General features: G+C 34.9%; 46 protein-coding genes and 5 pseudogenes (2 of these 51 cut by a window edge). 13 read left to right on the top strand and 38 right to left on the bottom strand.

Annotated elements, in window-relative coordinates; all coding sequences use genetic code 11:
• The 5 genes and pseudogenes from ACJZL3_RS04555 to wmk (ACJZL3_RS04535) form a co-directional block, all read left to right on the top strand.
• Nucleotides 1-55: the 3' end of a hypothetical protein gene (locus ACJZL3_RS04555; protein ID WP_419198591.1), read on the top strand. 68 nt of this gene lie to the left of the window's left edge; 55 of the gene's 123 nt are visible here — the last part of the coding sequence; its start codon lies beyond the left edge, outside the window; its stop codon occupies nucleotides 53-55.
• Nucleotides 56-98: 43 nt separating this feature from the next.
• Nucleotides 99-1,349, top strand: coding sequence for a group II intron reverse transcriptase/maturase (gene ltrA, locus ACJZL3_RS04550; RefSeq protein ID WP_419198617.1), 1,251 nt, complete (start codon nucleotides 99-101; stop codon nucleotides 1,347-1,349).
• 553 nt (nucleotides 1,350-1,902) lie between these two features.
• Nucleotides 1,903-3,696: a reverse transcriptase/maturase family protein gene (locus ACJZL3_RS04545; protein ID WP_253309139.1), complete on the top strand. Its 1,794-nt coding sequence runs from the start codon at nucleotides 1,903-1,905 to the stop codon at nucleotides 3,694-3,696.
• A 126-nt stretch (nucleotides 3,697-3,822) separates the two neighbouring features.
• Complete coding sequence (wmk, locus tag ACJZL3_RS04540) at nucleotides 3,823-4,698, top strand: WO male-killing family protein Wmk (protein ID WP_419198650.1); 876 nt, start codon at nucleotides 3,823-3,825, stop codon at nucleotides 4,696-4,698.
• A gap of 37 nt (nucleotides 4,699-4,735) precedes the next feature.
• Nucleotides 4,736-5,641: pseudogene (gene wmk, locus ACJZL3_RS04535) on the top strand (WO male-killing family protein Wmk).
• Between the two features lie 39 nt (nucleotides 5,642-5,680).
• Here wmk (ACJZL3_RS04535) and ACJZL3_RS04530 read toward each other — a convergent pair.
• Entirely contained in the window at nucleotides 5,681-6,610 is a 930-nt protein-coding gene (locus ACJZL3_RS04530) for a patatin-like phospholipase family protein (protein ID WP_419198649.1), read from the bottom strand.
• Here ACJZL3_RS04530 and ACJZL3_RS04525 point away from each other — a divergent pair.
• Nucleotides 6,597-7,130 carry a phospholipase D family protein gene (locus ACJZL3_RS04525; RefSeq protein WP_419198648.1) on the top strand — a complete coding sequence of 178 codons (534 nt, stop codon included), beginning with the start codon at nucleotides 6,597-6,599 and terminating at the stop codon, nucleotides 7,128-7,130. The genes ACJZL3_RS04530 and ACJZL3_RS04525 overlap by 14 nt on opposite strands.
• Here ACJZL3_RS04525 and ACJZL3_RS04520 read toward each other — a convergent pair whose 3' ends face one another.
• The 23 genes and pseudogenes from ACJZL3_RS04520 to mutL all read right to left on the bottom strand — a co-directional run bounded on the left by ACJZL3_RS04520 (nucleotide 7,131) and on the right by mutL (nucleotide 26,207).
• Nucleotides 7,131-7,346: a hypothetical protein gene (locus ACJZL3_RS04520; protein ID WP_064085525.1), complete on the bottom strand. Its 216-nt coding sequence runs from the start codon at nucleotides 7,344-7,346 to the stop codon at nucleotides 7,131-7,133.
• A gap of 47 nt (nucleotides 7,347-7,393) precedes the next feature.
• Nucleotides 7,394-7,927 carry an ankyrin repeat domain-containing protein gene (locus ACJZL3_RS04515; RefSeq protein WP_064085526.1) on the bottom strand — a complete coding sequence of 178 codons (534 nt, stop codon included), beginning with the start codon at nucleotides 7,925-7,927 and terminating at the stop codon, nucleotides 7,394-7,396.
• 12 nt (nucleotides 7,928-7,939) lie between these two features.
• Nucleotides 7,940-8,890, bottom strand: a complete 951-nt coding sequence (locus ACJZL3_RS04510; protein WP_419198647.1) for a phage tail protein — start codon at nucleotides 8,888-8,890, stop codon at nucleotides 7,940-7,942.
• Entirely contained in the window at nucleotides 8,891-9,100 is a 210-nt protein-coding gene (locus tag ACJZL3_RS04505; protein WP_064085527.1) for a tail protein X, read from the bottom strand. It abuts the gene before it with no gap.
• Complete coding sequence (locus ACJZL3_RS04500) at nucleotides 9,097-9,444, bottom strand: phage tail protein (RefSeq protein ID WP_419198646.1); 348 nt, start codon at nucleotides 9,442-9,444, stop codon at nucleotides 9,097-9,099. Before ACJZL3_RS04500 ends, ACJZL3_RS04505 begins: the two co-directional genes overlap by 4 nt.
• 29 nt (nucleotides 9,445-9,473) lie before the next feature.
• Nucleotides 9,474-11,771 (bottom strand): phage tail tape measure protein, encoded by a 2,298-nt coding sequence (locus ACJZL3_RS04495; RefSeq protein WP_419198645.1) that lies wholly within the window; start codon nucleotides 11,769-11,771, stop codon nucleotides 9,474-9,476.
• Nucleotides 11,753-11,884, bottom strand: a complete 132-nt coding sequence (locus tag ACJZL3_RS04490; protein WP_419198644.1) for a hypothetical protein — start codon at nucleotides 11,882-11,884, stop codon at nucleotides 11,753-11,755. Before ACJZL3_RS04490 ends, ACJZL3_RS04495 begins: the two co-directional genes overlap by 19 nt.
• On the bottom strand, nucleotides 11,881-12,138 hold the full coding sequence (locus tag ACJZL3_RS04485) for a phage tail assembly protein (RefSeq protein WP_419198643.1): 258 nt from the start codon (nucleotides 12,136-12,138) through the stop codon (nucleotides 11,881-11,883). The genes ACJZL3_RS04490 and ACJZL3_RS04485 overlap by 4 nt, the downstream gene beginning before the upstream one ends.
• 131 nt (nucleotides 12,139-12,269) lie before the next feature.
• Nucleotides 12,270-13,181 carry an Rpn family recombination-promoting nuclease/putative transposase gene (locus ACJZL3_RS04480; RefSeq protein WP_419198642.1) on the bottom strand — a complete coding sequence of 304 codons (912 nt, stop codon included), beginning with the start codon at nucleotides 13,179-13,181 and terminating at the stop codon, nucleotides 12,270-12,272.
• A gap of 95 nt (nucleotides 13,182-13,276) precedes the next feature.
• The gene (locus ACJZL3_RS04475; RefSeq protein ID WP_419198641.1) at nucleotides 13,277-13,783 is read right to left on the bottom strand and encodes a phage major tail tube protein; all 507 of its coding nucleotides are present in this window, start codon (nucleotides 13,781-13,783) and stop codon (nucleotides 13,277-13,279) included.
• Between the two features lie 15 nt (nucleotides 13,784-13,798).
• A pseudogene (locus ACJZL3_RS04470) lies at nucleotides 13,799-14,422 on the bottom strand (phage tail sheath family protein); the annotation flags it as partial.
• A gap of 108 nt (nucleotides 14,423-14,530) precedes the next feature.
• Nucleotides 14,531-14,986, bottom strand: a complete 456-nt coding sequence (locus ACJZL3_RS04465) for a phage baseplate assembly protein V (RefSeq protein WP_065094332.1) — start codon at nucleotides 14,984-14,986, stop codon at nucleotides 14,531-14,533.
• Complete coding sequence (locus ACJZL3_RS04460; RefSeq protein WP_419198640.1) at nucleotides 14,973-15,446, bottom strand: hypothetical protein; 474 nt, start codon at nucleotides 15,444-15,446, stop codon at nucleotides 14,973-14,975. The genes ACJZL3_RS04465 and ACJZL3_RS04460 overlap by 14 nt, the downstream gene beginning before the upstream one ends.
• A complete protein-coding gene (locus ACJZL3_RS04455) occupies nucleotides 15,427-15,924 on the bottom strand; it encodes a phage tail protein (protein WP_419198639.1) in 498 nt (165 codons plus the stop codon). The genes ACJZL3_RS04460 and ACJZL3_RS04455 overlap by 20 nt, the downstream gene beginning before the upstream one ends.
• On the bottom strand, nucleotides 15,917-16,237 hold the full coding sequence (locus tag ACJZL3_RS04450; protein WP_065094329.1) for a head-tail joining protein: 321 nt from the start codon (nucleotides 16,235-16,237) through the stop codon (nucleotides 15,917-15,919). The genes ACJZL3_RS04455 and ACJZL3_RS04450 overlap by 8 nt, the downstream gene beginning before the upstream one ends.
• 83 nt (nucleotides 16,238-16,320) lie before the next feature.
• Nucleotides 16,321-16,884, bottom strand: a pseudogene (locus tag ACJZL3_RS04445) (major capsid protein); the annotation flags it as partial.
• A 153-nt stretch (nucleotides 16,885-17,037) separates the two neighbouring features.
• On the bottom strand, nucleotides 17,038-18,831 hold the full coding sequence (locus ACJZL3_RS04440) for a reverse transcriptase/maturase family protein (RefSeq protein ID WP_253309139.1): 1,794 nt from the start codon (nucleotides 18,829-18,831) through the stop codon (nucleotides 17,038-17,040).
• Between the two features lie 553 nt (nucleotides 18,832-19,384).
• Nucleotides 19,385-20,635: a group II intron reverse transcriptase/maturase gene (gene ltrA, locus ACJZL3_RS04435; RefSeq protein ID WP_419198617.1), complete on the bottom strand. Its 1,251-nt coding sequence runs from the start codon at nucleotides 20,633-20,635 to the stop codon at nucleotides 19,385-19,387.
• A gap of 43 nt (nucleotides 20,636-20,678) precedes the next feature.
• Nucleotides 20,679-20,801, bottom strand: coding sequence for a hypothetical protein (locus ACJZL3_RS04430; protein WP_419198591.1), 123 nt, complete (start codon nucleotides 20,799-20,801; stop codon nucleotides 20,679-20,681).
• A 507-nt stretch (nucleotides 20,802-21,308) separates the two neighbouring features.
• Nucleotides 21,309-22,493, bottom strand: a complete 1,185-nt coding sequence (locus tag ACJZL3_RS04425) for a hypothetical protein (RefSeq protein ID WP_419198966.1) — start codon at nucleotides 22,491-22,493, stop codon at nucleotides 21,309-21,311.
• A 99-nt stretch (nucleotides 22,494-22,592) separates the two neighbouring features.
• Nucleotides 22,593-23,249, bottom strand: a complete 657-nt coding sequence (locus tag ACJZL3_RS04420; RefSeq protein ID WP_208571525.1) for a JAB domain-containing protein — start codon at nucleotides 23,247-23,249, stop codon at nucleotides 22,593-22,595.
• A 166-nt stretch (nucleotides 23,250-23,415) separates the two neighbouring features.
• Entirely contained in the window at nucleotides 23,416-24,339 is a 924-nt protein-coding gene (gene wmk, locus ACJZL3_RS04415; protein ID WP_208571526.1) for a WO male-killing family protein Wmk, read from the bottom strand.
• 68 nt (nucleotides 24,340-24,407) lie between these two features.
• Nucleotides 24,408-26,207 carry a DNA mismatch repair endonuclease MutL gene (gene mutL, locus ACJZL3_RS04410; protein WP_419198638.1) on the bottom strand — a complete coding sequence of 600 codons (1,800 nt, stop codon included), beginning with the start codon at nucleotides 26,205-26,207 and terminating at the stop codon, nucleotides 24,408-24,410.
• Nucleotides 26,208-26,413: 206 nt separating this feature from the next.
• On the opposite strand from mutL, the gene ACJZL3_RS04405 reads away from it, so the two are divergent.
• Nucleotides 26,414-27,355, top strand: coding sequence for an Rpn family recombination-promoting nuclease/putative transposase (locus ACJZL3_RS04405; RefSeq protein WP_419198637.1), 942 nt, complete (start codon nucleotides 26,414-26,416; stop codon nucleotides 27,353-27,355).
• Nucleotides 27,356-27,684: 329 nt separating this feature from the next.
• On the opposite strand, the gene ACJZL3_RS04400 is transcribed toward ACJZL3_RS04405, so the two are convergent.
• From ACJZL3_RS04400 to ACJZL3_RS04365, 8 genes are all read right to left on the bottom strand, one after another.
• Nucleotides 27,685-30,138, bottom strand: a complete 2,454-nt coding sequence (locus tag ACJZL3_RS04400; RefSeq protein ID WP_419198636.1) for an ankyrin repeat domain-containing protein — start codon at nucleotides 30,136-30,138, stop codon at nucleotides 27,685-27,687.
• A gap of 49 nt (nucleotides 30,139-30,187) precedes the next feature.
• Nucleotides 30,188-31,435, bottom strand: a complete 1,248-nt coding sequence (gene ltrA / locus ACJZL3_RS04395; protein WP_419198601.1) for a group II intron reverse transcriptase/maturase — start codon at nucleotides 31,433-31,435, stop codon at nucleotides 30,188-30,190.
• A gap of 43 nt (nucleotides 31,436-31,478) precedes the next feature.
• Complete coding sequence (locus ACJZL3_RS04390; RefSeq protein ID WP_419198602.1) at nucleotides 31,479-31,601, bottom strand: hypothetical protein; 123 nt, start codon at nucleotides 31,599-31,601, stop codon at nucleotides 31,479-31,481.
• Nucleotides 31,602-31,969: 368 nt separating this feature from the next.
• Complete coding sequence (locus ACJZL3_RS04385; protein ID WP_419198635.1) at nucleotides 31,970-40,447, bottom strand: ankyrin repeat domain-containing protein; 8,478 nt, start codon at nucleotides 40,445-40,447, stop codon at nucleotides 31,970-31,972.
• A gap of 28 nt (nucleotides 40,448-40,475) precedes the next feature.
• Nucleotides 40,476-41,765 (bottom strand): hypothetical protein, encoded by a 1,290-nt coding sequence (locus ACJZL3_RS04380; RefSeq protein ID WP_208571530.1) that lies wholly within the window; start codon nucleotides 41,763-41,765, stop codon nucleotides 40,476-40,478.
• Nucleotides 41,766-42,194: 429 nt separating this feature from the next.
• Nucleotides 42,195-42,428, bottom strand: coding sequence for a hypothetical protein (locus ACJZL3_RS04375; RefSeq protein WP_419198634.1), 234 nt, complete (start codon nucleotides 42,426-42,428; stop codon nucleotides 42,195-42,197).
• A 305-nt stretch (nucleotides 42,429-42,733) separates the two neighbouring features.
• Nucleotides 42,734-43,609, bottom strand: coding sequence for a hypothetical protein (locus ACJZL3_RS04370; RefSeq protein WP_419198633.1), 876 nt, complete (start codon nucleotides 43,607-43,609; stop codon nucleotides 42,734-42,736).
• A 173-nt stretch (nucleotides 43,610-43,782) separates the two neighbouring features.
• Complete coding sequence (locus ACJZL3_RS04365; protein WP_419198632.1) at nucleotides 43,783-44,313, bottom strand: hypothetical protein; 531 nt, start codon at nucleotides 44,311-44,313, stop codon at nucleotides 43,783-43,785.
• A gap of 1,036 nt (nucleotides 44,314-45,349) precedes the next feature.
• On the opposite strand from ACJZL3_RS04365, the gene ACJZL3_RS04360 reads away from it, so the two are divergent.
• The gene (locus tag ACJZL3_RS04360) at nucleotides 45,350-46,711 is read left to right on the top strand and encodes a hypothetical protein (protein WP_419198631.1); all 1,362 of its coding nucleotides are present in this window, start codon (nucleotides 45,350-45,352) and stop codon (nucleotides 46,709-46,711) included.
• A 9-nt stretch (nucleotides 46,712-46,720) separates the two neighbouring features.
• Nucleotides 46,721-47,515, top strand: a complete 795-nt coding sequence (locus ACJZL3_RS04355; protein ID WP_419198630.1) for a hypothetical protein — start codon at nucleotides 46,721-46,723, stop codon at nucleotides 47,513-47,515.
• On the opposite strand, the pseudogene ACJZL3_RS04350 reads toward ACJZL3_RS04355, so the two are convergent.
• Nucleotides 47,495-48,327 (bottom strand): annotated as a pseudogene (locus tag ACJZL3_RS04350) (IS5 family transposase). The gene ACJZL3_RS04355 and the pseudogene ACJZL3_RS04350 sit on opposite strands and share 21 nt — an antisense overlap.
• 62 nt (nucleotides 48,328-48,389) lie before the next feature.
• Here ACJZL3_RS04350 and ACJZL3_RS04345 point away from each other — a divergent pair.
• The 4 genes from ACJZL3_RS04345 to ACJZL3_RS04330 all read left to right on the top strand — a co-directional run bounded on the left by ACJZL3_RS04345 (nucleotide 48,390) and on the right by ACJZL3_RS04330 (nucleotide 52,034).
• On the top strand, nucleotides 48,390-50,117 hold the full coding sequence (locus ACJZL3_RS04345; RefSeq protein WP_419198629.1) for a hypothetical protein: 1,728 nt from the start codon (nucleotides 48,390-48,392) through the stop codon (nucleotides 50,115-50,117).
• Nucleotides 50,118-50,446: 329 nt separating this feature from the next.
• The gene (locus tag ACJZL3_RS04340; RefSeq protein ID WP_419198628.1) at nucleotides 50,447-51,703 is read left to right on the top strand and encodes a hypothetical protein; all 1,257 of its coding nucleotides are present in this window, start codon (nucleotides 50,447-50,449) and stop codon (nucleotides 51,701-51,703) included.
• A complete protein-coding gene (locus ACJZL3_RS04335; protein WP_419198627.1) occupies nucleotides 51,694-51,900 on the top strand; it encodes a hypothetical protein in 207 nt (68 codons plus the stop codon). The genes ACJZL3_RS04340 and ACJZL3_RS04335 overlap by 10 nt, the downstream gene beginning before the upstream one ends.
• Entirely contained in the window at nucleotides 51,891-52,034 is a 144-nt protein-coding gene (locus tag ACJZL3_RS04330) for a hypothetical protein (RefSeq protein ID WP_419198626.1), read from the top strand. The genes ACJZL3_RS04335 and ACJZL3_RS04330 overlap by 10 nt, the downstream gene beginning before the upstream one ends.
• 374 nt (nucleotides 52,035-52,408) lie before the next feature.
• Here ACJZL3_RS04330 and ACJZL3_RS04325 read toward each other — a convergent pair.
• The 5 genes and pseudogenes from ACJZL3_RS04325 to ACJZL3_RS04305 form a co-directional block, all read right to left on the bottom strand.
• Nucleotides 52,409-52,777 (bottom strand): annotated as a pseudogene (locus tag ACJZL3_RS04325) (recombinase family protein); the annotation flags it as partial.
• Between the two features lie 150 nt (nucleotides 52,778-52,927).
• The gene (locus ACJZL3_RS04320; protein WP_253309139.1) at nucleotides 52,928-54,721 is read right to left on the bottom strand and encodes a reverse transcriptase/maturase family protein; all 1,794 of its coding nucleotides are present in this window, start codon (nucleotides 54,719-54,721) and stop codon (nucleotides 52,928-52,930) included.
• Nucleotides 54,722-55,274: 553 nt separating this feature from the next.
• Nucleotides 55,275-56,525 carry a group II intron reverse transcriptase/maturase gene (gene ltrA, locus ACJZL3_RS04315; protein WP_419198617.1) on the bottom strand — a complete coding sequence of 417 codons (1,251 nt, stop codon included), beginning with the start codon at nucleotides 56,523-56,525 and terminating at the stop codon, nucleotides 55,275-55,277.
• A gap of 43 nt (nucleotides 56,526-56,568) precedes the next feature.
• The gene (locus ACJZL3_RS04310; protein WP_419198591.1) at nucleotides 56,569-56,691 is read right to left on the bottom strand and encodes a hypothetical protein; all 123 of its coding nucleotides are present in this window, start codon (nucleotides 56,689-56,691) and stop codon (nucleotides 56,569-56,571) included.
• 507 nt (nucleotides 56,692-57,198) lie between these two features.
• Nucleotides 57,199-57,671, bottom strand: partial view of a hypothetical protein gene (locus ACJZL3_RS04305; RefSeq protein WP_419198625.1) — the 3' end only. The gene runs 715 nt beyond the window's last position; only the last 473 of its 1,188 coding nucleotides appear in the window; the start codon falls outside the window, past its right edge — the gene reads right to left on this strand; the stop codon is at nucleotides 57,199-57,201.

Here is a 57,671-nt window from a genome sequence, read left to right as displayed (position 1 = left end):
ATCAGCTCGTAGTAGTGAAGAAATTTCTGTAATGGAAATGGAGCGAAGGGGCTGAGTTATTCAGTTTTAATTATTTATCAACCGAAAGGGAGGAGTTAATGAGTAAAACAAAGTCTTTTGATATACCGAAGCAAGTTATTTGGAGAGCTTATAAACAAGTATCGAAAAATAAGGGTGCTGCTGGTGTAGATGAGGTTACGATAACAAAGTTTGAAGAAAATCTAAAAGATAATCTGTACAAGCTATGGAATCGAATGTCATCTGGAAGTTATTTTCCAGAGCCTGTAAAAGCTGTAGCAATACCAAAAGGTACAGAAGGGGGACAAAGAATTTTATGTGTCCCTTCAGTATCGGACAGGATAGCGCAGACAGCAGCTACAATGTATCTAGAACCGTTAGTAGACCCGAAGTTTCATGAAGATTCATATGGTTATAGACCAAACAAATCTGCACTGGATGCGGTAGGAACTGCGAGGAAAAGATGCTGGTGGTACGATTGGACGATAGATCTTGATATAGCAGGATTTTTCGACAATTTGGACCACGAGTTGGCATTGCGAGCTATCAAAAGGCACACAGACTGCAAATGGGTCATACTGTATGTTGAAAGATGGATGAAAGCGCCAATTCAGCAAGCAGATGGAAGTAAGGTAGTTAGGGATAAAGGAGTTCCGCAAGGAGGTTCAATAAGCCCGCTGATCTCAAACATATTTATGCATCATGTATTTGATGAGTGGATGAGACGAAAGTGCCCAACAATACCATTTGAGAGGTATGTAGATGATGCGATAGTGCACTGCAAGAGTAGTAGACAGGCGGAATTTATGAGGGTAGCAATTGAAGAAAGACTGGCTGAGTATAAGCTAAAATTACATCCTGCAAAGACACAAATTGTGTACTGCAAGGATGACAATAGGAAAAATGAATTTCCTAAACAAAGTTTTGATTTTCTGGGTTACACATTTAGACCCAGGTTAGCAAGAAATAAAATAGGAAAGCATTTTGTTTCATTTCTTCCCGCAATTAGCAACAAGGCCAAGAAAAATATTACTACAACCATAAGGTCCTGGAAAATACTACGAAATACACACAAAACATTAGAGGAAATATCAAAGACAGTAAATCCAATAGTCAGAGGCTGGTATCAGTACTATGGCAGGTTTTACAGGAAAGAGATATATAAACCTCTGAGAAACATAGAGCAGCACCTAGAAAAGTGGGTCAGAAGAAAGTATAAGAAGCTTCGAAATCATGGAAGACTAGCGAGGCAACTTCTAGGAAAAATGAGGAAAGAAGGGACAAATACTTTTTACCACTGGACACTAGCTTTAGGTCAAAAGACTGAATAATGGGAGCTGTGTGAGTCGCGAGGGTGCGCCGTGGTACGCATTAAGAAATACTTAGCAGAGCTAAGCGGGGTTCAGAATAAATGGCCTCGAGGTGAACAACTAACTTTAACCCGAAAGGGAAGGAGGACAAGAGCATGTATGTAAAGCGAGAGTTATCTGAAGATGTGTAAGATAACGGCTTGCAACACCTGATCAATATGGTTAAAGCTAAACTGCTTGAATTCTAATCTTCAGGGGTGGGACTTCACATCCATGGGTATCGCATTTAAAACCCCATGTCTACGGTAAGCACAGATTAAACTTTCGTTTGTGTGACATTCTGGCTGTAGAACGATAAGTAGTGAACTTATTTAAGAGGATGAATGGAAAACCTAAGTTGATCTAGAACAGTTCTTAGTGACGGAACATGGGATGACCTAAGGAACGCGAGTTCTATGGTTACGGAGTCATCGTAGTAGTCGTGAAAGTAACGAATCACCGGGGAGCGTGGGAAAGCCACATACAGGGCAAAGGGTGACAGATAATTGAATGTTGAAATTGGGAGGTACGCAAGATGCGGAAAGCTGAAACAATACTTAACATTATACGTGAACGTGGACAAAGAAATTTGCCGGTTAAAAACGTATATCGCCTACTTTATCAGCGTGATCTTTACCTTCGAGCGTATGGCAAACTTTGTCGTAATAAAGGTGCTATGACAGAAGGTGTGACAACTGAAACAGTTGATGGTATGTCTTTGGAGAAAATCGATAAAATCATAGAGGATTTACGCTATGAGCGATATCGGTGGACACCAGTAAAACGTATCTATATTTTAAAGAAGAGTGGTAAACGCAGGCCGTTAGGATTGCCAACATGGTCAAATAAGTTACTTCAAGAAGTAATCCGATTAATATTGGAAGCCTACTATGAGCCTAAATTTAGTGAATGTTCACATGGATTTCGACCAAAGCGTGGATGCCACACTGCATTAAGAGCAGTAATGCAAAAAGGCAGAGGTACAAAATGGTTTATAGAGGGAGATCTCAGTGCATGTTATGACTCAATTGATCATACTATGTTGTTGAAAATACTGAGTGAAAGCTTCCAAGATAACCGTTTTATTCAGCTAATCAATCGACTGCTAAAAGCAGGATATATGGAAAATTGGAAGTACAATAAGAGTCATAGTGGGGTACCACAAGGTTCTATTATTGGTCCAATTTTGAGTAACATATTACTCGATCGGTTAGATAAACATGTGGAACATATACTAATACCAGCAAATAACCGAGGTAAGCGAAGAAAGACAAATCCAAAATATTTAAGGTTAACCATGCAAGTATCGATGATGAGAAAACAAGGGAACTGGGATCAAGCAAAACAACTGCGTCAATTAGTGCAGGGTATGCCATCTAAGGATTCTTGTGATCTAAATTATCGACGTCTTTGGTATGTTAGGTATGCTGATGATATTCTGGTAGGGTTTGCAGGACCAAAAAATGAAGCTGAACAAATTAAAAATGAGATTGCTAAATTCCTCAATGAGGAGCTCAAACTTATGCTTAATGAAGATAAAACGCTTATTACACACGCGTGTGATAGCAAAGCCAATTTTTTAGGTTATAAAATACACGTCTTGCATGCAGATGATAAACATGATCATCGGACACAACGATGTATTAACGGTAGTATTGGGTTACGTGTACCACATCATATAAAGCAGAAAAAGTGTTCTGAATATATGCGTTGTGGAAAGCCTATACATTTACCTCAACGTACACTTGATACAGCTTACAGTATTGTTGCTCAGTATCAAACTGAATATCGAGGAATTGTACAATATTACAAAATGGCCTACAACCTTCACACACTAAGTTATTTGAAGTATGTGATGGAAGTATCATTAGTAAAGACTTTAGCATCTAAATACAAAACAACTTGCAGGAAAATTTATAGAAAATTTGGTGCAATGATTGAAAACGACGAAGGTGAAAAACGAAAAGTCATCCAAGTCAGAGTAGATCGTTTACCATCAAAGATACCATTAATTACACACTTTGGTGCTGTGTCACTAAAATGGAATAAATGGGTAAGTATAAGTGATAACCTTATACCAATATGGAATAAGCGTAGTGAAATAGAGCAAAGACTATTGGCACAAACTTGTGAATTATGTAAATCACAAGAGCAGATTGAAGTACATCACGTACGTAAACTTGCTGATTTGCTAGGTAAACGTAATACTGAGCTACCGAAATGGAAAAAGAGAATGATTGAACGACAGAGGAAGACTCTTGTTGTTTGTCATGAATGCCATAAGAAAATCCAATATGGAAAATATGATGGTGACTCCTTAAAACGTTAGATTATTGGAGAGCCACGTGATACGGAAACGATCATGCGTGGTTCGGAGAGGGGTTGTTGGAAAAGTACTTAACAAGTAACTCGCTGGCTGCCCACTCTACTTCATGCACAGTTCTGCGAGAGACTGGTGGGGAAGTTCCGCCGGTCTACTCTCCAGCGAGGGTACACTCAGAAGGATCTAGCAGAGAAAATTGGTGTAAAGTATTGGGTAATACTGCAATACGAAAAAGGGAACCGTAGAATTTCAATTGAAAGGTTGTATGCTATAGCTGAGGCACTATCAATCAGTATTACGGATCTTATTCCTGTATCAAAAAGTTGTCTTGAAGATGAGGGAGAAGAAATACTGAACCTAATAAGAAAATATAAAACAATTAATGATCAAGAGTTGCGTAGAATGTTTTGTTTACTAACCAAATTTGTCCAAGTTAGTGAGAAAAGTAGTAGAAAATCGGAAAAAATAAAAATTGCAAAGGGTCTGGTTAAAGCAGGAATTTCTGTTGATGTTGTTGCAAAAACAATTGGTCTCTCTGCTGATGAATGTGTTGAAGAAAAAACGGGTTCTATCTACTACAAAATAGGGAAAAAGATAAAAGAATGGAGAGTGGTAAGAGAGTACACTCAAAAGGATTTAGCAGAAAAAATGAATACAACACGTCACGAAATAAGCAATTATGAACAAGGAAGGACTGCTGTTCCACTTGATAAATTATACGAAATAGCAAAGGTATTATCAATCAATATCATGGAACTACTTGAACTAACAGGAGATGAGATAGAAAATGAGCTACCTGATTTGATTAAAGAATACAAAGAAATTGAGAGCCAAGAACTACGTAATGCACTAATAAAATCTCTGTTTGAAGGCATAAGGATTTGTGATGAGAAAGTGAGAGAGGTAGAAAGGATTAAAGTTGGAAGGGATTTAGTAAAAGGGGAAATTTCTATTGATATTATTTTGCAAGCGGTAGGTTTACCTGTTGATGTAATTTTAGATGGATAGCTCGTAAAAAAATTATAGCAATAAAGTTTTTTCTTAAATGGAGGTATATGTGTTTGTTTCTGCAAGCAATGTTAGTTATGAAATAGGGCAAAAAATAGAAAATTGTAGGTTAATGCGAGGACATACTTAAATAGGATTAGCAAGCCAAATAGGTTTAACATACAAAGAAGTAAACAGCTATGAAAATGGGTATATTTCTATTCCAATTGAAGTATTATATACAATAGCAAAAGAACTATCGGTTAATGTTATAGATCTGCTACCTGAATCAGTAGTAGTAAGAGAGTATGAAGATGAAGACGAGGAAATACTCTATCTAACAAAAATATACGAGAATCAAAAGTTAGGCAAAATAGTACCTTCGTTAATCAGGTTTGTTCATATTAGTGAAAAAATCAATCAAGAAGAGGCAAGGTTGGAAATAGCAAAAAATCTAGTAAAGGAAGGAGTTTCAGTTGACATAATTTCCCAAGCAACCGGCTTATCTATTTATGAATATGATAATACAGAGAGAGAAATCTGCACTGATTCTATATACTACAGAATAGGGCAAAGAATAAGAGAATGGAGGCTAATAAGAAGATATACTCAAAAAGATTTGGCGAATAAAGTTGGTGTAACACTTAGGGAAATACACGAGTATGAAATAGGATACACTGCCATATCATTTGACAAATTATATCAAATAGCAGAAGGATTATCAGTGAATATTAAAGTTCTGCTGCCTAAAACAAATGAAGATAGTGAACTACTTAATTTACTAAGAGAAACTGAAGAGCAAGAATTAGTGAAGAAATTTTTATCTAGGGATATGAAGAATAGCAAAGAGAAAGTAAAAAAAACAGAAAAGATCAAGGTTGCGAAAAATCTAGTTAAGGCGGGTGTTTCTACTGATGTTATTTTGCGAGCAAGTGGCCTAACTGCTGATGAGTGTGAAAATTGAATTGTGTTAAATAATATATTAAGATATAAGTAAAGATAGTTATATATTTAATGCTTCTATACAGAATTTGTTTATCACTTTTTGATTTTCCTCTATCATTGTCTTTGCCTCTTGCTGAAGAGATCTGATATTTTTTGATGTAATATTATCCATGTCAGGTGGTGCTATTTTTAATTGCGATTGTATGCGTATATATTTATCAGCTATAACTTGATCAAGTTGGTAGTTGACTGCATCTAAACTTGAAGAAAATATCACATGTAGTAGTGGTTTTATCCAGCTTATTTTTCCTAATCTTCTTGAATTAGCTATGCTTCTATCTGTTCTGCCAGTACCTATCGATAACAGCACAATATCGTCATTTGGAAATAACCTTTTACCACTAGCATAAGCACAAGCCGCTGGATTATTAGCAAAAACCCCTCCATCCACTAGTACCATTTCCTTTTGGTTGATTTTAAGATATTTAGGTACAAAGTAAGTAGGTGCTGCAGTTGTAGCTCGTAATGCATCTTTCAATTTGATAAAATTTCTATCTTCTCTCCAGCTCTTAAAAAAGAAAGGGCAATTATTGTGAATATCGTAACTTGCAATCAGTACATTACTTAAGGTGCTTTGTAAAGTATCATCACCAAAATATTTATCCAGTACAAATTCAATATTTTTATGTGGGTATTGTGCACAGTTAAACCAAGATAATATTGATCGCCTGAAGAATGAAGATTTAAAAATATATGAACCGTATTTTTGGTAAAACTCAACTAGGTCGTTGGCTGAGTATTGGGGATTTCCTCGTTCATCTTTTTTACATAATCCCGCTACAACAATGCCACCGGTTGAGGTTCCAGCTATAAGATCAAAGATTTCAGCTATAGGCCTTCTTGCTCTCTTCTCTATTTCTGCTAATATTATCGATGGTATTATGCCTCTTATGCCTCCGCCGTCAACTGAAAGGATGTATTTTTTCATGATTAGATATTTATTAGTTCTATTAACTTGCTCACTTTTATCAGGTTGTGTTTCTTGTCCAAGTACTACTGTATGTTTCACTCCTAGAGAAAATTGTACCAATCTAATAATTGATTCTGTGGATCATGCTAAAAAATCCGTGTTGGTTCAGGCATATCAATTTACCTCAAAACCTATTGCTGAATCCTTGGTTCAAGCTAAAAAACGTGGCATTGATGTCATGGTTATTCTCGACGAATCGCAAGTTAGCTCAAAGTATAGTGTTATCAATGAGCTGTTTCATAAAAAAATACCAGTATATATAGACTATAAACCTGCAATTTCACACAGCAAAATTATGATTATTGATGAGCAAAAAATCATAACAGGATCTTTCAATTTCTCTGACGCTGCGCAGAAAAGAAACGCTGAGAATCTACTAATTATAACAGGAGACCCTCCATTAGTTGAGCAATACATCAAAAATTGGAAAGATCGTCAATCTCAATCTGATGCTTACACACCAAAAGTAGAAGAATAATTACTTTAAATCAGCCTTAAGCTCATCCAACTCCTCAGAAAGATTTTTTACCCGCTCTTCCAGACGATATACCGTAACAGTTAATCCATTATTTTGTTCTATGAGTTTTTCATGTATATGAACTCGTAAATCCAGTTTGGCAAGCCACCAAATCGCCGCTACCGTCTGTATTAACATCGTTACAATTACTGCGATTGGGATTTTTTGATTTTGCATAATGATTTAAAATATGAATTTATTATGGATAGCTAATTTAGTAACTACTATTTTGATTTATGCTGTTCCTCTGCATTTGCAAGTAGCTTAATAATTTCTCTGTAAGGTTTATCTTTATTGTGCCGTGATTCTATTACAGCTACATCTCTAGGATTTTTTCCGTCTTTATCTCTAATTTTGGGATTTGCATCTTTTTCTAATAAAAACCTAATTATTTCTAAATTTCCTCTATATGCAGCAGAATGTAAAGCTGTCCATTTTTCATATTTTGCTGTGTTTATATCAGCTCCTTTCTCTATTAGAAATTTAACAACCTCCAAACATCCTGCACCGGATGCATAATGTAATGCTGTTAATTCGGGAATCTGTGTATTAATATCTAATAAATTATTAGCCGAAAATTTTACTACTTCTAGGCTGCAGTTCTTAGAAGCAGTTCGTAATATTGTTTTATAATTATCTGTAGCTTTTGCTCTCATATAGCAATAGGTAATAACAATACATATTATCATTGTTATACACCACCAAAAGTGTAGCTTATTTCTTGAGTCTCTATTCATATTCAATACTTTTTTTAACATTAAACATTTGGTTTACTGATTTTTTCTTAACGTTGATGCTGATAACACAGTGCGATAACCTGAACTATCTAACACATGTTCTGCTCTGTCGATTACCCATTCACCGTCTATATCTTGATGAAACCCTAACAAGCTAAGTTTTGCCTCTGCAAATAGTTCTGGATTACCAGGCATAGTGACATCCAATACTGCATTATTTCGCTTTAATTGTTTTAACTTAGCATTTGCTGCACTTAATGCTGATTCTACATTAGAGTAAAGCGTTTGTATAGTATAACTTGGACTACCAGAACCAGCTATTTCTGATATAGTTTCACCTTTTTCATAGCTATGCCATTTTGCAATTACTGAGTTGTACCTACTCACGGTAAAGTGAACCTTCCAATTTATTGTGTCTTGAGGTCTAATAGCTGTTGTTCCTAAAGCTTTTCCAGTTGCCGACTTTGCTTTGCCTTTGGGAATAAAAAGTATGTATCCGCCAGCTAACTTTGCCATTGCCTCGCGTTCTATTGCTATTTTTGTTAGTAAACTTATATCACTTTCTTCTGTTTGGTTAATATGTGGAATCAACACATTTTCAAATTCTTCTGCAACTCTGCACCCATATCCGTGCTTTTCTGCTATTTCCTTAACCAAGCTACCTAGAGTAATTTGATGCCATTCTTTAGATGCTTTCTCCTTTAATGATAGTCTTAAATTTGTTGCATGAGCTTTGATTAGTAGAGTCTTAGGTGGACTTTGTATTGTAACTTCGTTGACTGTATATATGCCCATTGGTAAGACTCCAGTTTCTCTGTAACCTAGAGCGATATTTAATTCATTCGGAACATCTGTGTTTTCATCACTATAATCAACATGTACTTCAACTACATCGTCTATTGTCCCAGATTCATCGGTAAGGCGCAATGATATAACTCTATCTCTAATTGATTCACATTTATCTATTATAAAATCTGGCTGCATTTATTCCCATACTTTTAATTTTGACTTTTGTAGAGGTTTTTCTGTTACAGGCAATTTAATTTTTAGTCCTACCGGTAAAAAACTTCCATGTTCTGCAAGGCCTGGATTTTTAAGCAATACTTCCTCCACTATTCCATCGGTAAATCCATAATGTTTCCAGCAAATCAGATCTAGCATTTCTCCTTCTTTAGTTAAGTAATATATAGTCATCTATAGCTCTTCAAACTCAAACTAAATTCAACTTTTCTTGGTAGTCCATTAGGTAAAAAATACATCTGCTTTTCTTCTAACCTAGTAATTACGAATTGTCCTAAAATATTACCTAGACTATCTACTAAAACATGCGGTTTTTCAGCTTCTTTCATATTCTTTAATTGATTTACTCTGTTGAGAATATTAAGGTAAATAACTCCTTCTATATCTACATTTTCCACTCCTCGACCAATATTTTGTAGTAACGGCATTTTATCGATACATTCAATTACACTCCAACGATTTTCTTTACTATACTTCAAACTTATCGGAGTAAATTTATATGGACCAAGAGATAACACAAATAAAAAATTTTTAAAAACATAGTTGATCAATAAAACGTCTCTACTGTATCAAATAAAACATCGCGTGATTTTTCTCTTATCCTTTTTATTACTTCATCTGCAAGACTACGAACATCTTGATTTGGCTCTGCTTTAATGCTGATAGTGTAATTATTAGTGATGTTCTGAGTTTTATTTTGTTCTTTATTTTCAAATTTACTCCTTCCAAAATCTGCAAATATCTTATCATTATCGCTCTCTGTAAACTTTTTCTCCTCAATAAGGCTTTTGATTCTGAAATTATTCTGATTTCTCTTGGAAAATTCTTTAATTATACTGTTACTTAGCAAAGGATTTCCACTGTTGAGAATATTACTCTTTAGGGGACTATGTACTGCTTTTACTTCAGTTTTTCTTTTTTCAAACTCTTTCAGTGGGCTATTCCCTAATACTTTTCCAAATACACTTTCCCCTATCCATGAAAAAGCTTCTTCTATGGGTTTTATTATCGATTTCCAAAAGCTAGAGAAAAAGTCTTTCACCTTTTGCCAATTAGTGATAACAAAAGCTGCGCCAGTGACAAGTCCAGCAATTAAAAGTCCTATAGGGTTAGTTATTACAGCTAGTGATATTGCTCTTAGCCCTGTTATTACTGCAGGAAAAACTGTAGATGATAAAAATGAAAATGTTGCCATTATCGTTGCTTTAAGACCAAAAATTGTACTTCCTAATAAAGTAATTCCATAGCCTACTCCCACTACTAAGACTTTTAAACTTATCAAAGCTGCTAAAGTACTCATGATTGCCGTAGTTAAAGTTGGATGTTTTTCTGCAAAAGAAGCTATATGCTCTGTTATTGTTTTCACACTTCCAGCTACATAATTCAAGGTAGGTAACATTACTGACCCTAGATTCATGCCAGCTTCAACTATTGCATTTTTAAGTAATTGTAATTTATTAGCTGTGGTGTCTGCACGATTTTTGAATTCTTTCTGCAGAGATCTTTTATACTCTTCTGTTTCAGCCAGTAACTTTATTGCATCCTTGTACTTACTGAAACTTCCAGCTAATAATGCAATGTCATCTTGATATTCTTGACCGAAAAGTTTCATCAGGGTTGTAGAGCGTTCCTGGTTATCCATTTTCTTTAGAGTTTGGAAAAAGTGAAGTAGTGCTTCTTCCCCATTTTCACTGATCCTTTGTACCATTTCTTCTGTGGTTATACCCATTTCTTCTAGTGCTGCCTTAAACTCTTTTCCTTGACCTTCAGCAGTTTGCAGCTTAGAAAGTAAAGCATTTATGGCAGTCCCTGCTTTTGCTGGTTGTTTGCCTAAACTAATGAAAGCATTTACTAAACTGCTTGTTTGTTCAAACTTTAATCCAAACTGCTTTGCAGTACCACCAACTATTGCTAGAGCTTCAACCATATCTTTTGCTTTAGCAGCAGTGTTATCTGATAAGTGGTTGATTACATTACCAACGTGCTCCATTTCACTAACATCAATTCCGTAAATGTTAGAGAGTTTAGCTATGGAATCACCTGCTTGCTCTGCAGACATATCAAATGCTGTAGACATTTTTGCCACCGTTTCTGTAAATTTGAAAAGATCTTCTTTCTTGATACCAAGCTGTCCACCGCTTGCAGCTATTTGTGCCAGTTCTGCGGCTGATAATGGTACAGTACGTGACATCTCTTTTAACTTTTTTGCAAATTTATCAGCTTCCTTTGTCTTTTCATCAAAATCAACTACTTTTGTAACATCAGCCATAGCACTTTCAAAGTCAATAGCAACTTTAACTGGAGCTGCAAGCGAAAGGCCTAGTCCAATAGTCTCTATAATTTGTGACTTAAAATGTGCTTTGCTTGCTAAAAAACTTTGGTGACTACGTATTGCAGATCCAAGCTTACCATACTTACCTTTTAATACTTCAATAGAAGAGCCAAGTTTATGTTGGTCACTTACTAAGTACTTAATATTTCTACCACTTTTCCTTACTTCTTCATTAAATGAATGTAAAGCATCTCTCTTTTTCAAATATGCTTCTTTTGCTTTTGTTGCGGAGGTTTTGGCCTTGTCAAATTCTGCTTTTAAAGTTTTGCTCGGCTTCTCTACCGCTTTCATTTGTTTAGCTAAAGATTTTACTTGATCTTCAAAGCCCTTCCACGACCTCCTGCTAGTCAAAACATCATGACCCAACTGCTTAAATTTTGATACTGATTTTAAAGATGAGTCAAGCTTCCTTATGTTCTCACCAAGATAAGTAAGTTGATTACTACTGCCCTTTATTACAGTATTAAAACTGCCGTCTAAAACAGCTCCGATTTTTATAGATAACGTTGACATTTAAGCTCCCTTGCTAATTTGCTCCATAAGATAAACTCACTAATCTCCATATCAAGAATGTGCTCAACTCCACCACCTATGATAGAGCCAAGCACTAGTATTTCTAATCTCAAATTTTTTGGATAATTGGTGAAAAAAAATCCTTTAATACCTCTTGCATTTTTACATAATCAGCAATATCTAACTCTTCAATTGCTTCTTTTGCAACTGATGTCAGATTGGCAGTCAAAGTTACTTCCTTACTTAGATCACTACCATTAAGTCTCTCAATAGCTAAATAATCTCTAACTTTTGGACGTCTAATGGTAAGTTCTGAGACAGAAATTCCATCAACTGTTATTGGGTTATTAAGTGTTATAGCTTGCATGTTCCTCCTTAAAAATTAATTAAATAAAAGTCTATATCGGCTTTTACATAACTAATTTTTTTACTATAGTTTTTGTGTTTGATTAACGATCCTTTATACTAAATTTCTCAATATAAAGATGATAGTAGGGGTTATTTTTCCTCAACTTGAATTAATTCTTGAACTTCATCGACAGAAAGACCTGTACACTTGACAATAGTGCTAATATCAACATTATTAGTCAACATCGCCCTTGCAACTTCAATCTTTCCTTCAATCTTTCCTTCAGTCTTTCCTTCAATCTTTCCTTCAATCTTTCCTTCTTTTTTGGCATCATCAAGTTTTTGAGCAAGAACAGCTTGTTCATCACGAATACGCTTGACCTCTTGTTCGTAGGCTATAAATTCTTTTTCTGACCAGTTGAACCTATTTAGCTCTTCATAAGCTTTTTTGATTATTACGTCATTTCCTATTATCCTTTCCAGCTCTTCTTCACCTGTTTCGTCAGCGTGCTTAAAAAAATATACCCACTTCTCAACTATATTTGAAAGCTGATCTTCTTTAGTTTTGGGAAATTTAGGCAATTCAATAAATACAAAGTAAAAATCTTTTAGATCATGTTCATTAGTATCTTCATCGCGAATAGTGTGCTTTGATTTATACTCAGACTTATCAGGAAACAGTATACAATCTGCTATAGCAATAAAAATAATTTCCTTAAGATCATGGTATTGATCACCCTTGTCAGCTTGTCTTGAATAGGCTTTAGCAGCATAGTACTGAGCTCGTTTTTCAAAGCCTTTGGTTTTAGCGACCTGCATCTCAATTATCCATTGTACTCCTGTTGAATCTCTACATAGCACATCAACAATACTTTGTTTTTTAGATGCAATATCAGGATCTTGAATAGTACTTAAAAATTCTATATCCTGTATTGCATTTTTGCCAGTAAAGCTCAAAATATCATTTAGAAAGTGAATGAGGATATCTTTATTCTTTTCAGTACCAAAGATACGGCGAAATGCTATATCATTTTTAGGGTCGAGAAATTTAGATAAAGCCATAGCAAAAATTCCTAAAAACCGTTAATAATTATACAGTATTATTAATAATTTTTCAATAAAAAAGTGGTTGTATGAAAAAGCATCCATCTATTCCATTAAATCCCTAGAATCGTTTGCAGCAAGGCCATTTGATCAACACCATTTATCTTTCTAATCATATTTTCAGCATCGATTTCTATTAGCTCATTACCATTTATCATAAGTTTATAATAATGGGCAGCTACAGTGCATTTTAGAGTGGCTTTTTCAGCAGGTTTCCAGCTACCAAAATCAAATTCCTTGAATATGCCCCTAAGGTTGATAATTACTCCTTCAATATCATTACTTCCACTACCTTGCATTCCACCTCTGAGCGTCAAAGATACCGAATTTCCATTTATCAATCCAAATAGCCGAAAGAGCTCTGTATCGTATTCAGAAAAAGTGAAATCTGCTTCAAGTTTCTCCATCCCCATATCGATATTTACTGGAATATCCATACCACCAGCTCTGTACTCTTCTGTTTTTATGGTAAGCTTCGGCAAGGTTATCTCATCTATTTTTCCTGCATAACCACGACCATCTACGAATACATTAAAATTCTTTAAAATCTTCGGTAACATCTCTTTCTCCCATTTTTATAATATTGTACCACTCACAAGGTGTGACCTAAAAGTAATCTGTTCTGCCGGATACGGTGGTATAAATTCAAAGTCAAAATATACTTTTCCACTTGCAATATTTGTTGGTGTATTGAGTTCTGGTGTTGCATAACATTTTCCACTGATAATCGCTCCTTGGGCTTTTAAATTGGCCAAATAAGAATTTACCCCCTCAATTACATCATCTATATAAGTTTTGGTGATATTGCGATCAACTGCCCATAAGTGAGCCCGAAGTAGACTATCATTGATTAGATCTGCAGTACGCCTTACTGATAGAAAAGCCCATTTCGAGTCATTTGAACATGTTCTATTTCCCCAAAGCCTATAGCCATTTTGATGAATTATCGTTGTTACTTCATTTTCATTTAAATGGTTTGCTCTACAATTTGTATTACCGAGCGTAAAATCAATAGGCCTGCTTGTTCCAACAATACCATTTATCTCTTTATTTGAAGGTGAGTGCCAAAATCCTTGTTCGCTATCTACTTTTGCTATTAAACCAGCTACAAATGGGCTTGCTGGCAAGGTTCCTTCTTTTCCTTCAATAAATACCTTAACCCAAGGGTCAACTACGTAAACTCTTGAGCTGCCTACAGACAGGTCTTCCGTTTATAAATACATCTCTGCTTCCACTTATACAAAAATGCAGCAACGCTCCTTCACAGTGATCTCCTAGGCGTATAACTGATTTATTCATTCCTTTCCCTAATTTAGATTTACTCTTTTTGCTTTTAGTTTTATTTCGCTCTTTGTTATCTCTACACTTGATTCCCCAACATTCAGTGTTATCTTGTCTACTACTTCAATCTCTAAATGATGTTTCTCTTTATCATATGTAAATCTTGTCCCATCTTGAAATTTTACACTATTTACTTCCTTTTTATTCTCTGGAGGAGGGTATTTTTCCTGATATATTGCCGGTAACACCACCCCCAAAGACAATTCTCCCAATGGTGATAATACTATTACCTGTTCATCAATATTTGGTGGTGACCAACTTTCAGCTCTATTTGTTATCCATGGAAGAAAATCTGTTACAAGTTCACCTATTTTAACTTTTACTTTAGCTTTTTCATAATCTATTTTTTCGACAATGCCTATACGGACAATGTTGGCCAATTTCCTCCGCAATTCTGAAATTGCAAAATTACTTTCCAACATTCACATCGATTAAATGAGGTTTTATTTTACTCACTTCCCAAATTGATTGCCCTACATGCAATTCGTGCGCCCAGTCTACTATCCACACTAAATATGCATCGAGCTCTGGCCTAAAATCATCTCCTCCTCCTGATATAAATTCTCCTGGTGAAACATTTTTCACGTTCCAAGTATTTTTATTTACTACTCTGGCAACCTCAGCAGCTAATGATCTGACAATAATAGGGGCATTTTCTATTGTGCTATCGATCACTATTCGTGCCTCAAATTTTGCTCTCAGCGCTAGCTCCTCTGTTCCTGGATCTTTTCCTTGCTCTAGACTTGACAATTCTATAAATACCGCTGGAGCTGCTAACTCTTTCCTTATTGCTGGATAAACCTCACAAGTTTGAATTGCTGGTATCTCTGCCTTTAGCGTATTACAGACTGCCTCATGTAAATTAGTCCAAAATGCCGTCATAAAATAACTTATGTGTAAAATATTTTTCAAATATCCTTTCAACTTCATAATTAACAAGATTTTCTATTATCCTTGAAGCCTCAGGTTCAAGTGGTAGTTTAGCCTCCTGTATCGGTAGTGCTGTTCTTCCTACACGTTTAAAAATACCACGATAGCCTCTTGGCATCGTTGCCATAAATGCATCATTAAATGCTGTTCTTATTTTTGCTTGTTTTATATTTCTCATTCTCACATCATACAGATATGCTCTAATTAAAACCTTCAAAGTGCTTTTCCTTGCCTTGATAATTCTTAGTCTTTTTCTAATTACTTTTAGCCTAATTTGCTTTTCTTCACTGATTTCTCGGACAGCCTGAGATTTTAACCATAATGCCGTTTTGTTTAGCGCTCTTACCGTTGCCAATTCTATTTTGGCTTTGTTAGCATCAATGTTGTGAATAATTCTCTCAATATTTGCATTAACCTCAATGTTAAACATCCTTCTCTCCAAGTACTGTACATTTTATATTCCATACTATTCCTGAATTATCTCGCAGTGGTGGAGAATATACTTTATATTTACGACCATCAATAACAAAAATATCTCCCACCATTGGCCTCAGTACATCAAAAACATTTACCTCAAGAAAAAGCATCTCTCCCACAAATTGTCCTTCACCAATCTCGTATAATTTATCTGGCTGTTGCTTTAATACCTGTACCATATATGACTTATCCTTTGATTTATAACAAGCCACTTCTCCTAAATGGGCAAAACAATCTTTAAATAATCTCTTAATATTCTCTTGCACATTTCTCCGCTATATACTAACATTTATATGCTAAGAAGAGGTAAAGCATTCTTCTGCCTCACACCGCTTTATATTTGCTCTACCTATGTTACAACGATCTTGACTAGTATTGCTGGACGGTGGCACATTGGCAGAGGGTTTGACTGCGTATGCAAATCAGTCCCTCTATCAAATCTCCTTGGCTCTTGTTTTGCATAGAGTGGCTGTCCAAGAGTATTTACTGTTTCATTAAAGTCTGCTAGTGCAAAATATGTTGTAAATGTGCTCGCTGTTCCTACTGGAAAACAGTGCCCTGTATCTCTTTCTATAAATCTTCTCACGGTTCCTTCAGGATCAGTTGCTTGTCCTCTATATTCCTCAAACGTTATGCCACAGAACGCAAATCCTGATCTCATATCATTCCTTAGCGCTGCTCCTTCTTGCCATCTTTCATATGCTTCTTTTACTTTAACGTGAGAAGTTAATGCATCGAAAAACTCAGGGCTTACCAAGGCATGAATTCCTGTCATATATTCACCACTTAGATTATCTTCTATATGCCGGAGTACTTCCAGACACTTACGTTTTACATCTGTTGTTGCTGTTCCTAGTGCAAAATTTACTACCTTTGGTGTAATTTCAAATTCGTTGTACAGATTTAATAATTGGAGAGTAGACCGGCGGAACTTCCCCACCAGTCTCTCGCAGAACTGTGCATGAAGTAGAGTGGGCAGCCAGCGAGTTACTTGTTAAGTACTTTTCCAACAACCCCTCTCCGAACCACGCATGATCGTTTCCGTATCACGTGGCTCTCCAATAATCTAACGTTTTAAGGAGTCACCATCATATTTTCCATATTGGATTTTCTTATGGCATTCATGACAAACAACAAGAGTCTTCCTCTGTCGTTCAATCATTCTCTTTTTCCATTTCGGTAGCTCAGTATTACGTTTACCTAGCAAATCAGCAAGTTTACGTACGTGATGTACTTCAATCTGCTCTTGTGATTTACATAATTCACAAGTTTGTGCCAATAGTCTTTGCTCTATTTCACTACGCTTATTCCATATTGGTATAAGGTTATCACTTATACTTACCCATTTATTCCATTTTAGTGACACAGCACCAAAGTGTGTAATTAATGGTATCTTTGATGGTAAACGATCTACTCTGACTTGGATGACTTTTCGTTTTTCACCTTCGTCGTTTTCAATCATTGCACCAAATTTTCTATAAATTTTCCTGCAAGTTGTTTTGTATTTAGATGCTAAAGTCTTTACTAATGATACTTCCATCACATACTTCAAATAACTTAGTGTGTGAAGGTTGTAGGCCATTTTGTAATATTGTACAATTCCTCGATATTCAGTTTGATACTGAGCAACAATACTGTAAGCTGTATCAAGTGTACGTTGAGGTAAATGTATAGGCTTTCCACAACGCATATATTCAGAACACTTTTTCTGCTTTATATGATGTGGTACACGTAACCCAATACTACCGTTAATACATCGTTGTGTCCGATGATCATGTTTATCATCTGCATGCAAGACGTGTATTTTATAACCTAAAAAATTGGCTTTGCTATCACACGCGTGTGTAATAAGCGTTTTATCTTCATTAAGCATAAGTTTGAGCTCCTCATTGAGGAATTTAGCAATCTCATTTTTAATTTGTTCAGCTTCATTTTTTGGTCCTGCAAACCCTACCAGAATATCATCAGCATACCTAACATACCAAAGACGTCGATAATTTAGATCACAAGAATCCTTAGATGGCATACCCTGCACTAATTGACGCAGTTGTTTTGCTTGATCCCAGTTCCCTTGTTTTCTCATCATCGATACTTGCATGGTTAACCTTAAATATTTTGGATTTGTCTTTCTTCGCTTACCTCGGTTATTTGCTGGTATTAGTATATGTTCCACATGTTTATCTAACCGATCGAGTAATATGTTACTCAAAATTGGACCAATAATAGAACCTTGTGGTACCCCACTATGACTCTTATTGTACTTCCAATTTTCCATATATCCTGCTTTTAGCAGTCGATTGATTAGCTGAATAAAACGGTTATCTTGGAAGCTTTCACTCAGTATTTTCAACAACATAGTATGATCAATTGAGTCATAACATGCACTGAGATCTCCCTCTATAAACCATTTTGTACCTCTGCCTTTTTGCATTACTGCTCTTAATGCAGTGTGGCATCCACGCTTTGGTCGAAATCCATGTGAACATTCACTAAATTTAGGCTCATAGTAGGCTTCCAATATTAATCGGATTACTTCTTGAAGTAACTTATTTGACCATGTTGGCAATCCTAACGGCCTGCGTTTACCACTCTTCTTTAAAATATAGATACGTTTTACTGGTGTCCACCGATATCGCTCATAGCGTAAATCCTCTATGATTTTATCGATTTTCTCCAAAGACATACCATCAACTGTTTCAGTTGTCACACCTTCTGTCATAGCACCTTTATTACGACAAAGTTTGCCATACGCTCGAAGGTAAAGATCACGCTGATAAAGTAGGCGATATACGTTTTTAACCGGCAAATTTCTTTGTCCACGTTCACGTATAATGTTAAGTATTGTTTCAGCTTTCCGCATCTTGCGTACCTCCCAATTTCAACATTCAATTATCTGTCACCCTTTGCCCTGTATGTGGCTTTCCCACGCTCCCCGGTGATTCGTTACTTTCACGACTACTACGATGACTCCGTAACCATAGAACTCGCGTTCCTTAGGTCATCCCATGTTCCGTCACTAAGAACTGTTCTAGATCAACTTAGGTTTTCCATTCATCCTCTTAAATAAGTTCACTACTTATCGTTCTACAGCCAGAATGTCACACAAACGAAAGTTTAATCTGTGCTTACCGTAGACATGGGGTTTTAAATGCGATACCCATGGATGTGAAGTCCCACCCCTGAAGATTAGAATTCAAGCAGTTTAGCTTTAACCATATTGATCAGGTGTTGCAAGCCGTTATCTTACACATCTTCAGATAACTCTCGCTTTACATACATGCTCTTGTCCTCCTTCCCTTTCGGGTTAAAGTTAGTTGTTCACCTCGAGGCCATTTATTCTGAACCCCGCTTAGCTCTGCTAAGTATTTCTTAATGCGTACCACGGCGCACCCTCGCGACTCACACAGCTCCCATTATTCAGTCTTTTGACCTAAAGCTAGTGTCCAGTGGTAAAAAGTATTTGTCCCTTCTTTCCTCATTTTTCCTAGAAGTTGCCTCGCTAGTCTTCCATGATTTCGAAGCTTCTTATACTTTCTTCTGACCCACTTTTCTAGGTGCTGCTCTATGTTTCTCAGAGGTTTATATATCTCTTTCCTGTAAAACCTGCCATAGTACTGATACCAGCCTCTGACTATTGGATTTACTGTCTTTGATATTTCCTCTAATGTTTTGTGTGTATTTCGTAGTATTTTCCAGGACCTTATGGTTGTAGTAATATTTTTCTTGGCCTTGTTGCTAATTGCGGGAAGAAATGAAACAAAATGCTTTCCTATTTTATTTCTTGCTAACCTGGGTCTAAATGTGTAACCCAGAAAATCAAAACTTTGTTTAGGAAATTCATTTTTCCTATTGTCATCCTTGCAGTACACAATTTGTGTCTTTGCAGGATGTAATTTTAGCTTATACTCAGCCAGTCTTTCTTCAATTGCTACCCTCATAAATTCCGCCTGTCTACTACTCTTGCAGTGCACTATCGCATCATCTACATACCTCTCAAATGGTATTGTTGGGCACTTTCGTCTCATCCACTCATCAAATACATGATGCATAAATATGTTTGAGATCAGCGGGCTTATTGAACCTCCTTGCGGAACTCCTTTATCCCTAACTACCTTACTTCCATCTGCTTGCTGAATTGGCGCTTTCATCCATCTTTCAACATACAGTATGACCCATTTGCAGTCTGTGTGCCTTTTGATAGCTCGCAATGCCAACTCGTGGTCCAAATTGTCGAAAAATCCTGCTATATCAAGATCTATCGTCCAATCGTACCACCAGCATCTTTTCCTCGCAGTTCCTACCGCATCCAGTGCAGATTTGTTTGGTCTATAACCATATGAATCTTCATGAAACTTCGGGTCTACTAACGGTTCTAGATACATTGTAGCTGCTGTCTGCGCTATCCTGTCCGATACTGAAGGGACACATAAAATTCTTTGTCCCCCTTCTGTACCTTTTGGTATTGCTACAGCTTTTACAGGCTCTGGAAAATAACTTCCAGATGACATTCGATTCCATAGCTTGTACAGATTATCTTTTAGATTTTCTTCAAACTTTGTTATCGTAACCTCATCTACACCAGCAGCACCCTTATTTTTCGATACTTGTTTATAAGCTCTCCAAATAACTTGCTTCGGTATATCAAAAGACTTTGTTTTACTCATTAACTCCTCCCTTTCGGTTGATAAATAATTAAAACTGAATAACTCAGCCCCTTCGCTCCATTTCCATTACAGAAATTTCTTCACTACTACGAGCTGATCCGCCCCTGTTCTTCGCATCGGTACTCTCATCCTTGAAGTTTAGCTTCTTGGATTTCTCCCTTATCATCGAAATGACAGGTTCCCGCAGTTCTACACAATAGCCCAAAATGGATCCGCGCCACCTATATGCCGGACGCCATCTATCCAGTAAACAAGTTTCCGATAGATTTATCCCAGGTTAGGCTAGAACACCTGGTTTTGACATCTTCTATGAAGTTTCGACACTTCATCAGTGGTTCATTTGCATTCGCCTCTCCATTTTACACATGACGCATAATTGCGCCTTTTCCATAACGCTCACTACCATGGCTCTTTACCAAAGCAGCTTATGGCTGTTTGAAGCCTGCTCTTGTAAACCGGCTCCGAGGGACCTACCCTCATCTATTGTGCAGCTTCAACTGATCGCTTCTACGGCACACCTAACCTCCAATTTTTTACTTTTTTCCCTACCTCACAGTCTAGACTTTTTTCCACGTAAAGAACCATAAATATAATATTTTCTACTATAGCTCAAAGGCTCCAGATACAACGGTAAGAAAAAACCTCTGGAACCTGAAAGTTGGCTGTAGACGCATTAAAGTTCTCTAAAGGTTTCTTTACTACCTTCACGTATCCTATTTACCCACGAAGACAATACTTCACTATTGCTAACCTCTTTTATAGCATGCTTTTCACTCCATATGCCACATCTAGTGAAACTACCTCTCTCTACTACTTCTTTAAGTTTTACTCCTCCAAAGAGACAGTTTTTTCCTATTTCTTCCCCTCTTTGTTGTAGTTCAGCCCACATTTCCTTATTTTCTACTCTTACTTGCACCTGATCTGCCTCTTGGTATAATATAATATTTAGCTTACCAACGCTCGTAGGAAATTCTAACATGACAGAGCTGCCATTTGACATATCGGTATAGTTTCTTACACCTCCTTTCTCACTTTTAACCTCAACTGCATCATTACCAATTTTTAAAATATTACTTCCTAATTCTCTCAGTATTTTGGCTACTTCTACCTTACTCTCTTCAGAAAATTCCATATAAGATGTTGTATTATCTATCTCAACATCTATTAATTCTCCTTCTTGCACAGCATTTTCGCCAGCTTCCTCTAGCTCTTCTAGTTGCTTATCTATCTGTGGCTGAACTTCTGGTTGTAACTCATTATAGATTTCACCTATCAGTTTATTCTGCAATAAAGTATTATGAAACTCTGCACCACTTAGCATTAGCTTCCGCATTATCTTTTTTCGATCACTTTTTTCTAACTTATGAAAATGTGTACCCAATACTACATATTCAGCAAAGCTCCATTCCCCATCATTACACGCATTTATTCTCATTCCAGTAGCTAGTGCTTGATCTACAACTTTGTATAGTTCACTTGCGCTTTTTGCTTCTACCACTGCACTTTTAAACCAGCTCAACTTTTTTGCACTTGGTTTTATTTTTTGCAAATTTGAAGCAAATGGGTTTAACACTTCTGGATAATCTGCTTGATCGCTTACAGGTTTTGTGCCATATATGTAATCAAGTCCTTTTCCGTAGTTGATTTTGTTTTCGCGAACGTTTTTGCTAGGAAAAGGCACCTCTCCAAGCTTTTTAGCCTTATTAATTTTACTTACAAAAGTAGACTGCTCTTTAGTACGACCAATTCCTATAATAGCATTCAACATCTCACCTTTTGATAATTTATCAAGATCAATGTTTAATTCGTAAGTTCCTCCCTTTTTATCATTAAAAGGTACAATTATCTTATTACCTATATTAGCCTCCGCTATTAAATATACTTTTTAAGTGTATAGTTGTTATACATTCTACTACTCATTATAAATTATAGTGAGTAGATTTGCAAATACTTTCTACTATAACAATCCGTTTTCTCGAAAGCTGAAATAGCCTCCACTTGTGATAATAATATGATCAAATAATCTAACGCTTACAGTACTACATGCTGCTGCTAAGCTCTTCGTTACTTCCTGATCTTCTTCTGATGGTTCTAAGCGTCCCCCAGGATGGTTGTGTGACATTATTACTAATGTTGCATTCTTTATTAATGCTTTTCTTATAATTTCCTTTATGTATACTGGTGCTTTTTCCATTTCACCAATATAGAATTCTTCTCCGATTAATTGGCGCCTCTTATTCAAATACAGTATTTTTACACATTCCCTTTCTGAGTGTCCTATACTTACGTTCAAATACTCTACTAGCCCTTGTAAGTCCATTATTGGCTCACTCTTAAGCTTTTCTCTGAGCACCCTTTCTAGTGTTTCCTTAACACACATAATCATTGCTACTGCAGAATCAGTTACTCCTTCTATAACTTTCAGGTCATCCATTTCTCGGCCTAAAATCCTTCCTACTCCTGTATAAGTATTCACCAGATTTTTAGCAATTTCTTGAGCTTGTGGCCTTTCATGTACTGCACTTAGAAACGTTTCCATTATTTCACGATCAAGTAATGCTTTGCCTTTGCTTTCTAATATTCTGAACTCTATTTCCTCTTTACTTTTATTCATATAATTTACCCTTCACTAACAACAAACTTTTTTTAAATATTTACTGCTGTTTTTTTATCAGCATTGGCATAGAGCCATAGCTTCCGAGTGAAGTCAAATCAATTTCTCAATCTTTTTTACTTATTTTTTCATGAATAGGTGAAGATATTAATATATGGTGATTTTTTTATTGTTGAATTTCGCCTAAAGAGAGGCCTGTTATTTGCAAAATAATATCGGTAGAAATTCCTTTTTTAACTAAGTTCTTTGCAATTTTGATTCTTTCTTCTTCTCTAATTTTCTCCTCACAAATTTGTATGCTTTTAAACATAGATTTTATTAGTACATTACGTAGTTCTTGGCTCTCAATTTCTTTGTATTCTTTAATCAAATCAGGTAGCTCATTTTCCACTTTACTACCTTCATCTTCTTCTATTAGTAGATCTGTAATATTAATCGATAATGTTTCCGCTATTGCATACAATTTTTCCAGTGGAATAGCCACACGTCCTTGCTCATAGTTGCTTATTTCATCACGTGTTTTAGTCATTTTCTCTGCTAAATCCTTCTGAGTATATTTCCGCACTAGTCTCCATTCTTTTATCTTTTTTCCTATTTTGTAGTATATAGAACCCGTTTTTTCTTCAACAAATTCATCAGCAGAGAGGCCAATTGTTTTTGCAACAATATCAACAGAAACTCCTCCTTTAACCAGACCCTTTGCAATTTTTATTCTTTCTGTTTTTTTACTATTTTCTTCACCAACTTGGGCAATTTTGGTTAGTAAACAAAATATTCTACGTAATTCCTGATCATTAATCGTTTTATATTTTCTTATTAGACTTAGTTCTTCATTTTTAAGACAGATTTTCTCATTTGATACAGGAATGAGATCTATAATACCAATCGATAACACTTCTGCTATAGCGTACAACTTCTCAATCGAAATTTTGCGTGTTCCTTTTTCATATTGTAGTACTATTTGATACGTTACGCCGATTTTTCCCGCTAAATCTTTTTGAGTATATCCCTTTGCTAACCTACGATTTCTTACTTCCTGTCCTATTACTTTGTAATCTAAAAAATTAGAGCATTTATTCTCTTTTTTCAAATTTTATACTCCATAACCAGAAGAGCTGTTACGTATACTTAATTGGGAACCTTTTTGACAAACTGAACTCATCTCCTTTCAAATAATTTTTCTATATCACTTAGTTTCATTTCTATGTAAGTTGGTCTTCCGTGGTTACATTGCCCAGCATACGGTGTTTCTTCCATTCCTCTCAGTAGCTCGTTCATTTCCTCTAACTTCATTTTTCTCCCTGCTCCATGGCACGCAATAGTAGCTAACACTTTTTCTTCTACAGGTAGAGTACCTCCTATCTCCATTAATCTATCAACTATATTCATCACCATCTCTTTCATATTTACTGTTCCTAAAATTGCAGGTATTTCTTTCACTCTTACTTTATTTTCTGATTCTATTTCAATACCAAAACCCATTTCAAAAAGCTTATCTTTATAAGTTTCAACCATCTCCATTCCTGCTTGGTTTTTAATCTCAACTATTTCAGGAATGAGAAGTTTTTGTCTTTTTATGCTTGATTTTTGCTTTAAGCACTCGTATATCAATCTCTCATGGGCTGCATGCTGGTCTACTATAATTAATTTGCCTTTAGCCTCAGCAATAATGTAAGTACTGTGGACCTGACAGCGTGCATACCCTAGAGGATGATCCTCTATTAAATCAATTTGCTCCCTTTCTAGAACCATCGCTTCCTTTTGGGATGGAGATTCTCCATACTTAAACGTTTCTGGTAAGCTTTGCCTTCTTTCATCTGGTGCATTGAATTCTTTCATTAGACGATTTTCTAAAAGACTTGGCCTCTTTTCATAAAACTCTTTTTGATTTTTTTCCTCTTCACTATTAACCTTCTCTTGGCTATCAAACTCTTCAATACTTTGAGACTTAACATCACTTGCTGCAAACGTGCCTACTCTAGTCGATAATGCTTTTATTATTCCTCTTCTCACTATTTCATATACTAGCCTCTTGTTCTGAAACCTTACCTCTGATTTATTTGGATGCACATTTACATCTACTTGATCGTATGGTATCTCTAAGTGCAGCACTGCAAAAGGATACCTCCCACTTGGAATAAAATCTTGATACGCATATCGAATTGCACCAATAAGTAGATTGTCTTTTATTGGCCTTCCATTAACAAACGTATAGATCTGAGTTGAATTGCCACGACTAATAGTTGGTTTACAGATGTGTCCCGTAAGTTTGATTCCTTCTTCTTCCTCTTTAACTTCCAGCGAATTGCTCTGAAATTCTTCTTCTATTTCACATAGTCTGTTAAAGAATGAAGTTTGTTTAGCATATTTTAAGAGCTTTTTATTACTGGAAGTGAGAGTAAACCCAATACTATAGTTAATCATTGCTAAGTTATTTACAATATCAACTATAGCTTGTGTTTCTGCCCTCTCGGTTTTTAGAAATTTTAATCTATTTGGAGTGGCAAAAAATAAGTCACGAACTTCAATATATGTACCCTGTAGCAAAGAACAAGGTGTAATCTCTCTTATTTTTTCTCCTCCCTCATACCTTATAGACCATGCTTCCTTTGCTTCACTTGCCTTAGACGATAATTTCATTCTACTTACTGCTGCAATTGAAGGTAAAGCTTCTCCTCTAAAGCCAAGGTGCTTGATTTCTATTAACTCACTATCTCTTAATTTTGAAGTGGCATGCCTCATAAACGCTAGTTCTAGATCGTTCTTTTTTATTCCATTTCCATCGTCTGTTACAGTTATAAGATTACGCCCACCACTTTCTATTTTGATCTCTATTTCCGCACTTCCAGCATCTATTGCATTTTCTACTAATTCCTTTACTACACTTGCTGGCCTCTCTATTACCTCTCCTGCTGCTATACGATTTATAGTTTTTGTGTCTAAAAGAATTATTGCCATATTTTCAACTCTCAGTCTGATCAGGATATAGCTTGAATATCAATGCAAATCAAGTCCTCTATTAGGTGTCTTAACTAATTTAAAAACAGAAATAGTTGTAAAAACCCAGGCCAAAATTTTATGGCAAGCTCTCCTGTAGTTTAATTTTAGTTGAATATTTCTTCACAATTGTGTATAATTATTAATGCTTTTTATCTTACTTTCTCATGGCTCTTTCGAAGTTTCTCGATCCAAAAAATGATATATCGTTCAAGCGCATCTTTGGTACTGAAAAAAATAAGGACATTCTTATTCACTTCCTTAATGATATCCTTGGCTTCACTGGCAAAAGTACAATAAAGGATATAGAGTTCTTAAGTACTATTCAAGACCCTGATATTGCTTCTAAAAAACAAAGCATTGTTGATGTTCTTTGTAGAGATGAAAATGGGCTGCAAGTCATAGTTGAAATGCAGGTCGCTAAAACTAAGGGCTTTGAAAAACGTGCACAATACTATGCTGCTAAAGCTTACTCAAGACAGGCTGATAAAGGTGATCAATACCATGACCTTAAGGAAATTATCTTTATTGCTATAGCAGATTGTATTTTATTCCCTGATAAGTCTGAGTACAAATCAAAGCATACTATTCGCGATGAAGATACTAATGAACATGATCTAAAAGATTTTTACTTTATATTTATTGAGTTACCTAAATTTCCAAAAACCAAAGAAGATCAGCTTTCAAGTATAGTTGAAAAATGGGTCTACTTCTTTAGATATGCAGACGAAACTAGTGAAGAAGAGCTAGAGAGAATAATAGGAAGTGATCTAATAATCAAAAGAGCATATGAAGAACTAAATAGGTTCAACTGGTCAGAAAAAGAATTTATTGCCTATGAACAAGAGATCAAGCGTATTCGTGATGAACAGGCTGTCCTTGCTCAAAAACTCGATGATGCCACTCAAAAAGGTAGACAAGAAGGTAGACAAGAAGGTAGACAAGAAGGCATCCAAATCGGCCATCAAAAAGGTAGGGAAGAGGGAGAAAAACAAGCTAAAATAGCTGTGGCAAAAAACCTACTTAAAGCTGGTGTCTCTACTGATATCATATCACAAACTACAGGTTTTTCTCATTCTGAAATTTCACAACTCAAAGAAAAAACATAATATTCCTACTTATTCACTTTAACATTTATGAAAATCTTCTTTAAGTTAGATATATTCCCTAATTAAGAATCTAATGAACTGTCTAAAATAGCTATAAAGATTACACATAGAATTACATAGATTACTATCATAACGTTACCCAAACTTCTACATCGAAGCTACGTGCTGTAAGTTCAATATGGAAAACATATTAACCACTTAGCATTTAATGTCTACTTCATCCATTTTAGTATTAAGACTATCAAACTTGCTACTGGTTTCCCTAATTATTTTGGCTACCCTCACTTTAAATTTTCCACTACTTGACATATTACCTCTTACATTATAACCTACCTATTGATATTACCTCCAAGCTTGGTTACTCCTATCTCAGAAAGACAAGTTGATACTTCTGAATTGCTGTGAACTGAAGCATTACTTAAATAACTTTGAGGCTCTAAACTCATTTGCTTTGCATCATCAACTTCTAATCTACCATCTCTGTTGTGTAATATCTGCTCTATTGATTGATTTAGCAGACCCTTATTAAATTGAGCTATAAACTTGTCAAACTTTTTCGGACTTAACTTACCAGGGCATCCTGCTTCTCTACCAGGACATGCTTCTTCTAGGTATGAGTTTAAAATTCCCGAAATCTCATCAAATTTACCACTCATGATTTTTCCTGTAACTTCTTTCTGTATTTCCACAAAATCAATATTTAATCGATGCATTGATACACCGCTTTTTAATCCAGCTTGCTCTACTACTTTCTCAAATCCCTTTGTAATATTAAGTACATATCCCTGTGCTTCTAGTGGAGATATAGACTGATCTACTGTAGAAATATACCTTTGACCCGTTACCTTTCTAACCAGCACGTCAAGCAATATTATTGTACCATTTACATCCATTTTTGCATCAACTTGTGAGATTGGACTTGAAGTGTTTGATGTTTCCTTAGATAATGTAGGTTTAGAATTTAATAATCCACCTACAGAGCCTTTTACCCAATTAAATAAATCATTTATCCAGGAAGATGGTTTTATTGCACTGCTTGTTGCTATTTCAGGTTGATTACTTGAATCTATAGCAAGTGGTTTTCTTGACATATGGTGACGAGCATGATCTCCATGGTGATGACGGCGTTTGCGTTGAACAGTTTTGTCTCTTTCTTCTTTGATTTTCTCTAAATATTTTATAACATCATTATGTTTTTTCCAAGAAGCAAGATCCAACGGTGTTTTATCATCCTTGTCTTTAACTTCAAAATCAGCACCTTCTTCTATAAGGTATTTTACTACATCTAAATGACCATTTCTAGCAGCATAGTGTAGAGGAGTCCTACTAGTGTTATCCTTAGCATTAATGTCAGCAACTTCCTTTATAAGATACTCTACTCCGGGTAAGCAACCTTCAAATGCAGCCCAGTGTAAAGAAGTCCTTCCATTACTACTCTTAGTATTAATATAAGCACCCCGTTTTATACATTCTTTAACTTTATCAAGGTCTCCGCTTTTTGCAGCATTCAATAATTCTTTATCTAGATCTAATTGTGCTTGCCTTAAGACTTCCTCTATATCTTTGTAACCACTTTGAATAGCCAATTCTAAAGGTATATCACCATCCATGTCTCTAGCCTCAATGTTAGCGTGCTTATCAAGAAGAAATTTTACTATATCCAATCTGTTCACCCTAACAGCAAGATGCAAAGGTTTTTTATTATAGTCGTCTTGAGACTCAATATTAGCACCTTTATCAATAAGAAATTTAACCGTATCCAAATTACCCTCTAGAACAGCAAAATGTAAAGGTGTTCCCTGATACGTTATTTCATTATTAAATTTAGCACCCTTACTAACGAGAAGTTCTACTGCATTCCATTTACTTTCTCGAGCAGCAAAAAGTATAGGTGTCCAACCATTCCTATCTAGAAGCTCAATCCTAGCACATCTACTAAGAAGAAGCTGAATCATACCTAAGTTACCTTCTTGAGCAGCATAGTGTAAAGGCGTAGAACCATACATATCTTGAGCATTAATATTAGCACCATAATAAAGAACAAGACTCACTACATTCAATTTTCCTGATTGAGTAGCGAAAAAAATTGGTGTATAACCAGAATTGTCTTGAGCTTCAATATTAGCATTATAATCATCACAAAGAAGTTTTATTTTGCTCAGATCACCTGCTTTGGCAGCAAGATGTAAGGGTGTTCTACCAAGTTTGTCTTGAACCTCAATGTTATTACTATTTGGGATTTCTAAAGACGTAGAATTTTCTTGTAAGTTACCTATCAAATCTGAATTATGTATTTTACCAAGGTAGTTTATTACATTAGAATAACCACCACAAGAAGCATAATATAGAGGTACCCAGCCACCATGATCTTTAATATTAACATCAATTTTTTCTTCGTCTATAAAATATTTTACTATATCTAGTTTACCATTGTAAGCAGCATAGTGAAGGGGAATTCTACCACTATTATCTTTAATTTTTAAACTACTTTTTTCACCTACCACAAGATATTTTACTACATTTAGCTCGCCCCCATAAGCAGCACAATGCATAAGAGTTCGGCCATCTCTATACTTAGCACTTAAGCTAGCTCCTTGACTTACAAGATCTTCAACTTTGCTAAGATTTCCATATTGTGCTGCAATCAATAATTCTTTATCTAATTGCACTTGTTTTAAATACTCTACAATATTATTGTGTTTTTGATCAGTAGCAATACCCAGCAATGTTTTACCACCTTTGTCTTGAGTATGAAGGAGAGTAGACCAGTGGAACTTCCCCACCAGTCTCTCGCAAAACTGTACGTAAACCTCTTGATTTATACAGCTTCCATTATTCAGCCTTTTGGCCTAACCCTAGTGTCCAGTGATAGAAAATATCCGGAGACCTCTTTCTCACCTTTCCTAGAAATTGTCTTGCTAGTCTTCCGTGACTCCTGAGTCTCTTATATTTCCTTTTCACCCACTTTTCTAGATGCCGCTCTATATTCTTTAGAGATTTGTATACTTCAGTTCTGTAAAATTTGCCATAGTACTGATACCAGCCTCTGACTATTGGATTTACTTTTCCTGACATCTCCTCTAATGTTATATGCGTATTTCGTAGCATTTTCCATGACCTTATGGTTGTAGTAATCTTTTTCTTGGCCTTGTTGCTAATTGCTGGGAGAAATGAGACAAAATATTTCCCTATTTTATTTCTTGCTAACCTGGGTCTGAATGTGTAACCCAGAAAATCAAAACTTTGTTTAGGAAATCCACCACTCCTATTGTCATCCTTACAGTACACTATCTGTGTCTTTTCAGGATGTAATTTCAACTTATACTCAGCCAATCTTTCTTCGATCATTACTTTCACAAACTCTGCCTGTTTCTCTGTTCTGCAGTGCACTATCGCATCATCCACATACCTCTCAAATGGTACCGTCGGGTAGTTCTTTTTCATCCATATATCAAACACATGATGCATGAATATATTAGAGATGATTGGGCTAACTGAACCTCCTTGCGGAACTCCTTTATCCCTAACTACCTTACTGCCATCTGCTTGCTGAATGGGGGCTTTCATCCACCTCTCAACATACAGTATGACCCATTTGCAGTCTGTGTGCTTTTTGATAGCTTGCAATGCCAAGCCGTGGTCCAAATTGTCGAAAAATCCAGATATATCAAGATCTATCGTCCAATCGTACCTCCAGCATCTTTTACGAGCTGTATCTACCGCATCCAGTGCAGACTTATTTGGTCTATAACCATATGAATCCTCATGAAATTTTGGTTCTACCAGCGGCTCTAGATACATAGCAGCAGCCGTTTGCCCTATCCTGTCGAATACTGAAGGAACACATAAAATTCTTTGCCCTCCTGTATCTTTTGGTATCGCAACAGCTTTTACCGGCTCTGGAAAATAACTTCCGGATGACATCCTATTCCATAGTTTGTACAGATTATCTTTTAGATTTTCTTCAACCTTTGTTATCGAAACCTCATCCACACCAGCAGCACCTTTATTTTTCGATACTTGTTTATAAGCTCTCCAAATAAGTTGCTTTGATATATCAAAAGACTTTGTTTTACTCATTAACTCCTCCCTTTCGGTTGATAAATCATTAAAACTAAATAACTCAGCCCCTTCTCTCGATTTCCATTACAGAAACTTCTTCACTACTACGAGCTGATCCGCCCCTGTTTTTCGCATCGGTACTCTCATCCTTAGAGTTTAGCTCCTTGGATTTCTCCCTTATCATCGAAACGACAGGTTCCCGTAGTTCCACACAATAGCCTGAAATGGATTCATGCCACCTTTATGCCGGACGCCATCTATCCAGTAAACAAGCTCCCGATAGATTTATCCCAGGTTACAAACGACCCCCTGGTTTTGACGTCATTTAAAAGGTTTCGACACTTCATCAGTGGTTCACTTTCGTTCATCTCTCTATTCCTTACATGACATATAATTATGCCTTTTCCATAACGCTCACTACCTTGGCTCTTTACCAAAGCAGCTTATGGTTGTTTGAAGCCTGCTCTTGTAAACCGGCTCCGAGGGACCTACCCTCATCTACTGTGCAGCTTTTGCACTTAGTTTGCTCTTACTTGAACATTCTTTGTATCTCTACGGCACACCGTCAGCTCCCTTATCTACAAGGTACTTTACCATGTCTAAATGACCATTCCAAGAGGCATAGTATAGAGGAGTGCGACCATCTCTATCAGTATCATCAATGCTCATTCCTTTGCTGAGGAAAAATTCTATAATGTTTTTGTTATTGTTTTCAGCAGCAATGTGTATAGGTTTCCTGCCAAAAATGTTCTCAACGTTAATATCAGCACCCTTTTCTATTAAAAAGTTAGCAACTTCTAAGTAGCCTCTCCATGCAGCAAAATGTAGCGGTGTCCAACCATTTTTATCAGTATCATTAATATCAACACATTTGCTAATAAGGTACTTTAGTATATCCAAATTACCACTATAAGAAGCATCACATATAGAGGGGCCACAACGATGATCTTTACCCTCTAAACTAACGCCATTTTCAACAAGGTATTTAAATATACCAAAGTGACCTTTTAATACAGCATTGCGTGCAGGGGTATTACCATCTCTGTCTTCAGTATTAACATTAGCTCCTTGATTAACAAGGCCTGTTACTTCACTAATATTGCCAACTTTTGTTACATTCAACAATGCATGATCTAATTGTGCTTGCCTTGAAACCCTTACTATATCTAAACTAGAACCAGCATCTGCATTTCTCGTTTTTCTTACATTAGACCCACAATCTTCAATTATCCACATCCCTTGCAGAACCTGATCTCCTGGAATCCAAGTAAATACTCTACGCCTATCATTGTCATATTTAGCATAATCAGCAGCATATAAATGTTCTTTAAGCTTAACATTCATTATAGAACAGTTGTTACCATCAGGTTTAATCATCCACACATCTCGTGCAACTCCTCCACCTGAAACCCAAGTAAATACCATTCTCCTGTCGTTGTCATAATTGAAATAATCACTAGCAGCATATAAATTTTCATTAAATTCAGCATTCACTATATTAAAGTTGTCACCATCAGGTTTAATCTTCCACCTAAACTTATCATTTTTTTCATCCTTTGAAATCCAAGTAAATACTCTTCTTCTATTGCTGTCATAATTAAAACAACTATTAGCAGCATATAAATATTCATTATGATCAATATTTTTAATGCATACTTCTGACGCAAATACTGCATTTCTCACTGATTCTGGCAATCTGCCTTTTAGTTTCTCAAGGTTAGATCTATCTTCTTGATTGACATCAGAATAGTTCTTCATCTCCATTACTTCTTTGACATAGTAAGCTAACTTAAATACTGCATCATTATTTAAATCATTATTTCTTTGCATTGCGTTAAATACAGCCACATAACCCAATATACGCTGACTAACATCATTATGGCTTTCTACACAACTTAATATTTTTTTCGTATCTACTTTCCCATATACGTCATTTATCACTCCCTTAATTGTATTATTAAACAACCTTTGATCGAAATTATAAATGTCATTAGCAAGTGTATTAACCGAACCATAACGATCATGTAACATACCATCCTTTAGCTTCTCTTTTACTACATTTTTTATTGAATATTTTAACTTTTCTACAAAAAACTCTGCCCATCTTTTTACGTTAGGCACGGTTTCTGCTTGATTAATAATCTCCTTCTTTAAAACCTTAACCGTTTCCATCATCTTATATGGATCGTTGTTTCTATCCTCAATACTTGTTGCATCCTTACTAAGGAAGAATTTGACCACATCTAAATTACCATTGCAACCAGCTATACGAAGAGGTGTTCTACTATCTTTATCTTCAGCTTTAATATCATAACCTTTATCGATAAGGAACTCAGCTATATTTAATTTACCCTCCTGAGCAGCTAAGTGCAGAGGAAGGGCGTCCTTATTTTCAACACTAAAATCCTTTCTATCAAAAAGAACTTTTACTACATCCAACCTACCTCCTTGAATAGCCATATTTAAAGGTGTTAATTCATGCTCATTTCCAATATCTATACTTTTAATCTTTTTTATCAAATCCTCAGCTTTACTATTATTTCTTTGCAATGTTGCATTAAATACCTGCTCTTTTAATAAATCTACTTTTTCCTTATAAAAATCCTCTATAATATCTTCTGAATTACAAGTAGAGACTATGCATTTCAAATTAGAAACCATCGTATCATTAAAAGCAAACATCATTTCTCTTGCTGGTTGATAACTATTCCAATTTTCTACTTTCGCTAAGGTATTATTCTTATGTGATAACACTAAACTATCATCAGTAATCTCGGCATCAAAATCCAATATAGACTTATCTCTAAAATCAACCAAACCAATATCATTCTTATCGATAGGTTGATTATGATAAATTTGTAACCCTTGTTCCTCTGGTTGATAGTATCTGAAAGAGTCCGGGTTCATTTCTACGTGCTCAAGCCCTAAGTTTGTACTATCAATTTTATAAAGCTCATTGTTCATTTGTAACACAATTTGTTGATTCTCTGGATTTTGAAAATAATCAACTAAACCAATGGATAAAGACCATTTAGTACCTACACTATCAAATATTGTAATATCTTGTATCTTTAAACTATCCTCTGTAAGGTCAGAGATTGATTTGCCATAACATTCATTTATATAATCCCTTTTACCTTCTTCTATGCTTATACCATAAACATCTGTTACACTTAACTCAGCAAAATCAATGATACTATAGGGTATGTTTTGATAAGACACCACTTTGTTTTTTATTTTTAAATTGAGCCTTATTGGCGACAATGAAGTTTTGCTATTTAATGTATCTGGTAGTTTGATAATATACTGGTGTTGCCCTTTCTCTCCTTCTATTGTAATGTCCTGATAGTAATTACACAGCATCAGATAGTCATCATAACCATAGTTCCGTCCACCATTAAGGTATTTCTGATAACTACTTGTAACGTCAGAGCTACTATAGCTAAAATCAACAATGACTTGACCTGAGTACATGCCAGCAATTATCACTTTTTCACTAGGTACTCCCATGTGGTTTTTAATAACTTCTACTTGAGATACTGGTATGTCAAAATTATTGTTATTGACAATATCTTTTGCAATTTGGTAAGTATCAAGTAGTTGTTGGTCTAGAATACTTGCTTGTATAAATGCTTTTAACTTTTTTGCACTATTTTGTATTACCTCTCTACTAATATCACTTCCTGAACTTTTCAGCTCTTGATATCTAATATCTTCTATTGTATCAGACAAAGACTTATCTTGTATTGCAACAGACTCTGTTATTCCATTGCTATTTACTTGAATTACTAGATTTTTAAAATCATTGATTTTAGTACTTGAAACAATACTTTGTGTATTATTAGCTAAAACATCTAAGCTATAGCCGACCTTTTCTATATCTTCACTTATTCCCCACTGTGTGATATTAGCAACTTGAACCTTTATTATGTCAATATTTCCTTTTATTTTTCCTGTACTGCCCAAATCACTTACTATCTTAGCATTATCACTATCTTCATTAACAACAAATATTGTTTGTTTTAATCCCCTGTTATGCACATTTTCTTTGTTAACTACTCTAACTTCATAATCTTTGTCTGTGCAGTTAAATGAATTCTGCCAGACTTCTGCATTTTTTACATTAATCAATCTTGTTTTACAGTGAGTAGTAATATTTTGCTTGCTGTCAGAATTAGACACATAGTTATATGTGTTAACCAATCTCATGTTATTACTATTACCATAACGTATAGTTCTACCATGCAAATTTGCAACGACATTATTAGCCTTAACATTCATTACTAGAGTATTTTCTTTTCCTGGTCCACCTTCAAGAGTACCAGACGTATAGTCATTAATAATAAAAATAGTTTCATTATTTTTTGAGCCAACATAACGTATATTACTACCCTCTGGAATATGCATTACTGCTGGATAATTTGCTGCTGCTGTTAACGTTCTTGGTCCTGAAATATATAATACTGATCCTCTAGGAAATGTTTGCTTTTTTGTATTACTATGCTCTTTTCTTGTTGGATTAGTAAAGATAAAAGGTTCGCCTGAGAGAGTAAAGCTCTCTTGACAATTTCTATAAATTTTGCCACTGTTACATGGAGCGAACGCATCGTCACCTGTGTGCTTTGTATTGATTGTTTTGCTGCATTGAGATTTTTGTATCGGATTTGTTAATGGTGCATCTACAATTCTTAAGCCAAGATTTTCATACTCGTATTTTGTTAGATGAGGGATATGTTTTGCATCCATATTAACAACATAAACTTTCTTTTCTTCAATCTCTTGATAGCATTGAGGACTATTCTTTATACCACAGATAAACCTTTCCCAACCTTCACTCATAACCAAAGTATAAGGTGTCATAGTCAATATCTTAGAGATATCAATAGAAGACAAATCTCTTTTTACACTAGAGGCTATATTGATCTTGTCAAAAGAGATATCTTTATATTTTTTTTCTAAATCACATGTCCACTTCATCTGCGTCGCACACTCAGGACCATACGGTGATGGCATAATACATATAGCCTGTGCACCCATATTTTTAATCACCTCACTATATTTCTCTTCAATGGAGATTACGTATTGTACAACCGCATCTATGTCATAATTGTCATTTAACAGTTTAATAGCTGCTTCTTTTACGTAAGTTAAATAACCTTTTATTCTAATTGTGTCTTCATATTCTTTTTCTACATCTCTTCCTGTAAAAAACTTGATTACCCCTGCAAAAAATACTTCCGCTTGTTCACCACCAGGTAATAGAGGTACTTGCCCTGCTATTGCTTTAGTATATTCCATTCTTTCATGAACTTCTATGCCAATTGTTATCAATACATCAGCAACCATAGTAACTACTGCTGCCCTACCCAAAACTTTGCCTGCAGCAGATAATTCTCTTAAAATCTTAGTAGTTGTACTTACACTTTTCACTGTAAAGCTAACTCCTGCACTTACAGGCCTTATGCTCATGCTTGCTAGTTTTACACCACTACTAGCTGTCCAATAATAATTTAGTGGATGATGATTACCTTGAGCTATTTCGTTTATACTGTATCCAAATTGATAAGCAATGGTTGCAAATGTAATACTTTGAACTACAGGATTACTAATAATCTTAACAAATGTTTGACGTACGTCCTGTGGTATTTTACTAACCAATTTTCCTACTTTGCTATTAGGAGAAATACTTACACTCGTCCTAACATCATCCATAGCATCTAGTATACCATTGATACCAAATACTTGCTTTAAACCATCATTATTATGTCGTCCAAGTGTTGCTGTATCACTTATACTATCAAGTAAGTCATATATAGCCATCATGGAAAAAAACTTTCCACCTTTTGCTCCTTTTATTTTCGCTGAATCAAATTTATCACGATCAAATGCAATTCCTTTTTCTTGAAGGCTGCTTTCTACATTACTAATATAATCTGCAAAAACTTTTTCACCAAGATCATCAAAATGATTTTTAAACGTATCAAAAGTATCTTCCCTAACACCTTTTGCTAGCAAGTTCTGTTTAATTTCCTCTACAATATTAGAGTAATCTTGATTAGTTTGAACATCACCTATATCTTCAATGTATTTTTTATTCTCTAACAACTGCTTATCATTTGATAGTTGATGTAATTTATTATGAATTTTCTCTCTTTCTGCATCTGTAGTAAAATTTTTAATTATATCATCGAATTTTACTTCATAGCCATCGATGCTTAAATAATACTCAATATTTTGTCCTTTTATTTTTTCTTTTATAACGCGATCCTTATCTCTGCCTACTTTTACTAAGATCTCAATACCATCACTATAATCATCTACAAAATATCTTTCTGCATTCTTCATTTCTATAATATCACCTATTATCAATTTTTTATCATTACCATTGTTATCTTTTACTTTTACATCAGTCCTATCAGCATTGCCTATCATATCAAACACTTGCTCACGACCTATATCTACAATTTCATTAGTTAAATCCTTAGCATTATCAATATCAAATAGCTCTTTAACACGTTGCTTTTTTTCTTCCTTTGTAACCTTTTCTTCATCACGTGAATCTATGCATGGTATACCTATATCACGTCTTTTTCTTGTTGCACATTGGCTAAAACTAAAAATGGAGCTATGAACTACCTTAACAGGAGTAAATTCATCTTTACTTACTAAAATAAGAGAATTTGTATTACTCGCCCCTTTGTCAAAAATAACACCCATAAAAGCAACTTTGTTGCCATCTGTAAGCGTTTTATAAGTAACACCTTTTGTATACTCTTTAGTTATTTGATTATTTGCTTCTGTTATTAATGCATCAGCTGTCTTACCTTCCCTTGGTCCTTTAACCTCCAATCCTACCGGATCATACTCTTTAGCACTGCTGGCTTGGTTTGCAAACTTAATACCATGAACTAGCATATCAATGCGTTTTCCCCTACCTGTTTGAAACTCTGTTAATATTAACGCTCTATCTTCTTGTTGTGGTTCTCCTAGCTTGATATCACTATAATGGTCAAATGCTCCATGCAATACTGCCTGAGTATGTGCTTCTTTTTCTATTAAACCTTTAAGAGGTAATATTGCCTCGCCTACTTTGCCAAATAACTTCTTGTACTTACCTATTGATGAAGATTGATCTTGTAAAGAAGCAAGCTGAGATACTAGTACTTCATCAAATGTTTTCTTAAAATCCTTAGGATAAGGAATATCTTTAAAATTACCTTCAAATTTATTAGTTTCTCTTCTATTATACTGCTCTAGGGAAACGGATTCTCCCACTTCCACGCTAAAATACTCTTCAAATTTTGATTTTTTCTTAATGTTAAAATTAAGATTTAGTTCAACTATTTTTCTTTCTCCTATTTCTTGCTGAAGTCGATCAAGAGGAATTCCCTTGTTCATCACATTAGCTCTTCCATCTGTTTCAATAATATTCATTACACAAACTGATTTTTGAGCATTGCTTGGAATAAATACCATTGTTACAGCTCCATGGCTTTGATCCAAGTGAGATGGTTGACCGGCACCTTGCCCTTTACTTTTCTGATCTTTAAGACGTTGAGATTTAGGTTCAGGTTGAGCTTCAGTAGGTATATTTTCACCGTAAATAAAAACATGCTTTTCAAAATTGCTATTTAAAACCTTAACTTCATTTAACAATAATGATTGTCCTAGCAAAAACCTGCTAAAATAATGATTATCTCCCTTTTCTCCTGTACCAGGAAATGTATGATAAATACGCTCTATATTATTTTGAATTCGCTCTTTCAACTCTCCTTTATCAATTTTACGATTATTGTGCTCATTAATAGATACCAATACCTCATCAAAAAGAGGAGTAATTTCTTGATCACGTGATTTAGCAACAATATTCGAAACAGGAGATGGATGATCAAGGTTTACACCAACGCATAGCATGTCATTTGCAGTAGTTAAAATTCTCATTACATTCGGTTGAAAACCTTTCGTGTAATCCTCAGCTTGCTTTAAAGCAGCTGCTGGTGTAGTTTTACTCTTTTCTCCTATTTTACCTTCTTTTAACTCTGCTTTAGTAGCAGCCTTCATCTCTATAATAATAGGAATAGCATTTAATGATCTATCCTTACCACGAGGTACCAGAACAATATCAGCATAACCCCTTCCTGCAAATTGCTCTAGATAAACTCTAAGATTATGTCTATAGCGAAAATTTACAAGAACACCTACTACAAACCCATGATGCGCTGCTTCTCGTGTTCCTTGAGCATAGGTAAGTGAATTCTTATATTCAGAGTGAATTTTACTAACTTTTTTTAGAATATTTTCAACAGGCTTTTTCACTTTTTCCACATCAGGATTAGTCAGCTTAGCTATATCACTTTCTGGATTATTCCATAACCCTCCTCTTACCTCATGAAAACCTTTGCTAACAGCAGAATTAAGTACTCTCGTATCTATTACTTCGACATTAATACCCTCTTTGTTAATATTATTTCTGGAAATATGTATTAACCTAAAGTCCATTTCTAATACAGAATCTATCGGACCTTTAAATGCATCTTTTATATCTTGAGCTTCAGCTTGTATACTTTTGCCTTTAGGTGGAGTAAGACATTTCTTCAATATCTCTACCAGATCACCTGAAGTAAACTTACAGTTTTTATTATCAGAGTTATGCTCTGAAATAGAAATTAATTTTACATGCTTTTTAACGTCTTCATAAGATTGTATTTTATCATTACTAATAACAGCTACTTTTAATGTACCTGAATCAAATCTAAAATACATTTTTTTAATCTTCAGACTTTTCGCAATTTCTGTATCTATCAAAGTAGAAAAACTTCCTAAAAAGAAATGAGGAAAAAATCCTTCTTTACCTACTGAATGTAAATATGATGGAATTTGATCGATATATGACTGAAACCTTGCTTTGAAAGATTCAAAATCACTTCCTTGTTGAGTTGAAGTACTTGGGCTAGCTCCTGCATTTGAACCTGCTTCTCGAATCAACAACTCTATTAATTCAAAACCTTGTGGTTTCTCTTGATTTGGCACAAAATCCTCCAACAATATATAATGTTTTTTACTTGCCTAGTCTTACATTGGACTTACCATACGTTTTTCTAACTTCTACTTCAACTAAATCACCACTTGGACCAGGTTTGTTCTTTTTATCAAGCCCTTTATCAGCAGACTTACCATAGGCTAAAAACTTACTTAATGATTCATTATCTCCTTGCTCTAATATAGAACGTATATCATTTGCTTTTTCGGAAGACATGAACTCCTTGATTTGTCTAGAACTAGCCTTATCTAACATTGCCCATACTGGCTCCGTAAAACCTTTTTCAACCAAATGCACTGAAAATTTTCCTTGAAAAGAAGAATCTTCCATCATTTCCTCGTCCAATGTGAAAGTACGATGATTATCAAATCCTTCTTTTTTCCACATATGCATAAAAACTTCCATACCAGCACCTAAATAATGCTCTGGACAGTCCTTTATCATGAATTTCAACCAAAGAGAGTAATCATCTTCTGAAATTTCACTTGATTTTAAACAATCAAACAATTCCTGAAATTTACCAAAATTGGGCATGTCTTTCATTTTATTCAAAGATCCATAATGACCATTTTTCTCTAAATCTCTTCTTAAAAGCTCTGGATATCTATTAGGACTTACCTGACTCAGGAAAAACTCAAATATATCAGGATAAATGCGAAAATTAGGTCCTGCCGTATAAGCTGCATTTTTCATCAAGATCTCATCTTTCTTCTGAGCACTTAATTCACCTGCAGGCAATGATTTTATCTTATTCCAAAAGAATTCCACTGCTTCTACTTTTCTACGATCTATAGCGCAGTAAAGCCCATACTCATATGGATGACGACCTCTTAAATCCAATTTATCGAGATACCCACTAATGAAATGTGACCAAAACTGAGCTAAAGGACCTTCTCCACAACACCTAACTAAGTGACTATATTCAAGCAAACTGTCATTACCTTGGGCAGACAACTCCTCCTTTCTTTCCTCAAATATAGCTCGTATTTCATCTTCCAAGCAACACTCACATGCAATCTGATATCTTTTTTCTCTAATAAAGGGATTATCTGAATCTGGTGGTGCAATAAGCTTTTTACCTACCATTTGTCTATTAAGCTTAACTCCGTGCAAGCCACTTACTTCTTTCCAAGACTGCTTGTCAGATAGTACTTGTGCAAGAAAATTGTACCACTTTTTACCAATCTTTGTGATTAAACCCCAATGTGCATAGCACCAGCGTTCAATTTGGAGGAGCTTAGATGCCTTGTAAGGATCATCCTCCTTAATAGATGAAAATAAAACTTCCGGAATATCTCCACGTTCCATAATTACCCCTCTTTGCAAATGATGAAAAAATACTTTGATTCTTAACCCTCTCACGTACCATCATGATTTTAGAAATTTTTCCAACCCAAAGTAATTTCCGATGAAAGACTCTTAACAGGATCAATTTGTTTTTTTTTTTTTTTTTTATCATACGCTTGTTAATTCTTTCGAAAGTAAAATTTTTTTTTTTTTGTGGCGTTTTTTTTTAAAAAAAAAAAAATATACCAATTTTCCCGGGCTAAAAATAAAAGGGGGGGGGATTTTTTTTTTTGGGATCAATTGGTTCGCCGGGCGAGATTTTTTACTTTTTTTTTTTTGTTTTTTCCTTTTTCCATTATTTTTTTTTGTTGAAGTTATACATCATCCTAAGAGAATAGAAGGACCTCTTCAAACTTTTTCATATAGTAGTATTAATTACCTCTCGGCGATTTATTTTTGATAAGACTGTCTAAATAATCTGTTGTTTCCTGCCTTATCAAAACAAAGATTATGAAATTTTTCAAAAATAGGACAAATATTAATTCCTACTCTATGTAATATCTTAGATAAATCTTTCGGCTTAAAAAGTTCTTTCTCGGCTAAGAAATGATTTAAATAATTTTCTTTGTTAAAACAAGATTTATGAAAATTCCTTAAAATAGAAGAGGCATTATTTCCTTCCATGGATAATATATTGGATAAATCATTCGGACTAAAGCCTTCATTATAGGGACCATCTAAAAACTTACTTCCTGCCTCATAAAAGCGACCATCATGAAAATCTTTTAAAGCGAGAACAAATATTAGCTTTTGCTCCGTGTAATATCTCAGATAAATTACTTAGCTGTAAAACCCCCTTCTTTATTTATGAAATAATTTAAATACTTTTTTGTTTCTCCTATAAAACAAAAATCATGAAATTTTTCTAAATAATCCGCTGCTCCACTCAATATACTGCATAAATCACCTGGCCAAAAACCTGCATTATATTAATCATCTAAAAGTTTTGTTTTTTCCCTTTTATCAGTAAAACACACACTATGCAATTTTTTTAAAGTAGAAGAGGCATGAACTCCTGCTCCACATGACATAGAGGATAAGTTTTTTGGCTTAAAACCTGCATTATAGAAATCATTTAAGAGTTCTGTTTCTTCTCCTTTGTCATTAAAACAAACACTATGCAATCTTTCTAAAGCACCTTTAGCCTTAGCTCCTGCTCCACCTAACATTCCGGATAAGTTACGTGGCGTAAAACTTTTTTCGCCTTTTTTCTGAATAAAGTGCTTTAAATGTTGAGTTTTATTTCCTTGCTCATCAAACCAAAGGTCATATAATTCTTTAAAAGCTTTTGCAGCATTAGCTCCCGCTCCACCTAAAATACTGGACATATTAGATAGATTTATTCCTTCTTTTTCTAGAGTTTTTAAATATTGTGTTTTTTTTCCGTTCTCATCAAACCAAAGATCATATAATTCTTTAAAAGCTTTTGCATTCGTACCTAAAATCCTATCTTCATCAAACCAAAGGTCATATAATTCTTTAAAAGCTTTTGTAGCATTAGCTCCTACTCCACTTAAGATACTAGACATACGAACTAGATCTACTCCACTTTCTTCTAGTTTTATTAAGTATCGTGTTTTTTTTCCTTCTGTATCAAACCAAAGGTCATATAATTCTTTAAAAGCTTTTGCAGCATTAGCTCCTGCTTTACCTAAAATACTTGATACATTAGATAGATTTACTCTTTCTTTTTCTAGAGTTTTTAAATATTGAGTTTTATTTCCTTCTGCATCAAACCAAAGGTCATATAATTCTTTAAAAGCTTTTGTAGCATTAGCTCCTACTCCACTTAAGATACTAGACATACGAACTAGATCTACTCCACTTTCTTCAGGTTTTATTAAGTATCGTGTTTTTCTTCCGTTCTAATCAAACCAAAGATCGTATAATTCTTTAAAAGCTGTAGGAGAGTTAGCTCCTGTTCCATGCAAAATACTAGACATATTAGCAAAACTTATTCCCTTTTCTTCTAGAGTTTTTAAATATCGTGTTTTTTCCGTTCTGTATCAAACCAAAGATCATATAATTCTTTAAAAGCTTTTACAGCATTAGCTCCTGCCTTACATAAAATACTGGAGATACTAGATAGATTTATTCGGTTTTCTTCTAGAGTTTTTAAGTATTGAGTTTTATTTCCTTCTGCATCAAACCAAAGGTCATATAATTCTTTAAAAGCTTTTGCAGCATTAGCTCGTGCTCTATGTAAAATACTGGACATATTAGCTGGGTTTATTCCATTTCTTTTCAGAATTTCTAGTCTTTTTTCTCTAATTAAAAAATCTAAGAACTGATCAAATTCAGGTATTCCATCTCTACCAATCACACTTTTAGCAAATTTAGTTTCCTCATTGTGCAGCCTCTTCGATACTACGTCAACACAACGCCTCCGTTTTCCAGAGCTAGAACCAGCTTCAGGACTTTCCTTGGCTGAACTCCTTGAACCACTACTTTGTTCTGATGGGGTAGTTCTAGCATCTCGTAATCGTTTCGAACGCTCTTTGCCTAACATAAAAAACACTCCTTGCTTCCATTATCACTTTCTTAATTATTGATGGTATTCAAAAATAAGCAAGTTAAATTTTATGACTCAATGTATGAGTCCAGAGTATTAGATATAATATTCAAGAGATCGCAATAATAGCTACAAATTAGCAGTCAGTATAATCCGATAATTTTATTCTATTAACAGCCTATTAGCATCACATTAATAATCCATAAATTTGTTTTACGTTTTTTGAAATGCAAGCTTTAATTGAGTCACTAGGCTTATGTTTTTAAAGTTGAAACTAGCGCTGACAAGCAAGATTATGTTTATTTTATTATATCTTTGCTATAAATTTACCTTAATTCTTCTTCATTCTTAGATAAATCTGTTATTAATCTAGGAATAAATATTGCTAAAAACTTAAAAAACACAACCACTTCCAGCGTTCAAAACCAAGGGCGGTGAGAAGTGTTTTTCTTGGGATGGCATGGTCTACTGCTTGTTCTATGCGAACTTTTCTTTATAGTAACTTGACTATACCCTAAAATTAGCCGTATTAGACCACTTTTACTAAATTTGTGTACGAACTAATTTGTCTAACTTTATTACAACAATTTTGCATTTTTATTTACACAACCCTATTTTTTGCAATTTGTTCTCACAAACATAGGTACTTTTTTCGCGCTTTTGGAAAAAGTAAATAAATAAATTCATTGTAACACTAAATATATGTATTTCTTAAAAATTACAATTAAGGATAAAGTAGCCAAGTTTCTTGATCAGGTAAAAGAATGTCTTAATAATTGCTAAGTTACTAAAGAGGAGAAAATAACCAAATGGAAGTACTATGTTGCTCCTTATCTTTGCATAAGCAAGATGTATATAGAAAATTCCTTATGATTGTAGATCTTTTATAAATTCCTGAAAATCTTCAATCTATGACAAGATGTTAACAAAAAATTTACTGTTGTGAAATGGTAAAATTTGAAAAAAATGATTGTTGACAATAATAATTTATTATACTAAGAGATATATAAAAATATAAATGGGGGTAGTGAGTATGGAATCTGGTTTAGATCATAATTACAATGCAATACTCAGTAGATTAACAAGTACTGTCAGAGATGGTAATAAACAGACCGAAGCAAGAAAACGCTTAAGAATCGAAAGATGGTTAAGAGTTAATATTCAGTTGATTGAAGATTTTAGTGGAATAGAGCTAGAATTTTTCTCTGACATATTTTTTGATGATGTTTGTTGGGATGGAGTAGAATTAAAAAATAAAATTGTTGGCGCAAAACTGATCGAAGAAAAGAATCAAAATGGAAGAGAAAATCCACTTGATCTTTCTGATAGATATTACTTAGCATGTAAATATTGCTTAGAAGATATGGTACCTGGGTTGTTTGAGCAAGTATTTACGAAGTTTAAGAATAGCGCATTTGAAGAAAATATTTCTGATGATAAGCTAAAGGATGAGCTTTTGGATCATCATAAAGAGAGTAGCCCTATAAAGGCTTTTTGGTCTTCCCATATCGATAAACAGTCTGGAAAATTGAAGGAATATAAACCAGTTGAAGGTTTGAAAGAAGCTATAAAAATAAACTCTAATAAAAACTGGGGAGAAGGTATAGAGTTCTTTTATAATAAGATTCACAATGACAAGAGCATTTATAATAAAGGTGATTTATTAATTAATGCGGCTTTATCTGCAGCAAGGGGTTACAAAGATACGGATATTTTAGAGTTTTGTCTACTACATATGAGTGATAATCAAAAGAATGAATTATTGAAAAGAGATCTTAAAGAAAATACATATCATGCAGTGTTAAGTAAATTAATTGATGGGTATTGCTTTAGCTCTTTTAAGAATTTATTTCACTCCCTCGAACCTAAAGCCCTTTCACCCAGGCAGTATGGAGTGATATTGTCATCTTTATCAGGAAAAATGCTTTTAAATTCAGATTTAGCTGAGCAAGCTAAGGAAGCTATCATGTACGTTTGGAAACATAAAAGTTTTGAGAAATGTAGAAAATCTGTATTTAAAGATTATTCAATTAAATATGTAGTTGCAGATTTGATTGTAGATTTGCGTAAAGAAGAAAAAGAGAAGGGAGTAAGAGAAATACTAGAAATATTGAAATATTCTGAGGTTACACAGAGACAAGAGCTCAAGGATTCTCTGATAAGAACAATGAGTGCATTACATGGAGTTGGTGAAGAGCAACTTACCAAAGATCAACAATTGATAAAAAAACTCTTTTCTGAATTAGGTAAGTTATCTGAGTGTGAGAAAGAGCATTCAGTTGCTCAAAGTAGTGGATCAGATATTGGAGCTGGCGAGCCATCTGGTTTGCCGCAAACAAATCTTAGCCTGACTGGTGTCCCACATAATGTGAAATTTTCAAGCCCTAGTAAATAGGGGAATTATATGCAAAGTACTACAGAGCCATTTGAATTGGTGCAGCTTTTATTGATGGAAAATACATCAAAGGACGAGTTTTTGGATTTTCAAAAGAGATTTCAGTCATTTATTGATCAGTCTCCTTCTTTTTTACACTCAGTTGGAAAGAAAGGCTTTTTCCCTAGTTTCTTTTTTGGCACTTTTACTACTTTGTTGGATTCAGGTCTTGCTGACTTTAGAGATGTTAAGGTTAAGGAAATTTGCTTTCGTTTTGATGATCATGGTACTTTGAAGCTAGCTGTATTAACTGAAGATTCTAAGACAAAAAGTGAAAAAATAATCTGTATTGCAGTATCTGATAAAGAGAATGCTAAATTAGAATTTGATCGAGAAGAATTGGCAAACATAGATTGTCATTTCTTTTTTGGCCGAGGTCAAGATCAAAAAGTTCAGTTAAGATATGAAAAACATACAAAAGTTGGATATGGTGTAACAATTGAGAAGGAGAAAAAGAAAGTTGCTTGCAGTTCGATAAAACTTGATGGCCATGTTTCACCAGGAGTAAAAGAATTTACTTTAATAAAAAGAAAAAAAGAAAACTTGAAAGACTTAATTGAAGAGTTAGCAAATAAAGGTCACGGGGAAGTAATAAATACGATGAAAGAAGTGCTTGACTATATTACTAGTATCTATAGTGAATATAAAAATAATAGAGAAATTAAAAAACAATTTGATGGTAAAGAATCAAGTTATCATGGTTTTTTAGCAGGATTCTTAGAGGTTGTCCGGAAACTAGTAAATTCAAGCATATTCCCTCTTTAACATAACCCTACTCATAGCTAGGTATATGAAATTCTCAGTGGATGTTGTGAGTAAATCATACTCCTTCGATAGCCTTCTATTCCTATTAACCCAAGCAAAAGTCCTTTCTACAACCCATCTTCTTGGCTGTACTTTAAACCCTTGTTCTCTTGTTGGTAGTAGCTCAGGTGGCGTATCTTTGTGCACCCAAAATCTACATGGAGGCCTTTTAACAATTTCAATATCTATGTCATATTCTTCCTTTATGTGATTCTTTAAATTTCTTCCTTGGTATCCCATGTCAGCCCACATTTTTTTAACTTTAGTATATTTTGTTCTCATATTGTTTAATGCTATTTTAATACCATCTCTATCATTTTCGTTAGCAGCGCCTACGTAACAACCTAGTATAAAACCCTGAGTGTCTGTAATTATATGCCTTTTTCTACCCTTTACTTTTTTACTTCCATCATAGCCTTTGATCCCCCCTTTTCTGTAGTCTTTACAGATTGACTATCTACTATACAGGCACTCGGCTGCTCATTCCTTCCTATTTTTCTTCTACTATATTTTGTAATTTCATAATTCATTTTCTCAAAAATTCCCTGCTTCTTCCATTGCCTGAACTGCTCATACACAGTCTTCCATAGCGGAAAATCATTTGGTAAATACCGCCATTGACACCCTGTACGCAATACATAGAAAATTGCTTCTAATATTTCTCTTTTGCTATACTTTGGCGGCCTTCCTCCTTTCTTGTATGATACTCTGAAGTGTTTTTCTATTCTTGCCCATTCCCTTTCGCTTAGATCTGTTGGATACTTTTTTCTCATCTTTACCCCGTACTAAAATTTCAGATATTATAGCCTTTTACTTGTTTCCGGACAACCTCTTAATGAATTTCAAATATCGTTATCATCTAAAACTGTATCTTGAATTATTTGCAGGAAAAGGTCAGGCAGATGTTATTTTGCTTGTACGTGGCATTGATAAATCACTAAATGCTATTCCTATTATTATTGAACTTAAAGCAAAAACAGATGAAGCAAACACACCTCAAAGAGCAATGGAGCAAGTTCAAGGTTATGTTAAAGGGTCTTTTTCTAACTTTGTCAGAATGGTTACCTTAGCCAATGAAGTGGTTTGTGTAGGGTTGAATTTTGAAATGAATCGTGTTGCTAAATATTCACTTTATGCACAAGAATTCTTGGATAGAAAAAATAATTCTGTAGTAGAAAAGTTGCTTAGCATTCCTCAAATTATGGTATCAACTACTAAAACAGTGGAAGACCAACTAGGAAGTTCATTGAAAACTCGAGCAAAAGAAATAAATAAAGACGCTATAGAAAGTCAATTAGGAAAATTAGGTAAAGGAGAGGAAATTGGTGAAATAATAAAAAGCCAATTAATGGGTTTATTTAAAGAAAACAAAGATAAAGTTGATAAACAGCGTTTAAAGAAACTTTTGGAAAATTTACCTAATATTTGTGTCGCTCAAATCATAAGAAAACAGTTAGAATACCTATATTATGGAATCGTTTGGAGTAATGGAGGTAGTGATAATATACATTACGTAAGTCAGTTTATTTTAGGCCAGTTAATACTTATTTCTGATATGATTAAAGATGAGAAATCAAGAAAATATACTTTTATTTATAATAAGGATGGCAAAATGGTTGAAGGGTCACAAGCACGTCCAGAATCAGCAGAAGAAAGTATTGCAGATTGTGTTACAACTATAGTGTTAACTGTAGGCAAGAAGGTGTTTATACTCAACATAAACGAAAAAAATAAATTTGCATTGAGAATGCCAGATGGTAAAAGGATTCCAATTGAAGAAATTCAGAACATTAATGACATAAAAATACAAGAAATCACTTGTAATTTGCACAGTACACCTAGTAATAAGAACCCATTTAATCAATACTGTAGGGAGAATGAGGGATTAACAGTAAACACATACAACTCATTGGATGAATACAAAAGAAGCGGTGAAGCTTTTCAAGGTAATTTCTTACCACCAATTGGTCAAAACGAGAAGTTTAAGGTAGCTATGAAAGAAGCTATAAAATCTGGTGGTTATGGTAATTACAAAAAAGTATTTAAAGAAATTTCTAATATATTGTATCCTTTCAAATCATTAATAAACAATGAAGCTACATTTCAAGCTCTATTACATGGTTTATTTAGTAGCTACAGCGAAGATAATATAAAGGTTATTACTGAATTTCAAATAGGTGGTGGAGAGAAGTTGGACATTATGTTAATTATAAAAGCTACTGACAGAGCAAAAGAGTACCCTCCAGTTGGAATAGAGCTAAAATTTGCTAAGGTGGGAGAATTAAATAAAAAAGAAAAAGAGGCTAAGGATCAGTTGACAAGATATGAAAAAGGTGAAGCGTATAAGGTAATTACTGATGCTGACAAAGCGAAATTGATGTATGCTGTTTTTGATAAAGGCGCAGCAGATAAAGATTCTCTTATAAAAATTGGCGATAAGTTTGTAGATGTAGAGGTAAAACATAGTTCCGATATGATGCTTCCTAGTCAGCAACCAGCTAGTAATGTTCAGCAGCCAATTGCTCAGCAGGCAGGTCCATCTAAACGAGCATTTAATCGATGATTAGTTTAAAATAAATTATTTAAATAAGATAGGATGTAGGTAAATGCTAACCTTACTTTAGTAGTAAAAGGCATTTTATTACTACATTTTAGTGAATTATATATTTTTTTTTAAATTATCTTACTCCACTCTCTCAAAAAACAAGTGTAATAAACAACTCCAGAGGTTAGATGATAATAGTTACTAAAACAAGTATTTTCATAGCAGACCTCACTATAAAAATATTACTTGAAAAGCTTTATCAAGGTATGCTATAGTCAATATTACATTACATAATAATATAATAAAATTAAGTAAAGTTGGACAAAAGGTATTTCAAGGAGAGAGTTATGCCTATTCTATCTAAGCTATTGGATTCACAGCAACAAAATACAGAATATTTAAAGCACTCTGGTGGCCATTCAACTTCTGAAAATAATGTAGCAGATTTGGACGATTATAATTTGTTTGTTCAAGGAATAAGCAACCGTCCTGAGTTTTATGACTTTGATCAGACACATGAAACTGAAAAGACTTCTGACACATGTGTAGAGAATATATTGTCGTATCAAAGCAAAATTGATGACAGCTTAACTGATAACAGTGATTCAGATTTAGAAAGCGATTATTATTATCCTATTAGTCCAAAGGACTCAGCTTTGATGGACCTAGACTTACCATTAACCGGAGATGAGAAAAGTCTAATTGATGAATTTTGTAAAGAATTAGAAGATGTAGTAGCAAAAAATGATCAAGGTTATAGGGATAAGCATGAAAATTTTACAAACATTGCTTTAAAACGTATAGAGTGCATAACAAGTAAATATTTGCAAAAAGGGATAAGGCTCAATTCAAAATGTAACGATGATGAGTATACTATAACAAGTTTAATTTTTAAGGAAATAAGAAATATCCCTGATAGAATACGACAGCATAAGGGATTACCATCTTATGAGAGTTTATCAGACGATAGTGAGGCTATAACAAGTTTGGTTTCTAAGGGAATAAGAGATATTCCTGCCTATGAGGGTGTATCAGATGACAAAAATATAGGTATTATACGCAATATCATGAATAATTTACTATTAAAAGGTGGAAGGGTAAAACGCAGTTCCTTCTATGATAATAGGTTATTGTATGCAACTTATGGGTTCAGTTATGAGATTTTTGCAGGACGTGAAGAAATCGATAACAAGCTAAAAAGCGTAGCAAATGAAGGTATTATAAACAGTAGTGCAAAAGGCAAAGCTTTACACACAGAAATGGATAATGGATATTTTTATGTAAAATATTTGCAAGATAGCACTATTGAGGTTGCAAAAGTTACAAATAATCCAAAAGTGAAAGATTTAAGTTTTAGACATCATATATTTCATATTGGAGAGAGTATAGTAAGAATTGAAAATGTAGGAGGAAAAAGAAATTATACAGATGTTTTAGGAGATGGCATTGAAATGTCTTTTACTACTGAAGTGGGAAAGATTAGTATTCATCTATATTCTAGTGATAAAGATAGTAATATAATAGAAGTAAAGCTTGATAGAGAGAGCCAAGAGAAGTTTGACAAGTTAAAAAATCAATCAAGTTTAGGGGAAAGTTGCCTTTAGGAGGAAAAAGTGTTCTACAAGCTGTAAAAGATGGAAATTTTGAAAGAAATGCATCTATAGAGTCAAGTGAAACTATTAAGCAATTAGATTGTGTAGTAAAAGAATCAGATGCTCCGTCTACTCTTATGATGTCAATTGATAGTTTAGACCAGCCGCAAAAGATTGAATCTTCAAAAGAAATAATAGTGTGTTCATAAAGTCAACTAAAATTATTAAACAAAAAAAAGGTTTTGGAGGGGTAAAAAAAATTGATATATTTTTAAAGCAAGATTCTTGGAGGTATTCAATAAACTATACGCTCAAAGCAAGGAGAAATAGCATGAGGATTTAGAGAAATTGAGTTAATAATTAAAAGATTATTCTAAAGAAACTATTTTCCTTTCTTGATGTTTATTTCTTTTTAGACATAACCTTTTGTGCTGGATTCAGGAAAGACTGGCTGCTTCACACTTTCTACTTTTTCGAGTTTTGTATTTGATTGAATTGACTTTTGTGATGTCCACAGAATTTCCTTTAATCAGACCAACTACATGATTCAGCGGAAGAAGTGCTATAAGAAACATTAGGCTCTTATGAAATAATTTTGAAGCTCTTAGGTCGTTTCACATATAAATTAAGATTATCACTTTTTTTATTATATAATTAAACTTTTAACACTGATTTCCCTCAATTTCTGGCACATCTATCTCCTGTGGCTTTTATAAATTAAGACGTCAGTCTATATAATTTCTCCAACTGCTCACTCCACAGCATCGGTATTTCTCTTAAATCAATCAATTTCAAATCTCTTGGCTGCTTTCCATTTACTATGTCTTCTTTAATCTTCGGCGCTAAATAATTTAACCTTAAAATTTGTTGTATTCGTCTTGTACCTATATTAATTTTGGTACTCAGCTCCTTCACACTTGCATATTTTCCCTCTTCTAGCTGACGTTTCCACAAATGAGCTCTTACCACTGCTTTCAGTAGCGCATTGTTTGTTTTTGCTTCTGGTTCTACTACTGTGCATTTGTTTCCTTTCTTTTTTAACCACATCGATATAAATTCTACCTTATCCTCTGAACTCATTTGGAGAGTAGACCGGCGGAACTTCCCCACCAGTCTCTCGCAGAACTGTGCATGAAGTAGAGTGGGCAGCCAGCGAGTTACTTGTTAAGTACTTTTCCAACAACCCCTCTCCGAACCACGCATGATCGTTTCCGTATCACGTGGCTCTCCAATAATCTAACGTTTTAAGGAGTCACCATCATATTTTCCATATTGGATTTTCTTATGGCATTCATGACAAACAACAAGAGTCTTCCTCTGTCGTTCAATCATTCTCTTTTTCCATTTCGGTAGCTCAGTATTACGTTTACCTAGCAAATCAGCAAGTTTACGTACGTGATGTACTTCAATCTGCTCTTGTGATTTACATAATTCACAAGTTTGTGCCAATAGTCTTTGCTCTATTTCACTACGCTTATTCCATATTGGTATAAGGTTATCACTTATACTTACCCATTTATTCCATTTTAGTGACACAGCACCAAAGTGTGTAATTAATGGTATCTTTGATGGTAAACGATCTACTCTGACTTGGATGACTTTTCGTTTTTCACCTTCGTCGTTTTCAATCATTGCACCAAATTTTCTATAAATTTTCCTGCAAGTTGTTTTGTATTTAGATGCTAAAGTCTTTACTAATGATACTTCCATCACATACTTCAAATAACTTAGTGTGTGAAGGTTGTAGGCCATTTTGTAATATTGTACAATTCCTCGATATTCAGTTTGATACTGAGCAACAATACTGTAAGCTGTATCAAGTGTACGTTGAGGTAAATGTATAGGCTTTCCACAACGCATATATTCAGAACACTTTTTCTGCTTTATATGATGTGGTACACGTAACCCAATACTACCGTTAATACATCGTTGTGTCCGATGATCATGTTTATCATCTGCATGCAAGACGTGTATTTTATAACCTAAAAAATTGGCTTTGCTATCACACGCGTGTGTAATAAGCGTTTTATCTTCATTAAGCATAAGTTTGAGCTCCTCATTGAGGAATTTAGCAATCTCATTTTTAATTTGTTCAGCTTCATTTTTTGGTCCTGCAAACCCTACCAGAATATCATCAGCATACCTAACATACCAAAGACGTCGATAATTTAGATCACAAGAATCCTTAGATGGCATACCCTGCACTAATTGACGCAGTTGTTTTGCTTGATCCCAGTTCCCTTGTTTTCTCATCATCGATACTTGCATGGTTAACCTTAAATATTTTGGATTTGTCTTTCTTCGCTTACCTCGGTTATTTGCTGGTATTAGTATATGTTCCACATGTTTATCTAACCGATCGAGTAATATGTTACTCAAAATTGGACCAATAATAGAACCTTGTGGTACCCCACTATGACTCTTATTGTACTTCCAATTTTCCATATATCCTGCTTTTAGCAGTCGATTGATTAGCTGAATAAAACGGTTATCTTGGAAGCTTTCACTCAGTATTTTCAACAACATAGTATGATCAATTGAGTCATAACATGCACTGAGATCTCCCTCTATAAACCATTTTGTACCTCTGCCTTTTTGCATTACTGCTCTTAATGCAGTGTGGCATCCACGCTTTGGTCGAAATCCATGTGAACATTCACTAAATTTAGGCTCATAGTAGGCTTCCAATATTAATCGGATTACTTCTTGAAGTAACTTATTTGACCATGTTGGCAATCCTAACGGCCTGCGTTTACCACTCTTCTTTAAAATATAGATACGTTTTACTGGTGTCCACCGATATCGCTCATAGCGTAAATCCTCTATGATTTTATCGATTTTCTCCAAAGACATACCATCAACTGTTTCAGTTGTCACACCTTCTGTCATAGCACCTTTATTACGACAAAGTTTGCCATACGCTCGAAGGTAAAGATCACGCTGATAAAGTAGGCGATATACGTTTTTAACCGGCAAATTTCTTTGTCCACGTTCACGTATAATGTTAAGTATTGTTTCAGCTTTCCGCATCTTGCGTACCTCCCAATTTCAACATTCAATTATCTGTCACCCTTTGCCCTGTATGTGGCTTTCCCACGCTCCCCGGTGATTCGTTACTTTCACGACTACTACGATGACTCCGTAACCATAGAACTCGCGTTCCTTAGGTCATCCCATGTTCCGTCACTAAGAACTGTTCTAGATCAACTTAGGTTTTCCATTCATCCTCTTAAATAAGTTCACTACTTATCGTTCTACAGCCAGAATGTCACACAAACGAAAGTTTAATCTGTGCTTACCGTAGACATGGGGTTTTAAATGCGATACCCATGGATGTGAAGTCCCACCCCTGAAGATTAGAATTCAAGCAGTTTAGCTTTAACCATATTGATCAGGTGTTGCAAGCCGTTATCTTACACATCTTCAGATAACTCTCGCTTTACATACATGCTCTTGTCCTCCTTCCCTTTCGGGTTAAAGTTAGTTGTTCACCTCGAGGCCATTTATTCTGAACCCCGCTTAGCTCTGCTAAGTATTTCTTAATGCGTACCACGGCGCACCCTCGCGACTCACACAGCTCCCATTATTCAGTCTTTTGACCTAAAGCTAGTGTCCAGTGGTAAAAAGTATTTGTCCCTTCTTTCCTCATTTTTCCTAGAAGTTGCCTCGCTAGTCTTCCATGATTTCGAAGCTTCTTATACTTTCTTCTGACCCACTTTTCTAGGTGCTGCTCTATGTTTCTCAGAGGTTTATATATCTCTTTCCTGTAAAACCTGCCATAGTACTGATACCAGCCTCTGACTATTGGATTTACTGTCTTTGATATTTCCTCTAATGTTTTGTGTGTATTTCGTAGTATTTTCCAGGACCTTATGGTTGTAGTAATATTTTTCTTGGCCTTGTTGCTAATTGCGGGAAGAAATGAAACAAAATGCTTTCCTATTTTATTTCTTGCTAACCTGGGTCTAAATGTGTAACCCAGAAAATCAAAACTTTGTTTAGGAAATTCATTTTTCCTATTGTCATCCTTGCAGTACACAATTTGTGTCTTTGCAGGATGTAATTTTAGCTTATACTCAGCCAGTCTTTCTTCAATTGCTACCCTCATAAATTCCGCCTGTCTACTACTCTTGCAGTGCACTATCGCATCATCTACATACCTCTCAAATGGTATTGTTGGGCACTTTCGTCTCATCCACTCATCAAATACATGATGCATAAATATGTTTGAGATCAGCGGGCTTATTGAACCTCCTTGCGGAACTCCTTTATCCCTAACTACCTTACTTCCATCTGCTTGCTGAATTGGCGCTTTCATCCATCTTTCAACATACAGTATGACCCATTTGCAGTCTGTGTGCCTTTTGATAGCTCGCAATGCCAACTCGTGGTCCAAATTGTCGAAAAATCCTGCTATATCAAGATCTATCGTCCAATCGTACCACCAGCATCTTTTCCTCGCAGTTCCTACCGCATCCAGTGCAGATTTGTTTGGTCTATAACCATATGAATCTTCATGAAACTTCGGGTCTACTAACGGTTCTAGATACATTGTAGCTGCTGTCTGCGCTATCCTGTCCGATACTGAAGGGACACATAAAATTCTTTGTCCCCCTTCTGTACCTTTTGGTATTGCTACAGCTTTTACAGGCTCTGGAAAATAACTTCCAGATGACATTCGATTCCATAGCTTGTACAGATTATCTTTTAGATTTTCTTCAAACTTTGTTATCGTAACCTCATCTACACCAGCAGCACCCTTATTTTTCGATACTTGTTTATAAGCTCTCCAAATAACTTGCTTCGGTATATCAAAAGACTTTGTTTTACTCATTAACTCCTCCCTTTCGGTTGATAAATAATTAAAACTGAATAACTCAGCCCCTTCGCTCCATTTCCATTACAGAAATTTCTTCACTACTACGAGCTGATCCGCCCCTGTTCTTCGCATCGGTACTCTCATCCTTGAAGTTTAGCTTCTTGGATTTCTCCCTTATCATCGAAATGACAGGTTCCCGCAGTTCTACACAATAGCCCAAAATGGATCCGCGCCACCTATATGCCGGACGCCATCTATCCAGTAAACAAGTTTCCGATAGATTTATCCCAGGTTAGGCTAGAACACCTGGTTTTGACATCTTCTATGAAGTTTCGACACTTCATCAGTGGTTCATTTGCATTCGCCTCTCCATTTTACACATGACGCATAATTGCGCCTTTTCCATAACGCTCACTACCATGGCTCTTTACCAAAGCAGCTTATGGCTGTTTGAAGCCTGCTCTTGTAAACCGGCTCCGAGGGACCTACCCTCATCTATTGTGCAGCTTCAACTGATCGCTTCTACGGCACACCTAACCTCCAACTTTTCACTTTTTCCCCTACTTCATAGTCTAGAATTTTTTCCACGCAAAGAACCATACATATAATATTTTCTACTATAGCTCAAAGGCTCCAGATATAACGGTAAGAAAAAACCTCTGGAACCTTAAAGCTGGCTGTAGACGCATTAAAGTTCTCTAAAGGTTTCTTTACTACCTTCACGTATCCTATTCACCCACGAAGACGGAGACAATACTTCATCATTGCTAACTTCTTTTATAGCATACTTTTTACTCCATATGCCACATCTAGTGAAACTACCTCTCTCTACTGCTTCTTTAAGTTTTACTCCTCCAAAGAGACAGTTTTTTCCTATTTCTTCTCCTATTTTTTGTAATTCAGCCCACATTTCCTTGTTTTCTACTCTCAATTGTACTTGATCATATTTTTTTACATCGTGGTACAATATAATATTTAGCTTACCAATGCTTGTAGGAAATTCTAATATAATAGAGCTTTCATCTGACATATCGATATAGTTTCTTATACCTCCCTTCTCACTTTTAACCTCAACTGCATCATTGCCAATTTTTAAAATATTACTTCCTAATTCTCTCAGTATTTTGGCTACCTCTACCTTGCTATCATCAGAAAATTCTA

This window comes from Wolbachia endosymbiont of Rhagoletis cingulata (genome assembly GCF_048537655.1).
GTDB classification, from domain to species: Bacteria; Pseudomonadota; Alphaproteobacteria; order Rickettsiales; family Anaplasmataceae; genus Wolbachia; species Wolbachia pipientis.
This window is presented reverse-complemented; position numbering and strand designations above follow the sequence as displayed.

Coding starts and splice junctions, on each gene's coding strand:
- ltrA (WP_419198617.1), top strand. CDS start 99: ATGAGTAAAACAAAGTCTTTTGATATACCGAAGCAAGTTATTTGGAGA.
- ACJZL3_RS04545 (WP_253309139.1), top strand. CDS start 1,903: ATGCGGAAAGCTGAAACAATACTTAACATTATACGTGAACGTGGACAA.
- ACJZL3_RS04525 (WP_419198648.1), top strand. CDS start 6,597: ATGTATTTTTTCATGATTAGATATTTATTAGTTCTATTAACTTGCTCA.
- ACJZL3_RS04530 (WP_419198649.1), bottom strand. CDS start 6,610: ATGAAAAAATACATCCTTTCAGTTGACGGCGGAGGCATAAGAGGCATA.
- ACJZL3_RS04520 (WP_064085525.1), bottom strand. CDS start 7,346: ATGCAAAATCAAAAAATCCCAATCGCAGTAATTGTAACGATGTTAATA.
- ACJZL3_RS04515 (WP_064085526.1), bottom strand. CDS start 7,927: ATGTTAAAAAAAGTATTGAATATGAATAGAGACTCAAGAAATAAGCTA.
- ACJZL3_RS04510 (WP_419198647.1), bottom strand. CDS start 8,890: ATGCAGCCAGATTTTATAATAGATAAATGTGAATCAATTAGAGATAGA.
- ACJZL3_RS04505 (WP_064085527.1), bottom strand. CDS start 9,100: ATGACTATATATTACTTAACTAAAGAAGGAGAAATGCTAGATCTGATT.
- ACJZL3_RS04495 (WP_419198645.1), bottom strand. CDS start 11,771: ATGTCAACGTTATCTATAAAAATCGGAGCTGTTTTAGACGGCAGTTTT.
- ACJZL3_RS04485 (WP_419198643.1), bottom strand. CDS start 12,138: ATGCAAGCTATAACACTTAATAACCCAATAACAGTTGATGGAATTTCT.
- ACJZL3_RS04480 (WP_419198642.1), bottom strand. CDS start 13,181: ATGGCTTTATCTAAATTTCTCGACCCTAAAAATGATATAGCATTTCGC.
- ACJZL3_RS04475 (WP_419198641.1), bottom strand. CDS start 13,783: ATGTTACCGAAGATTTTAAAGAATTTTAATGTATTCGTAGATGGTCGT.
- ACJZL3_RS04465 (WP_065094332.1), bottom strand. CDS start 14,986: ATGTTGGAAAGTAATTTTGCAATTTCAGAATTGCGGAGGAAATTGGCC.
- ACJZL3_RS04460 (WP_419198640.1), bottom strand. CDS start 15,446: ATGACGGCATTTTGGACTAATTTACATGAGGCAGTCTGTAATACGCTA.
- ACJZL3_RS04455 (WP_419198639.1), bottom strand. CDS start 15,924: ATGTTTAACATTGAGGTTAATGCAAATATTGAGAGAATTATTCACAAC.
- ACJZL3_RS04440 (WP_253309139.1), bottom strand. CDS start 18,831: ATGCGGAAAGCTGAAACAATACTTAACATTATACGTGAACGTGGACAA.
- ltrA (WP_419198617.1), bottom strand. CDS start 20,635: ATGAGTAAAACAAAGTCTTTTGATATACCGAAGCAAGTTATTTGGAGA.
- ACJZL3_RS04430 (WP_419198591.1), bottom strand. CDS start 20,801: ATGATAAGGGAGAAATCCAAGAAGCTAAACTTCAAGGATGAGAGTACC.
- ACJZL3_RS04420 (WP_208571525.1), bottom strand. CDS start 23,249: ATGAATAAAAGTAAAGAGGAAATAGAGTTCAGAATATTAGAAAGCAAA.
- mutL (WP_419198638.1), bottom strand. CDS start 26,207: ATGGCAATAATTCTTTTAGACACAAAAACTATAAATCGTATAGCAGCA.
- ACJZL3_RS04405 (WP_419198637.1), top strand. CDS start 26,414: ATGGCTCTTTCGAAGTTTCTCGATCCAAAAAATGATATATCGTTCAAG.
- ltrA (WP_419198601.1), bottom strand. CDS start 31,435: ATGAGTAAAACAAAGTCTTTTGATATATCAAAGCAACTTATTTGGAGA.
- ACJZL3_RS04390 (WP_419198602.1), bottom strand. CDS start 31,601: ATGATAAGGGAGAAATCCAAGGAGCTAAACTCTAAGGATGAGAGTACC.
- ACJZL3_RS04380 (WP_208571530.1), bottom strand. CDS start 41,765: ATGGAACGTGGAGATATTCCGGAAGTTTTATTTTCATCTATTAAGGAG.
- ACJZL3_RS04375 (WP_419198634.1), bottom strand. CDS start 42,428: ATGGAAGGAAATAATGCCTCTTCTATTTTAAGGAATTTTCATAAATCT.
- ACJZL3_RS04370 (WP_419198633.1), bottom strand. CDS start 43,609: ATGTCTAGTATCTTAAGTGGAGTAGGAGCTAATGCTACAAAAGCTTTT.
- ACJZL3_RS04365 (WP_419198632.1), bottom strand. CDS start 44,313: ATGTTAGGCAAAGAGCGTTCGAAACGATTACGAGATGCTAGAACTACC.
- ACJZL3_RS04360 (WP_419198631.1), top strand. CDS start 45,350: ATGGAATCTGGTTTAGATCATAATTACAATGCAATACTCAGTAGATTA.
- ACJZL3_RS04355 (WP_419198630.1), top strand. CDS start 46,721: ATGCAAAGTACTACAGAGCCATTTGAATTGGTGCAGCTTTTATTGATG.
- ACJZL3_RS04345 (WP_419198629.1), top strand. CDS start 48,390: ATGAATTTCAAATATCGTTATCATCTAAAACTGTATCTTGAATTATTT.
- ACJZL3_RS04340 (WP_419198628.1), top strand. CDS start 50,447: ATGCCTATTCTATCTAAGCTATTGGATTCACAGCAACAAAATACAGAA.
- ACJZL3_RS04320 (WP_253309139.1), bottom strand. CDS start 54,721: ATGCGGAAAGCTGAAACAATACTTAACATTATACGTGAACGTGGACAA.
- ltrA (WP_419198617.1), bottom strand. CDS start 56,525: ATGAGTAAAACAAAGTCTTTTGATATACCGAAGCAAGTTATTTGGAGA.
- ACJZL3_RS04310 (WP_419198591.1), bottom strand. CDS start 56,691: ATGATAAGGGAGAAATCCAAGAAGCTAAACTTCAAGGATGAGAGTACC.